Here is a 57,671-nt window from a genome sequence, read left to right as displayed (position 1 = left end):
TAAAGAGTCAGTATCGCGCACTATTGAATATGGTATTGACGACTACTGTGTTGCCCAGCTTGCAAAAGCTTTAGGCAAAACCGGTGATTATAATCAGTTAATGGGTTGGAGCAAAAATTATAAAAATGTGTACAACACTTCAACCGGGTTTATGGCTCCGCGTAATGCAGACGGGAGCTGGTCGGCACAGCCGGATAGTGGGTTTACCGAAGGGACAAAGTGGACTTACACTTTTGGTGCTATGCATGATGTACCGGGAATGATAGCCCTCATGGGTGGCGAAAAAGCTTTTGCCGATAAGCTAACCCATAACTTTAATGATGGCCATTACAGGGCCGATAACGAGCCTGGGCACCATTACATTTACCTGTTTAACTATTGCGGTATGCCATGGAAAGCACAGGAACTGGTAAGGCAGCATACCTCATGGCAAAATTTCAGGAATGCACCTATAGGTATAAACGGTAACGACGACTGCGGGCAAACATCTGCCTGGTATATTTTTAGTACCATGGGTTTTTATCCTGTAACACCGGCATCAGGCTTGTACAGCATTGGAGCACCACAGTTTCCGTACATAGCCCTGAACCTGCAAAACGGTAATAAATTGGTTATCAAAGCCGCCGGTTTATCAGCTCAGAACAAATATGTAAAGTTGGTTACATTTAACGGAGTACCTATAAAAGATCATATGATATCGCACGAGCAGATCAGCCACGGCGGTACTTTGGCGTTCACCATGACCAATATCCCTCAAAAAGATTAAAGAGGTGTTTGAGAAATGTTTATGTAGAGACGCATCACATGCGTCTCCCGTAGGACAAGCCACTTTTGTAGGACACTTAATTATTTTGATTTGCGCGCAGGAGACGCATGTGATGCGTCTCTACATTTAAAAACAATCGTTTTAAACAGCCACTAAGAGGCTGTAGACGCCCTCGCAACCAGTTGTGATGGCATTACCAGCTCTTGTTCAGATTCAATAAGCCTTCCGGACAGGCGGCTGAAAAGTATTTCGGCCGCCTGTTTGCCCATATCATATGCCGGTTGTAAAACAGTAGTAAGCGGCGGGTTAAGTATGGCTGCAGTAATCTGGTTGGTAAAGCAAACAACTTTTACATCACCTGGAATCTGTAGTTTCAGTTCATCGCAGGCCAGGTAGGTAGCCGTCGCCAGTTGCTCAACTGTGGCTATTATCCCATCAGGTTTAACGGTAGTTAAATGCGCTTTGATCTCGTTTACATTTTCGCCCATATATTTATTGGAGCAGGTTACTACCCTTGTATCGTCGGTTGTAAATCCGTTGTTATTTAAAGCATCGCGATACCCTTGTTCGCGAGCCGATAAAATAGAAGGATAACCGCTGATGGTGACCAGCGAGATATTTTTACAGCCTGCCAGCAGCAAATGGACGGCAGCGTTGTAGGCGCTGTTATAATCATCGGTTATAATTTTATCCGCAGTAACATCTTCGCACACCCTGTCAAAAAAAACTATAGGAGTGCCCGTTTCCTGCAATTTTTTAATATGACCGGTATCCTGCGTGCTGCTGGCTACAGACATGATGACGCCGTCAACACGTCCGCTGGCCAGATCGTTAAACATAGATGCCTCCCGTTCATAACTGTCATGGGTAAGATAGATCAGCGCATGATATTTTTGGGGGGCAATAATACTTTCAATGCCATTAATGGCCTGACTGAAAAAACTGTCGGCAATTTCGGGGATAATAATGGCTATAGTATTGCTGCTTTGTTTGCGGAGACTGCTGGCATAAGCGTTAGGCACATAATTTAAGCGCCTGGCGGCTTCCATTACCCTAAGTTTGGTTTCATGGCTTATGTCATAGCTATCGCGCATCGCTTTTGATATGGTTGCGGTTGAAAGGTTGAGTTCTTTCGCAAGCGTTTTCATATTCACCTTATCGTTCTTGTTACCGCCGGTCATTTTTAGCAAAGTTTAAATTGGTTGTGCCTTATTATACGGCCAATATAACGAAAAAAGGCGTTCTGTAGTCTGAGTTCAGATTGTTGGCTAAATAAGCGCTATTATTCCGTACCATGTATAACAATCTCCTCAGCACCCGGCATTATCGGTGTTTTTGAATTATGAAAAGTAAAACCGAAGAAAATTGTGTTTGGTAAAATAATTATTAGATTTGAACGCCAGTTATAATCTGTTGATAAAGAGCTTCCGGGGAGTACTCCTGTTAAATAGGCAGGCATCCGTTACCTAATTTATATTCAAATTATTTTTATATAGATAACTAATATAGAAATGTTAATACAATTAGATGAGAGTGAATTATTAGGTCGGCTCTCAAAAGGAGACCGAAAGGCTTTTACCGTATTGTATAACCGGAACATCAATAATCTATACCGTTACATCTATCTGATCTGCCGGTCGGCCGAATTAACAGAGGAAATTGTTCAATGTGTTTTTATCAAGATCTGGGAGCGCAGGGAATCATTAACAAACATTGTTTCTTTCCAATCTTATGTTTATCGTGCTGCCAAAAATCTTTTATTAGATCATATCAAGAAAAGTAAAACCGAGGCACAGGTGTTGGTTATGGTGCAACCAATTTCCGAAGAGAGTTCCGAGCGATCTGATGCAAAAATAAATTATAAAGATTTTTACCTGATGGCACAGGACGCTATCAATTTGCTTCCCGAAAAAAGAAGACAGATCGTGGAGCTTCGTACTAAAGATGAACTTTCTTTAGATGAAATTGCCGAAAAACTGTCTATTTCTAAAGCCACCGTGAAAAAGCAATTATACAGCGGGATGGATTTTGTAAGGAAACACATGCTTGCCCATGGCGAGCTTACTATCGGTGTTTTTCTTGTAGGGGCCTGGAAGCATTTGTTTTAAGCCTGGTCAATCTCTTGCCAGGGTAATAAAGGCTTCATGCTATTTCACTTCTTCAACAATATTCGACTTGATTAACTGCTGATAAGATTTCTTTAACAATTTCGGGCTCTTTTCTTTGTCGGCCGGTCTTAGTTTGATATTGTTGATCAACAATAACGGTTTATCGCCGCTACCAAGAAAGCCAAATTGCAAGCTTTGCAGCGTGTCTTTGCCACCGTCCAGTACAAGGTTATTGATCACGTAGTAATCCGCCCGGTTGCCGAAATGTTGCGATGTGTCAGTTTCGATCCGGTAACCTTTTGCCCGCAGTTTGGTCAGTGCAGCTTCTTTTGACATCTTCATTTTATAGGATTTACCAATATGAATATCGCCGCCAGGCTGCATATAGTAGCTGATTGGCGGTTCTGTGGCCATAAAAACCAGAGCAATAGGAACAATAGCCAAAAAACGTAAAAAAACAGGCGGAAAATAGTTGAGCCTGTATTTATCGATATGCTGGATAAGGTGCCAGGATAAAGGCAATACTAATAAGGCGATATAATCGCTATAGTCAACAGTTCTGGTAATCGGTATTAATGCGATTTTATTATAAAATTGGATAAAGGCTGCCGAAAAAGGCGTTTTCCAAAAAACAAAGAATAAGCCTGTCACGATAACCGACCATTTGGAGAGCCTCGGGAAGAGGAACAATAAAAACATAGGGAAGATCAACAGCCCTGTAAAGTCAGACACTTTCCCGGTTAGCCAACTGGTAAAATGCTGTTTTAAATAATGATCATTGAGTGCTAATAACAGTAGGCCGGGAATAAATATCCAGTTAAAGATCAGATAGTGGTTACGGTTCTGATACATAGGGTTTTGTATGGTTTTGTATTTTAAAATTGACATTTTTCCTGACATTATTAAAAAAAAATATTTTTTTGAGTAGTCCTTTATTTCTTCCCGGTCGTCTTACACATATATGGACGAAATAGCACGGAACAATTTCCTTAAAAAGTTTTCTGAAAACCGGCATACCGAACAGGAGCACAAGCTTTTTATAAAATGGCTTGAATCACTTCCTGATGAGGAGGTTGATGCTTTACTTGAGCAGTACGGCGATTTTTTTAAAGATCTGCCCGATGAGGAGACAGCTAACCATCCGGAGCTATTTGCTAAAATTGAAGCCCAAATTGATGCTGCCGAAACTGAAGAAGCTTCAGATCATAGTATCAAACCTAAAATTCCATTTAAAAAACTTATAGCTGTTGCAGCTGCAATTTTGTTGTTCATCACCATTGGGATCGTCTTCAGGAATAACCTGGTTAAAGAACAAACAATAACAAATAATACTAATAAGATAACCCCGGGAGGAAATAAAGCAATACTCACGTTGGCCAATGGCTCACAGATCGTGCTTGAAAGTGCGAAAAAAGGAGTGCTGGCTAATCAGCAAAATATCATAGTTAACAAAACAGCCGATGGCAAATTAGTATATGATGCTTCTCAAAAGCAACAGGATAATGCAGGATTGCAATCGGGCTACAATACCATCTCTACCCCCAATGGCGGGCAGTATCAGGTTGTTTTGCCTGATGGTACTATGGTTTGGCTAAATGCTGCATCCTCACTCAAGTTTCCGGTTGCCTTTACCGGTAAGGAACGAAATGTTGAATTAACGGGAGAGGGGTATTTTGAAGTTGCTAAAAATAAGGCGATGCCTTTCAGGGTAACAGTAAATCATTCAACAGTTGAAGTATTGGGCACCCACTTTAATATTATGGGGTATGCCGAGGAAAAATCTACCAACACAACCCTGCTGGAAGGTTCGGTGAAAATAATTTCAGGAAACAATCAAAAGCTTATTGTGCCGGGCGAGCAGGCCCGTGTGAACGGGGAAATAGAGGTGGCCAAAGTAAATGCAGCACAGGCTGTAGAATGGAAGAACGGCAATTTCAACTTCTCGCACGAAAACATAGAAACCATTATGCGTAAAGTGGCCCGCTGGTACAATGTAAGCGTACAATACCAGGGCGCTATAACAAATGAGGGTTTTGTAGGTACAGTGCCGCGTTCTGAAAATATCACTGAAGTTTTAAATGCACTTGAATTAACAGGATTAGTACACTTTAAAATTATTGAGAGGAGGGTTATAGTTATGCCATAAATCTACTCATGGTATAAACTTAAAAAGGAAACCGGAAGTGCAGCGAACACTCCCGGCTGATGTTTGAGTTTATAACCGATATATTATTGATCCACAACGATAAACCAATTAAACCCAAACATTTCAAAGATATGAAATTTTATGCTCTTACCGGGTGTAGGCACTCTGCCTATATCCATAAATTTCTGTTGGTGATGAAACTTACCATCGTTTTATTGATCACAGCATTTGTCCAGGTATCCTTTGCAGGTCACGCGCAAAACATCACATTTTCTGGCAAAAATACCCCTATTGCGCAGGTATTTAATGAGATCCAAAATCAAACCGGTTATACTTTTCTTTATACCGATGAAATGCTTAACGGCTCCAATCCGGTAAGCGTTGATTTTAAACGTACCCCGCTAACCGATGTGCTGAAAGCCTGTTTCCGGAATCAGCCACTAACATATACCGTAAAAAATAGAGTAATTATAGTTCAGCGTAAATTACCCGAGCCGGAACCGCTTGTGGTGGCCCAGGCAATAGTTGTGAAAGGTAAGGTTACCGATGATAAGGGGAGTCCTCTTCCGGGCGTTACGGTAACCCTTAAGGGAAAGTCCATCAATACTGTAACCGATAATTCAGGGGCTTATACCATTACCATACCTACAGGTGAAACCAATGCAATACTTGTATTTAGTTTCGTTGGTTTTGATTCGAAAGAGGTGGCTGTAGGTAACCAGGCTACCATTAACGTCAAACTCACAGTTACCGATAATAAGCTGAATGAGATTGTAGTAGTAGGCTATGGTACCCAAAAAAGGGCTACGTTAACCGGTTCAGTAGCTACAGTTAACGCCAAAGCCTTTGAAGATAAAGGCAGTTTGGCCAATCCCTTCCAGGCATTACAGGGACAGGTGCCGGGTGTGCTGATAACAAGAGGCTCGGCAGCGCCGGGTAATGAAGGCTGGAATATCAATATCAGGGGGGCTTCTTCCATAAACCCGACAGACGCATTAGTGGTGATTGATGGGGTTGCCGCCGTTGGCGTACGATCGTTGGATGCTATTAATCCAAATGATATTGAAAGCATGTCGTTCCTCAAAGATGCATCGGCAGCTATTTATGGCGCCAGGGCCGCAGGCGGTGTAGTGCTGATCACTACAAAAAAAGCCAAAAGCGGTAAAACAGTAGTACAGTATGATGGCTCGTTTTCAAGCAAAATTGTTGGCCTTCAGCCTCATTTAATGAACGTGGAGCAATGGGCCAACGGTGTCATTACAGCCAGAAGAAATGATGGATTTGATGATAGTGATGTTTGGATCAAGTATGGTAAGCTGGCTTTAGCTAATTTGAATAATTATATAGATATCAAAACCTATGGAAGTAACCCCTTACCAAATTTTAGTGATGTAAACGATTATGTGTTTTTCAACAACAGCTGGACAAATGTTTTATGGGGAACGGCAAACTCTACCCAAAATAACTTAAGTGTTGCCGGTCGTACCGAAAAGGCGGGTTATCGTATTTCTTTAGGGTACATGGATGATGGCAGTATCCTGCGCTGGGGAAATAATTCAAACAAACGATATAATGTACGTTTGGCTAATGATTTCCTGATTGGCAGCAAGGTGAAAATCGAATCAAATATAGCCTATGACCGTAATGACGTCATTACACCTACGCTGATCAACAATGTACTTGGGCAGTACGCTCAGCCAGGTATGCCCATATCAACCATTAACGGCGGGCCATATGCATGGGGCGGGCAGCTTAACCCAAACTGGCAAGCCAAATTGGGTGGCGATAACCGTTTGACCAAAGCAAACGTTTATATCAATGAAAAAATCAATTATGACATTTTAAAAAGCCTGAAGTTTGTTGCCACCCTGGGTTATAACACTAATAATGCAAACCGTTATACACAGCAAAATGCAATTCAGTGGTATAATTATTTAGGCACCGTGCCGGGTATTACCAATCCTACACAGGATGCATCCTATTTTAAACGTGCAAATCTTGGCGAAGACTACTATAATGCCAATGCTTATTTCGAATACAAAAATACCTTTAGCACCGACCACTCGGTAAGTGTTACAGCAGGCAGCCAGTACGAGCGCGACGAATATGATTATTTTGATGCTACCGTCCTTAACCCGGTTTCGCAGGATATCAAAACATTAACCGGTATTGGTAACCAAACCAATAGTGAAACCAAAAACCACTACGCCATAGGCTCGGCATTTAGCAGGGTAAATTATGCCTATAAACAAAAATACCTGCTCGAGGCCAATTTCAGGTATGACGGATCTTCCAAATTTGCCGAAGAAGACAGGTGGAAGGCTTTTTACGGTTTTTCTGCGGGCTGGAGGATCAGCCAGGAAAACTTCATGAAAGGTGCTACTTTTTTTAATGATTTAAAGTTGAGAGCATCCTATGGCGTTGTAGGTAATCAAAGCGGGATTGGTTTATATGATTACATCCAGCAATTGGTATTGGCGAAAACTGGTACTGTAACCAGCAATAATCCCATCCTGGGTTCGGGACAGGCCGTAACCGTTGGGCCAACTAACGGTCTGGTTAGTTTGAACAGGACATGGGAGCGTATCAAAAACAGCAACATTGCGCTCGATTTCTCGATATTAAAGAGCCGTTTGACCGGTACTGCCGAGTATTTTATAAAAGATAACAGCAATATGCTTTTACCGCAAACCTATCCCTCAATTTTGGGGGCACAGGCCCCTGCGGCAAATATCGGCCACCTGAAAACCAATGGATGGGAAGTTAGCCTGTCCTGGGCCGATAAAATTGGCCAGGTTGGTTACAATGTAGGCGGCAATATCAGTTATAATAAAAACAAACTGATCAACATCAATGGCGCTACTACTATTTATGGCGGTTATAATGCCGCAACACAAGGTTACCCTATAGGTTCGGTATTTGGCCTTGAATATGCCGGCCGCATTCAAACACAGGCACAGGCGGACGCCGCAACCATCCTGATTGCCGGCTCTGATATTCCGGGTGGATCTTATACTGCCCAAATAGGTGATAACTCTTATAAAGATTTAAATGGTGATGGAAAAATTACCAGCGCCGATTATAAATATCTCGGTACCGACGATCCGCGGTATTCCTATTCTTTCAATGCCGGGGTACAATGGAAAGGTTTTGATATCTCTGTAATTTTTCAGGGAGTAGGTAGCAGGACCATTTTTAGAAATGGCGATGTATGGCGGGTGCCTTTTAGCTCCGTTTACCTCAATACAACCAATCAATCGGTAAATAATAACTGGACACCGGAAAATACCGGTGCTTATTATCCTAAATATTCAACTAACGGTACTGTTAATTCCTACAACTATCAGCCCTCTTCATGGTCGGTTGAAAATGGTGCTTACCTGCGTTTAAAAAATGCGGTAATAGGCTATACAATACCTCAAAAACTGATTTCTGCAACCAATTTTATATCAAAACTACGTGTTTATATCTCAGGGAACGACCTGTGGGAAATAACTAAAATAAAAGATGGATGGGACCCGGAAGCGCCAAGAAATGTGATCACGACAGACGGAAGCCCTTATTACGGCCGCTATCCATTTTACAGATATTTAACCGCCGGTGTTAACGTTACCTTCTAATTTTTAAAAACATGAAAAGATTTAATTATAAATATATCGTAGCGTTTGCATTGATTGCTGCTGTATTCGGCTGCAAAAAAGCGTTGAATTTAAACCCGCAGGATACCTTGTCTGACGCTGCTTATTGGAAAAAAGCCAACGATTTTAAGCTGGCTGCAAATGCATTTTACCTGTATGAAAGAACATTTGCGGGTACAGTTACGGATGGCGTACACAGTGATCTGCGATCAGATCTGATAACCAACAGCACTAAAAACGTTTACAGCCAGGGAACTAACAGCGTTGTACAAACAGACGGAACATATAATACAGATTACCAGCGCATCCGGAATATCAATTTTCTTTTAGATAAGGCTTCAACCTATGCTGCACCGGCCGAAATAGCCCAATATGTAGCCGAAGCCAAATTTTTCAGGGCATATGTGTATTTCGACCTTCTGCAAATCTTCGGTGGGGTAACTATTGTTTCGAAACCGTTGGATACCAATGATCCATTATTGATGGCAGCCAGAAATTCAAGGGATGAAGTTACCGATTTTATTATAGCTGACCTTAACGCCGCAATTGCCGACCTGCCATTGGAAAGTGTGCTTCGGTCTGCAGATGAGGGGCGTGTAAGTAAGGGCGCTGCCGGGGCGTTGCTATCAAGGGTGGCCCTTTATGAGGGAACCTGGCAAAAATCAAGGGGAAACGCTACACGCGCCAATACATTACTGGATATTGCTATCAGCTCAAGTAAAACTGTAATGACCAGCGGGCAGTATGCTTTGTTTGGCACAACCGGTTCAAGTATTGCCTTAGGCGATTCGGCGCAGAAGTATATGTTCATACTTGAAAATACCAAATCAAATCCGGCAGGTATTACTAAATCGGCAAATACCGAGTATATCCTTTCAAACCGTTATGATGAAAGTATCCGTATCTCTAATCTTAACATAACCAAAACCACATTTGGCAATGGCCTTGTAGATTGGGCAACCCGCAAACTCGCTAATCTTTATTTATGCAGTGATGGATTACCTATTGAAAAATCGCCATTGTTTAAAGGTTATAGTACCGCCAGGTCTGAATTTGCTAACAGGGACAAACGTATGCAATATACCTTAATGGTAAACGGCAATTACTACTGGAACAATACCAACTATCGTGTTACCTGGAAAAATGATGCCGCAGATATGGCCAATGCCGCTTTAAAACCGCTGGTTTCTAATTATGGTACTGGTTACCAGAACCAGAAATGGGCGTCAGAAAGAAATGTGGCCGACACCTATGAGTCATACGATTACCCTGTGATCAGGTATGCCGAAGTATTACTGAACTACGCTGAAGCTACTTACGAGCGTAACGGAAATATCTCTGATGCCGATTTAAATATTTCGTTAAATCAGGTAAGGCACCGTGTAAACAGCGCAATGCCATTGCTTACCAATGATTTTGTAACCACCAATGGTTTAAATATGCAAACGGAGATCAGGAGGGAGCGAACTATCGAATTGTATAACGAAGGTTTCCGGATAGATGACCTTAAACGCTGGAAAACCGCCGAAACGGAAATGCCGATGCCTGTGCAGGGTATTAAATGGGCCGGTACCGAATTTGCCACCATCTGGCCTGGGGCAAGTACCATACCCCAGGATGCAAATGGCATTCTGATTATTGATAACGCCAGGACCTGGCAGGATAAAAACTACCTGTTACCACTTCCTCAGGACCAGATCAAGTTAAACAATAAGCTTACGCAAAATCCGGGCTGGTAAATATCAGCGCAACCAGATCAGCCTAAATACAAAATATTAAAAAGACCAAATTATGAAACCTATTTTATGGTTAATGGCGTTGTGTGCCATATTGGTAACAACGTCCTGCAAAAAATCACCGTCATTATATGGTGTAGAAAAAAATAGTAAGGGTGTAGGTAACCCGGCCGGGGCGGCAACATTTAAGCACCCGGGAATGTTGCTGACCGCAACGTCGTTAGATTATATCAAAACGCAGATAGCATCATCTTCCGAGCCCTGGAACACAACTCTTATTGCCCTCAAAGCCTCAACATGGGCTTCTTTAAACTATCAAATGCAAGGGCCAACTGCTCTCGTTACCCGTGATCCTACAATTATAGCCCGTGATGGTATAAATTATAAGTCAATTATTGAAAATGACTCTTACGCTATCTTTGCTCAGGCCCTGATGTGGAAACTTACCGGCAACAACGCCTATGCGGATAATGCGGTGAAAATGCTTAATGCATGGTCTACTACATTGAAGAGTATTACCAGTACCGGGCCGGATGTTTATCTATGTGCAAGTTTCAATGGTTTCATCATGGCCAATGGGGCCGAACTGGTACGTGATTATTCGGGATGGCAAGCCGCAGACCTGCAAAGATGTAAAGACATGTTCCGGAACATCTGGTACCCTGTAATTAAGGGTATCGAAATTCCTGGTGGGGCCAACGGAACCTGGGATAGTGCCAATGCCAAGGCGATAATGGCCTTTGGTATATTTCTGGACGATCAGTCTATGTTTGATGCTGCTTACAACTATTTCTATCATGGAAGCGGAGATGGTACCATTGAACATTATTTTCTGCCGAGCGGGCAAAACCAGGAATCCGGCAGGACGCAGAGCTATAGCCAGTTAGGGCTTTGTAATTTCGAAGAGCTATGCGAAATGGGTTATAACCAGGGCAAACCGGATATGTGGGTAGCCAAGGATACGGTGATTATGAAAGCATTTGAATATAATGCCAAATATAACCTGGGCCAGGATGTGCCTTTCAATACGGCTTTTCCAGAGGTGTATGGAAAATGGGTGTACCCTGCAATATCTGCAGATAGCAGGGGAAGTTACCGCCCTATATTTTATATGGCCTATAATCAATTTCATAACCGTCTTGGTGCGGCTATGCCAAATACCCAGCGCGTACTGGAGCAGTATACTGCCATTGAAAAGCAAACTATCGGCACGGTTACAGACGGTACCGGCTGGGGCAGCTTATTGTTTTATCATCCTTCGGCGGGCGGTTTAACCCCTGTGGCGGTTGGCGCATTAAGATGGGAGTTTGATGCGCTGGAAGGATGGGGAGGCATACCATGGGCCGAAAACTCAAAGGTTGCCGTGGCTAATGGTCAGTTAGAAGTGTCTGCTTCAATCGGTACTTATATTCGTGCATGGCAGGGTTCTGCTTTGTTAGATCCCGTGACCTATCCTTACCTTGCCGTTAAAGTTACCCAGATCCCTAAGCTTAAAAAGAGTACCGACGATTGGGCTGTCCAGGCTTATTGGAGCATCAATGGCACAAACCACGACTATAGGTACGTGAGCAAAACAGATATGACACTTTTGGGTACACAGGTTTACGTCATCAAATGGACACCAAAATCCGGGTTAAATGATGGAGTGCCATTCCCAACAGCTTCAACAACAGGCGGGCTTTACCTTGATTTTGGCGACTGCGCAAGCGGCGAAAAAGCCAAGGTTGACTGGGTGCGCTCATATAAAACCCTGGCAGATATCCCCAATAATTAAGCTTTACTAAAATAAATTAAAACTGAAGCCGCATTGCGGTCGGCTTCAGTTTTAATTGCTCTCTGTATAAGAGAATGAAAATCAGCGCTTAGCCTTGATTGGATAATCTCTGCTTAATAATTATAACAAGTTAATCGCTTTGGAGATGATTATAAATCGTGAAATTATTTGTCCTATACATATTAAACCGTTTTAGGAAAAAATCCCGGGATGAAAAACATCGCAAAAAGGACAGGGGATAATACTATCTGATATGAAAAAAAACGCAATAATATTGATGACCGGTTTGTGGCTAAGCTGCTTTATCAGCATGGTCCACGGACAGGTAATAAAAGATGCTGCCCTTAGCATTCAATCGCCTGATAAAAATATAACGTTCAGCTTTAGCCAGAAAGTTGAGACCGGGAAGCGTACGATGTACTATAGTGTCGCCTATAAAAGCAAGCCGGTAATTCTTGAGTCAGTCCTTGATCTGCAGTTGGATAATAGCCTTTCAGAAAAAGCGATGGCGCTGAAGGTTGATCAGCATAAAAACTGGTGCGAAAACCTGTTGGTCACCGGGGTTGACTCCTCCCGGCATGATACCAGGTGGGGTCCTGTTACCGGGGAGCGAGCTTCCATCAGGGATCATTATAATGCTGTCAATATTACGCTGGTAAAAGATGATAACCCAATTTACATAATGCAAGTGCAGGTAAGGGTTTACAACGAGGGGGTAGCGTTTAGGTATTATTTCCCCGAAAATCCTAAAGGTACCTATTATAACGTCATTTCAGAAAATACGGAATTCAGTCTGCCAGAGGGTACGCAGGCCTGGTTTGCCAATTGGGCACAGGCTCCATATTATAAACTGCCATTAAAAGACTGGCCGGGTGAAAGCGAACGGCCACTAACCGTCGAACTACCTAATGGCCTGTTTGCAGCACTTGGAGAAGCACAATTGGTTGATTATGCACGCACTAAATTTAAACTGAGTGCCGATAAGCCATCCACCATAGTAACCTCGATGTTTGGCGGGGCACAGCTGATTTCGCCGGTAGGCACCCCGTGGCGGGCAATCATGATAGCCGAAAAACCGGGCGATTTGATCGAACATAACTATATGATGCTTAACCTCAACGAGCCATCAAGAATAGCTAATACCGATTGGATCAAGCCCGGTAAGATCATGCGGGTAATGGCTCAAACCACTGTCGATGCAAAGGCAAATATAGATTTCGCGGTAAAACATAACCTGCAATATGTCCTGTTTGATTGGAAGTGGTACGGGCCGGCATTCAGTTTCAGCTCAGACGCCACTAAAGTTGCTATACCCGATTTTGACCTGCCTGGTATAATTAAATATGGCAATGATAAAGGTGTTGGCGTTTGGCTGTATGTTAATCAGCAAGGCTTATATGCGCAAAGCGACAGCTTGTTTGCTATCTATCAAAAATGGGGCGTAAAAGGTGTAAAGTTTGGGTTTATTCAACAAGGTTCACACCGCTGGACAACCTGGGTGGAAAAGGCAATTCAGCAGGCAGCAGATGCCCGCATCATGGTAAATATTCATGACGACTGGCGGCCAACCGGCGAGCAGCGTACCTGGCCAAACCTGATGTCGGCCGAGGGGATCCGTGGTAACGAAGAAATGCCTGACGCTACGCATAACACGGTGCTGCCTTTTACCCGGTACATTGCCGGGGCCGCCGACTATACCATTTGTTATTTTGATAAACGCATTAAAACCACCCATGCCCATCAATTGGCATTGGCGGCTATTTATTACAGCCCGCTGCAAACATTGTATTGGTATGACAAGCCTTCGGCGGAGCATAATGAGCCCGAATTGGAATTTTGGGACAAGATCCCAACCACCTGGGACGAAACAAAAGTAGTACAGGGAACTCCGGGCCAATACATCACAACAGCCCGCAGAAGCGGAAAAGATTGGTTTGTAGGCACCGTCACCAATAATGATGCCCGCGAGATTAAGCTTGATTTGAGTTTTTTAGAACCCGGTAAAAAATATAAGGCTACAATTTACAGCGATGATCCGTCGGTAAATACGGCTACCCATGTTAAGGTTAGCAGCAAAAGTGTAAACAGTAAAACTGTATTAAAATTTGCCCTGCTGCCGTCAGGGGGAGAGGCTATTTACTTAAGTCCGGAAAAATAATTTAATCTAATAATCCATGAGCCTACAGCATAAAAATAATTACGTAATCAGTGCAGATATCGGCGGTACCCATATTACAGCAGCTGTTATCGACCTGGAAAAAAAGATGATCATTGAGGGTACCCGCACCCGGGTAAACGTAGATTCACAGGGAACAGCAACTGAAATACTTGAAAGTTGGTCAGCCGCATTGATACAGGCTTATGAAAAATCTGGTTCTCCGGTTCAGCGGGTAGGCCTGGCAATGCCGGGGCCGTTTGATTATCAAAATGGTATCTCACTAATTAAAGATCTGCATAAATATGAGGCTATTTATGGTTTAAATATTAAGTTGTACCTATCCGAGGTGCTTGGGATAGAAGCTGCTGATATCCTGTTCAGAAACGATGCTGAAGCATTTTTGCAAGGAGAAGTTGTAGCAGGAGCAGGCACCGGTTTCCGCAAAGTTATCGGAATTACGCTGGGTACGGGGTTTGGATCGGCCCTGAGTGTTGATGGTATTGTGACTGATTTAAGCCTGGGCAGCCGGCCTCATCAGGATAGCATTGCCGATGATTATTTCTCAACGAGGTGGTTTTTGCGGCGATATCATGAAATAACCGGCCTGTCGGCTACCGGGGTGAGCGGGTTGATATTAACGTCTAAACATAGCGCTGTGGTCAGGAGCATATTTGATGAGTTTACGGTTAACCTGTCGTTGTTCCTTAAAGATATTTTTCTGAATGAAAAGCCGGATACGCTTGTTATTGGTGGAAATATCGCAAAGGCATCGGGTATGTTCCTGGATGAACTCGGCAACAGGTTAACATCACATTTTAAAGGATTGAAAATTAAGTTGGCTGTGTTAGGAGAGGACGCGGCCCTGATGGGAGCTGCTGCAAGCTTTGATAACGGGTTGAGGCTTGATATTTTACCATCTGCCGATGATATACTACGCCGTGATCTTTTTATTCGGTACTAAATTTTATAAAGTTAAGCATAAATGAAAAACGCCCGGATAATCATATTAACCTCTATACTGACTGCTATAGCCGGAGTTGCATCTTCCCAGATGAAAGCAAAAACGCCTGTTGTGTATGATTTTTCTTACCTGGACAGGAAGATCGGCGGCTGGGTTGACAGCGGTTACTACAAAGGGGCATCCATAATTATTGTTAAGGATGATGAGGTTATTCACCAAAAATATTTTGGAAACTATACCCCTGAAACAGTAGCCTATATAGCATCGGCAGGCAAATGGCTTGCTGCTGCTACTATAGCTGCCGTAGTTGACGATGGCAAATTATCATGGGACGATCAGGTAAAAAAGTGGCTGCCCGAATTTAAAGATCAAAAAGGGGAGGCCACTTTAAGGCAACTGTTTTCGCATACTGCCGGTTATCCTGATTATCAGCCGGAAGGCACCCACCCCGATAACTATCAAACGCTGAAAGAGTCGGTAGCTCACATCGTCGATTTGCCTGCTGATGCTGCTCTCGGTACTAAATTTAAATACGGCGGTCTTGCCATGCAGGTAGCCGGGCGTATGGCTGAACTGGCAGCAGGTAAAGACTGGGAAACAATCTTCCAGGAAAAGATAGCGGAACCATTAGGCATGCAATTAACTCATTTTACGCCCGTAAGTAATGTTGGTGGTCAAAACCCTATGTTGGGTGGCGGAGCGAGATCGTCACGGGAAGATTATGCCCATTTCCTGAACATGATCATCCATAACGGGGTATATAAAGGCAAACGCATTCTATCTGAAAAAGCCATACAGGAGATGCAGGCCGATCAGGTTGGGAACGCTGAAATGACCGACCCTTACGTTGAAAACACCCGCGCCAGTGAACGAAAGGATGTTTACGGTCTTGGCGAATGGCGCGAAGAGGTTGATGCTAAAGGTAACGCCACGCTGATCAGCAGCCCGAGCTGGGCTGGTGCCTATCCCTGGATCGATAAAAAGAACCATGTTTATGGTTTTATGCTTGCCCGTGTAGCCGAAATGAAAAATGGTTTCAATTCATTTTTAGGCAGCCCCGTATTGCCGCTGTTGGTAAGGGATGTACTGGCACAGGCAAACATGAAAAATGTAAAGCACGGTTACGTCACAACGGTTGACGGTGCTAAACTTTATTATGAAGAAACAGGAAAAGGCGAGCCGCTGATCCTGATCCACTGGCATTCATTTGACCGCACGGAATGGGACCCGCAATTTTTTGAGCTGGCTAAAAAATACCGGGTGATCCGTTATGATCTGAGGGGATACGGCTGGTCGTCAATGCCTTCTGAAAATCAGAAAGCCCTGCATGCCGATGATTTGAAAGCTTTAATGGATCAACTGCATATAGCAAAAGCGCATATTGTAGGGCTATCGTTAGGTGGATTTATAGTTACAGACTTTTTAGCGCTATATCCTGGTCGTTTACTTTCGGCAACGGCAGCCAGTGGCGATTTTTTTGATGTTCCCGGCCCCGGTCAACTATGGACTGCCAAAGAGGCCGAAATTCAACATGAAAAGATCAAAACATGGCAAGCTAAAGGTATCCAGGCCAGTAAGCAGGAGTGGTTTAATAAACTAACCGTACGCAATGGTAAAAATGTCGAAAGTTTAAGGCAGCCCGTCTGGAATATGATCTATAAATGGGATGCCTGGCAGCCTCAGCATCTTGAGCCTCGCTTTTTACTTGGTAATGAGGCCGAAGCCCGGTTAAGGGCGCAAAAAATAACCGTGCCGGTAATGGTACTCACCGGGGATGTTGATGCCGATGTTCCCGACAGGTTGTTGAAAGTAGTATCATCAGCTAAGCAGGTGATCATTCCTAACGCAGGACATGTAAGCAACCTGGAGAACCCCGATGGTTTCAACGAAAAACTGCTGGCTTTTTTGAATACGATAAAACTAAAAGAAGATGAAAAGAATTAGGAGGTTCCTGTGTATTGGATTACTAATGCTGCCTTTAGGGCTATCAGCCCAATATATAGGACAGCATCAATCTCAAATAAAAGCAGAACCAAAGATTACTGTTAAAGCATACAGTTTTGATTTGCAGGATGTAAAGCTGCTTGACAGCCGCTTTAAGGAAAATATGAACCGCGAAGGTGAGTGGATGCTATCCCTGCCGGTAGAACGTTTGCTGCATAGTTTCCGGGTTAACGCGGGTATGCTTACCAATAAAAAAGACAGTAAAACCAAAATGCCAGCCCCGCTTGGCGGTTGGGAAGCTTTGGATATGGAATTGCGTGGGCATAGTATCGGCCATTTGTTATCCGGGCTTTCATTCCAGTATGCTGCCACAGGTAACATACTTTTTAAGAAAAAGATAGACAGCCTGGTTTCAGGACTTGCCGAAGTACAAACTACCCTCAACGAAGGAGGATATTTAAGTGCCTTTCCGCAAAATTATATTGACAGGAATATTCAAGGTAAAAGTGTTTGGGCACCATGGTATACCCTGCATAAAATAGTAGCCGGTTTAATTGATGCTTACTGGTATGCAGGCGATACGCAGGCACTGGATGTGGTGAATAAAATGGCTTTATGGGCTTATCAAAAGATCTCACCATTAAATCAGGATCAACTGGCCCTGATGCTCAGGAACGAATTTGGAGGCATGAACGAAGCATGGTATAACCTATATTCCATAACCGGTAACCCGGAACATAAAAAGCTTGGCGATTTGTTTTATCACCACGCCGTACTTGATCCTTTGGCAGCCGGCGAGGACAAGCTCAATAAAATGCATGCCAATACCGTTATTCCCAAAATAACAGGGGAGGCCCGTGCCTACGAATTAACCGGCGATAACAGGGACAAAGCCATAGTAAGCAATTTCTGGGATAATGTGATCCATAATCAAACCTATGTCATCGGCAGTAATAGCGACAAGGAACATTTTATTGAGCCCGGTAAGATCTCAAAATTCATAACCGGTTATACCGGCGAAACCTGTAATACCTACAATATGCTCAAGGTAACACGCCACCTGTTTACCTGGGATGCCAACGTAAAATATGCCGATTATTATGAGCGGGCTTTATACAATCATATTTTGGGACAGCAGGATCCCAAAACCGGTATGGTATGTTATTTTACACCATTGAAAGCCGGAGCATTTCGGCTATACAGTACCCGCGATAGTTCGTTTTGGTGCTGTGTAGGCTCTGGGTTTGAGAGCCAGTCGAAATACGGTGAAGCTATTTATTACCATAACGATCAGGGTGTTTATGTAAATCTTTTTATTCCATCAGTATTAACATGGAAGGAGCGGGGTTTGAAACTAAGGCAGGAAACCACATATCCCGAGGACGCGACTACGCACTTAACGATAGATTCGGCGAGTGCGGAAAATTTAACTCTCTATATCCGATACCCGGGGTGGGCGCGTAATGGAGCCACCGTTAAAATAAATGGTAAAAACGTTAAAGTTAATCAGTCGCCTGGAAGCTATATCACCCTAAACCGTAAATGGAAAACTGGTGATAAGGTAGAAATAACCTACCCAATAACCTTGCACCTCGAACCAACGCCCGATAATCCGAAAATAGCCGCTGTAATGTACGGGCCGGTGGTACTGGCTGGTGAAATGGGTACCGAAGCAATGCCGGCCCATGCACCATATCATGACGCTACCGATCCTTACCAGTATTATGACTATGACTATAACGTCCCTGCTAATCTGGTTCGGTCTTTAAAAATTAATGAGGAGAATGTTGCCGAGGCTTTAAAACCAGTTAACGGGGAGCCTCTGACTTTTAAAACTATCAATACTATAAATGGAACACCGGTTACATTGGAACCCTACTATAACCTGCACCGCCAGCGCTATGTAGTTTACTGGGATTTATATTAATAAGAATAGCTTAAATATGTATAAAAACAGTTTTATCAAAAGCTTAATAATAGGATTGATCCTGATTACGGGTATTGGTCAGGGTTTCGCACAAATATCTAAAGTTTGGGTTGCAGATAAGGGCAACGGTACTTATCAAAACCCGATTATCCATGCTGATTATTCCGACCCTGATGCTATCCGAGTAGGCAATGATTATTATATGGTATCATCCAGCTTTAATTGTATGCCGGGATTGCCAATTCTGCATTCTAAGGACCTGGTTAACTGGCAGCTGATCAATTATGCCTTAAAAAAGCAGCAGCCAGCAGCGGTTTATGATCTGCCGCAACATGGCAAGGGTGTTTGGGCGCCCTGTATCCGTTATCATAACAACGAGTTTTATATCTACTACCCGGATCCGGATTATGGTATTTACATGGTCAAAACCCGGAATCCTGCCGGAGATTGGGAAAAGCCGGTATTGGTATTACCGGGTAAAGGAATTATTGATCCGGCCCCGTTTTGGGACACCGATGGAAAGGCCTATTTAGGCGTAGCCTGGGCCGGCAGCCGCGCCGGTGTTAATAGTCTCATTACTGTTTTTAAGATGAATGCCTCGGGGACAACCATTACCGATGAAGGCATCCATGTTTATGACGGGCACGGAAAAAATCATACCATAGAAGGCCCCAAGTTTTATAAACGCAATGGCTATTACTACATTCTTGCCCCGGCAGGGGGAGTGGCCACCGGCTGGCAGTTAGCATTACGTTCTAAAAATATTTATGGCCCCTACGAAGAAAAGGTAGTAATGGACCAGGGCAAAACCGATGTGAACGGACCACACCAGGGTGCGCTGGTGGAAACCCAAACGGGTGAGCCCTGGTTTATTCATTTCCAGGACAAAGGCGTTTACGGCCGGGTAGTTCATTTACAACCGGTGAAATGGGTGGGCGACTGGCCGGTGATTGGTCATGACCCGGATCAGGATGGTAAGGGAGAACCTGTACTTACCTATAAAAAACCAAATACAGATGCGGTGTATCCAATCCAGACACCTGCCGAAAGCGACGAATTTAACGGCGACAAAACCGGTTTGCAATGGCAATGGCATGCCAACCCTAAAATTCAATGGAGTGCTCAAATCAAAGGATCAGGCTATTTAAGGCTGTTTGCTTTTCCGCAGGATAAAAATGCAGCTAACCTTTGGACTACGCCAAACCTGCTGTTGCAAAAATTGCCGGCTCCTGACTTCTCGGCAACCACGAAAGTAAAATACCAGGTTGAGTGGGAAACAGGGCAGGGCAAAAAAGCCGGCTTATTGATGATGGGCAATGATTATACCTATCTCTCCATATCAAAAGATGAGCAGGGCTACAAGTTAAGCACCGTGGTTTGTAAAAACGCCATGGACGGCACAGCAGAGGAGACCACCGATGAAAAACGGATCAAAAGTGCTGAGGCATATCTGCGTATCAAAGTGAGCGCACCCGATGCCCGGTGTATTTTCAGCTACAGCGAAGACGGGGTGAATTTTACCACTATCGGAAAAGAGTTTGTTGCAAAGCCTGATAAATGGATAGGTGCCAAAGTAGGCTTGTTTTGTATCAGCGCACCCGACGTACGTATGGGTGGCTATGCTGATTTCGATTGGTTCAGGGTGGATAAGTAGCGTACTATTTTATAAAAAGAAGAATAAATGATGATCAGCATGATTAAAAGATATTTACGAAGACAAAGCACAACGACCAGGCTTGTTTTATCAGCTTTGTCGCTATGGTTACTTGCAATTAAACCTGTTTACGCGCAACAGATAGATATTTCCGGTATAAATGTAAAAGGCCACGCCCGTTTGCTTGCAGATGAAAACACCGGCAGGGATAAACTCAACACACTTATAAAAAAAGAAGGCTGGGCAACAACAACCTTTAACCAGATCCGGGCAGATGCAGATGCCAATGTTTCCCGCTATCAGACTGACAGCACATGGATGTCATCGCGGTTACAGATGTACTGGAAGCAGCATTATACCGATGTTTTTATTAAAAATGGCATTTATGCTTATGCAACCGGTCATGCACCCGTGCCCACCGTTAGGTTTACCGGAACGCGGGATGCAGCTACCCAATATATGCGCCCGAAATTGGAAGATATCAAGCCTTACATGGATGAGGATGGTAAATTGTATCTGCAAAACGGAACTGTGCCCGGCAAGCCCTGGGAGTGGGTAGAGCAGTCAAAAACAGGACGGATCATTGAATCGATCAATATCGAGATCATTGAAAAGGCCCGCAACGCGGCAATGCTTTACTGGCTTACCGGCGATGAAAAGTACGCTGCTTTTTCCTATTCTATCCTGGATCCCTATATCACAGGGATGGGGTACCGGAATGAACCGGTTGACCTTAACCATGGTCATGATCAAACGCTGGTTGGTTTATCTGCTTTTGAAGTGATCCACGAAGATGTGCTGGAACCTTTAACTGCGGGCTATGATTTCCTTTTTCCGTATATTAAAAAGCATCACCCCGAAAAATTACAGACGTATGCCGTTACCTTCAAGAAATGGGCCGATCTCATTATCAAAAATGGTGTGCCTTTTAATAACTGGGATTTAATAGAAGCCAAATTTGTAGCAGATATCGCCATCATCCTTGAAAATGATAGCTATTATGCCGATAAAAAAGGATGCCAATACTACCTTGACCAGATCCTGAATAAAACCTATACCCGCCAGTGGAGTTTAACTACATTGCTCAAAGGTTATGACCCGGCAACTGCCATTTGGGGCGAGTGCCCAGGCTATTCTCAGAATGTGATAGCTGATTTTACGGGCTTTGTGAACCTCTTTGACCGTACACTGCATACAGATCTCCTGAAACAGATCCATGTTTTGCCTAAAGCGGTGCTGGCTTATGCCCAATACCTGTATCCCAACGGATATATCGTAGGTTTCGGTGATACCCATTACGGCAAACTCCGAACCGATGCCATATCTGATCTGATCCGTAATGCCCGTGTAAACAATAAACCCGATCAGGAAACTATTTATAGCAGGATGCTAAAAACGATCAACGCCCTGGGGCAACAGGACAGCCCCGGAACAGTTATACGACAAACAGGTTTTAATGCGCTTTTTGGTACCCCGCCCATTACCATTCCCGATACAGTCAAAGCAGGATCGCCGGGAGATTATCTAACGGCAACTTTCTGGTCGCCTAATGTAAGCTGGATGGTACAGCGGAACGGGCTGGACATAAACACGGGACTGATGATCTCTCAGGCTGGTTCCAGCGGTAATCATATGCATGCAAACGGCATTGCGATGGAGCTTTACGGCAGGGGAATAGTGCTTGCGCCGGAAGGTGGCATTGGCGGGAGTTATTTTCAGACCGACTATGCCGAATACTACTCACAGTTTCCGGCGCATAATACTGTGGTGGTTGATGGCATTTCATCGTACCCGGTTATGAAAAGTAATCATCCCTTAAAACTCAACGCCCTTTACCCACAATCTGCCCAAAAGGCTGGGTATTTTAAAGGCATTACCTTTTCAGATGTTTCATTTTTGGAACCTGAAACTAACGCCGATCAGAACAGGCTGATGAGTATTATTCGTACCGGTGATTCGACGGGGTATTATGTAGATATCTTCAGGTCAAGGCGTAAAGATGGTAAAGACAAGTCGCATGATTATATCTACCATAACCTTGGGCAGCAGGTAACTTTATGCGATAGCGAGAATAAACCACTGGGTATTCGCCCAACAGAGAAGCTTACGTTCGCCAATACGGAATTGGTAGGCTATGATTATTTCTACGACAAAAAATCTATCAGAACCGACAACGATTTTAAAGCTCGTTTCAGTTTAAGCATCCCCGGCAAGGAAAGCATATTCATGAATATGTGGATGAAAAGTTATGCCGGCAGGGAAGTGTTCAGCGTAAAGGCTCCCCCGTCAAAAGCCTGGCGTAAAAATGAAATGATCCCGGACAGTATTGCCGGCATGCCTTTGCCTACGATTGTTGTACGCCAAACCGGCGAGGCATGGAGCAAGCCTTTTGCTGCGATCTATGAGCCATCGGGAGCTGCAAATAATGGAACATCCATTAGGAACATTGATTCGTTTGGTGGTGAGCCCGGATTTACTGGGTTAATTGTCAAGAATAAATCAGGGCGGAACGATTACATATTTGCGCACGCCGAAGTCCAGAAGGTGGGTTTTGAAGATATGCAGTTTAAGGGTTTGTATGGGGTAATCAGTGTTAGCGGCAGTAAGTTGGTTAGTCTGTTTTTGGGCAAAGGTATAAGTATTACTAAAAGCGGCTACGGTTTAACATCTTCTCAACCGGCATCAGCTGCATTATGGATAGAGAAAGACAAGCTGCATTTTACCGCCGATCACCCGGTAAAGCTTTATCTGCCGGCTGCCAAATTATCTGCACATCATCGTATCTCCCTAAATAATGTAGTAATAAAAGGCGAGCCGGTAAACCAAGACGGCAGCAGACAATGGTGTTTTAATATGCCCGCGAGCGCTGATGCTGAAATTGTATTGAATTAAGATCATGAAAAGAAGGCATAACCACTACACTACTCTTTTGATTGTTTTACTGCTCTTGGCGGGGCAGTTAGTTCATGCCGCGGTATGGCAATGGTCGGTGCCCGTTAAACAGGTAGGGGTTAACAAAGATCCTTCAAGAGCATTTTTATGGATACCGCCTGGCTGTAAACAAGTAAAGGCTGTCATATTCGCTCAAAACAATATGGAGGAGCAATCCATACTGGAAGACTCAGAATTTAGATCGGAAATGGGGAAACTGGGCGTGGCGGAAATCTGGGTTAGCCCAGCTTTTAATCTGAAATTTTTATTTAACGAAGGAGCGGGAGAGCAGTTTAATACGCTGATTAATGACCTGTCTGATATTTCCGGTTATATTGAGTTGAAAATCGCGCCAGTTATCCCCATGGGACATTCGGCTGCTGCAAGTGCGCCTTATTATTTCGGCGCATGGAACCCATCGCGTACGCTGGCATGTATCTCGGTAAGTGGTCAATGGCCATACGTAAGAAATGCTTTTGCGCCCGATATCTGGAGTAAAGATCAAACTCTCGATTATATCCCTTGCCTGGAAACCATGGGCGAATACGAAGCCGCTAATACCTGGAGTGAGGAAGGGCTGAAAGAGCGGCAGGAACATTCGCTGTTGCCGTTGAGTATGTTATCCAATCCGGCGCAGGGGCATTTCGCCACCACAAGGGAAAAGAACGCCTATCTTGCCTTTTATATCAAAAAAGCTATCCAATACCGGTTACCCCAAAATGTACCAATGGGTGCCGCACCTAAGTTGATCGATATCGATCCTACAAAAACGGGCTGGCTGGTTGATAAATGGCGCTATAATGAACTGCCTGTCGCCAATCCTGCGCCTGTAGGTAACTATAAGGGCGATGCTTCAAAAGCCTTTTGGTATTTTGATGAAGAAACAGCTAAAGTAACAACAGCATACCAGGCAAAACATCGCAATCAAACACCGCAGCTGATAGGGTATGTACAACACGGGCAAATGCTTGAACAGCACAATACGCACCAACAGGTAAACCTGCAATTTGAACCTGATGCAGATGGGATCACTTTTAAACTTCATGCTACTTTTTATGAAACAGTGCCAGGGGGAAGCCCGCGTTTGCCTGTTTGGTCTGACAGGGCAGTTGGTTCTTCTATAGGGCACGCTGCCGGAAACACTCCTGTTGCTATCAACCCGATCACCGGCCCGGTCATCAAGTTAAATGATTCAACGTTCAGGCTAAATCCGCGAGCTGGTTATTGGGAAAATCCGCATAGCTATGAATTATGGTTTGCTGCTACCCATCCGGGCGATGCCGAATATAAACCTGCAGTGCAGCAATCGCTGATGATTGTGCCTCCTCGTAATACAATAGGGCAGGAGCAGCATATTACATTTTCGCTGATCCCTAACCAAAAGCAATATGCGAAAGGAATAAAGTTGGATGCCCGATCAGATGCGCATGTACCGGTAGGGTTTTATGTATTGGAAGGTCCGGCTGAGTTATCGGGTGGCGCATTAAATATTACAGACATTCCACCGAGAAGCCGCTTCCCCATAAAAGTTACGGTAGTGGCCTGGCAATATGGTAATAGCCATGAGCCAAAACTGCAAACGGCAACGCCTGTAGAACAATCTTTTTTTATTGAAAAATAGTTGAAATACTTAAAATATTAACCATGGTCATACTTCTTCTAACAAATTCAAATTGTATCACTTAAACCCAAAGCCAATGAAATAAATTAAAGTTAATTAAACCAAATAGTTGATTCGGGGAAGGATCAATTATGCTTCTGCACGGTATAAAACCTCTTGTTATACCCTGAAAACTGATTGCCAATTATCAGTTAAAATCAATATTTAATAAAAATGTTTGACGGTGCTAAATCAGCGCGACAGGTAATCTATTGCCTTGCGCGAAGGAGATGCGACCGAATAATTGGTCGGGACTTAAATCTTACTAATTACATTTTACCAACTTAAATTTTACAAATTATGAGAAAAACTTTGTTTTATGCATCTATCGTTATGCTTGCAGCGTTTACCGGTTGCTCTAAAGAAAGGAAAAATCTGGTATCAGCTAATGAGTCTAAAAATGGTAACGTAAAAACTTCGACGATCGATTTTATACATCCGGGAACTGTATTAACCAAATCTCAAATGCAGTATGCCTATGCGCGGGCAATGGCTAATGTGGAGCCTTACAAAACAACCTTTGCTAATTTTCAAAGCAATTATGCTACATTTTTATCCAGTAGCTATACGCCGCACGCTCATGCCCAGGTAGGCCGCAATTTATATAAGAGTGACTACGAAAATGATGCGATGGCTATGTTCGTAAATGGCGTTATGTGGAATATGACCGGGCAAACCCAGTATGCAGACAAGGTTATTCAATTGCTTGACGCATGGGCATCAACCTGTACATCCATTCAATATCCTGACAATGACTGGCAGTTATGTAATGGCTACGGATTGCATTTTATGATTTATGGTGCAGATATGGTTTACAACTATTCTGGTCTTACCTCAGCAAAGAAGACCAGCTATAAAAACCTCTTCAAGATATTTTATAACTATTATGCCGCATACGCCACAACATACAGCAAAACAGCGCCATTTGTAGTAGCTGGCTGGCCATCATGGGGATCAAGTGCAGGTAAATTTATTATGGCATACGGTATCTTCTGCGAAAGCCAGACAGCATATAACCTTTCACTTGAATACTTTAACAGAACCGCCGCTAATGGTGCCGATAATGGCACAAATGTAACGGCATTTTTATCAACAGGGCAGCCTGTTGAGGGAGGGCGTGACCAATACTATACCCAATTGTGTTTGGCCAGTTTCCTGGAATGGGCTCAGATGGCGTATAATCAGGGTGACAAATCACTTTATGACGCCCGCAGCGGGGTGATTGGTAAGGCCATGGAATATACAGCCAAGTATAACCTTGGCAACAGCGTAACCTGGGATCCTGTAACCCCGGCCACGCCGATATGGCAGGTTACACCTCCTATTGCTGCTATTTCATCATCTAACCGTGGTAATTACCGGCCCATCTGGTATATGGCCTATAACTACTACCACCGCTACAGGGGATTGAGCATGCCCTATACCGAGCAGGTTATGGCCAGCCATGTGAACGAAGGTACTACAACCACCATTACCGACGAAGTTGGATGGGGGAGTTTATTTTATTGTAATACCTCGCAAACTATTGTTGCCCCATCATATACCTGGTAAACATTTATAACAAAAGAGAGGCTACTTTCAGATGGTAGCCTCTCCTGTTATCCAACGATAAGGGGACAACGAAAAGGTACAGTATATATTATGTAATCAGTGGTGGCGTTGTCCTTTCGCTTTTTTGTAAGTAGCCAGGGAACTATCCAAAGATTGTCCTTTTTGGTAAATGCAGTCGCAAAAAACCTGACAGGCTTTCGGGTTTTTGCTTGACGGGCATTGATTGCGGCATTCGGCTTCCTCGTTGCCTGGCGTAATCTCGTATAGGTAAAAAGTACCGCCGATAATGAAGGTAAGAATGGCAAGGACGCCGCCGAAAAAATATAGGCGCAATCGTCCGGTATTGGCCGTTCGTTCAAAAGTGGGAGCAGAGGACTGTTTAATCGGCAGTAAGTATTTTAGCCTGTCATAATCCCAGACCAGTAAGTATATGCAGCCCAATAGCATCATGGTGATCAGCCGGGTACCGTCGAAACGTGTGGCGTAGGTTAAAACGGTGATGTTAATGATCAAGGGAAAATACATGACAACACCAAGCAGTGCGGTACGCGGGACTAATAATAAGATAGCGATAACGACTTGCGTAATGCCAATGAATGTATAATAATAACCAGTTTGAAGTAAGGCATCAAAATAATGACCAAGAGGGTTATTATGCGGCAGCCCCTCGGCAAAACGTTGACCCATGATTTTGACAAAGCCCGTCGGCAAGAAACTCGCTGCGAGGGCCACACGGCAGAAAATAGCGAAGCGACGGAACCAGGGATCGGCCTTAGCCAGGTCGTAAAGTGTTCTCATATAGCTAAATTTCTTTTGAGATATAAAGTTATTCAATAACTTTTAAATTCAAAGTACTTTTTGTTTTAGTTGGAAGGTTTCTGTTTAACCGGTAAACTATGACCTTAATATAAAAAGCCATACTTTTTCTTTTAATGAAACACTTTTGATTGTTTGAAAGCTTATATTGGATGATAACAACAGGCAGTTTGATGTCTATCGTGAGATTTTAGCGAGCACCTGGTCTCTGCGGCCGGATAAAGTACCGCTTACTTCAATTGCCGCAATGCCGAGATCTCTTATCCAATCCAATAGCAAATCATTCACCCGGCTTCTGAGTTTTAGCTTATCTGACGGATGCACAGCTATCAAATCCGGTTCTTCTATAGGAACAAACACGAGAAGGTCGATTCCGGCAATTATTGTTTGAGTTGTTTCAAATAACAGTTGAATATTCCTGCCCGGATCAATAACATGAAGATAGGCCAAAATATCAATGACACATCTGTCAAATATCACCTTGCTTTCGCTTTTGGAAACAAGCTTTACTGAATAATTAAACTGGTCAAGAAAATCCTCTGAAGTAGGGGCTTCTGAAAATTCATACCCGGATGCTTCCAATTGATAATATGGCTCCATTTCGAGGGTATACCCGGGAAGGCTCTCCAGAAGTTCTTCTGCCAATGTTGTTTTCCCCACCTTATGAGCTCCAACTATCGCTACTCTCATATTTCAATTTGACTTGTGGAATATCACAAAACAAAACAGGTCCGCATTTGCGAACCTGTTTTGTTTTTCAGTGATCCCGCTGGGATTCGAACCCCGTGAGATAAAGCTCTTATTATCAGTATAATATGCCATCTAATTTAAGACGTATACCGCGAAGTATACCGAATTCTTTAGATCAATTTGATGTTGTTTTAGAACGTTAATACCCAAATATACTATTTGTTTTGCAAACATTAAAGTGTAATTAGTAAAGATAAGAAACCTAACGGCTATGGTTAATTATCGTGGTCTATTCCGACTTGGTAAGTACAAGGTAGCTAACTAATTAAAAAATTGTAATTTAGATTTTTCCTAAATCAAACCTCCAATTATAATGTATAACTATGATAATTATCCTTCCTCCTGTTAAATCGGTTAAGACCAACACAAATGGACAAATCGTAGCAATGATAAAAAGGAAGCAAGAAGTAGAGTCGGCGGTTACTAAGGTTGGAATTGATAAAAAATCGGGCCTTGAAATTAAAATAAATGGAAATCCTGTGCTCTTATTAATAAAGAGGAACTCGCAGGCGCTTAAAAAGCAATACACTCATATTGTTGTAATAGATGAAATCAATTTTAATGAATTACCACAAACGCTTGATCTATCTGATTTAGATTGGAATAAACATCCGTTGCTTAGCGAAGACTATGTTAAAAAGCACACTAAGCAGCTGGTTACAAGTTCATGGAAGAACAACTTCAACTTCAAAGAAGATTCCCCTGGTTCAGCGGGGTTGCGGGTTCCCCAGATTGGTTCACTTCATGCCTTGAAGGCACATTGGTGTATATCCAATGAGGCGGCAGTAATTGTTCTTCCTACGGGTACAGGCAAAACGGAAACTATGTTGTCGACATTAGTGCTCGAAAACATCCCGTCTTTGCTGGTGGTCGTTCCCACAGACGCGTTAAGGGATCAGTTAGCAGGAAAATTTGCGACTTTGGGCATTCTGCCTGAATTTGGGATTGTTAATGAAGATGCCGAAAATCCCATAGTAGGGATCATGCGACATGCCTTTAAGACGCCAGCTGCGGTAAAACAATTTATCGGGGAAGTGAATGTGACTATCGCAACTATGAGTGTGCTGGCCGCATGCACCAATGAAATCCAAACTTCAATCGCAGGGGAGATCACACATCTATTCATTGATGAAGCTCACCATACGCCGGCAGCAACCTGGAGCGTCTTTAAAAATAAATTTTCCAAACAACGTGTCGTGTTATTCACAGCTACGCCTTTCAGAAATGACGGGAAAAAACTTGACGGCAAATTCGTTTTTAATTTTCCGCTAAAAAAAGCACAAGAGTTAGATTATTTTAGACCAATACTGTTTAAGCCCATTAATGAACACAACAGAAAGCTGGCAGATCAGCAAATTGCAGCATTATCAGTAGAAACTTTAGCTGAGGATTTAAACAATGGTTTTGACCACATTCTGATGGTGCGGGTGAATAAGATCGAACGGGCGGAAGAAATTTTGCCCTATTATGCATCCCATACGCAATTTAACCCGGTTATTATCCATTCTCAAATTAAACCGGCAAGTGACCTAAAACAAATTGTAGCAAACGTTAAATTAAAAAAACATCGTATTATTATCTGCGTTGATATGTTAGGGGAAGGATTCGATCTTCCTGAATTAAAAATAGCAGCATTTCACGATACCAAAAAGAGCCTGGCGATCACTTTACAATTAGCTGGCCGTTTTACAAGGCCGCGAACAGATTTAGGACAGGCGACATTTATAGCCAATTTAGCCGAAGCTGAGGTCACCGAAGATTTAGAAGATTTATATTATAAAGATTCGGACTGGAATCTGCTTTTGCCCGATATGGCTTATAAAATGAGTCTTGAGCAGGAGGATTTCCGTGATTTCATGGAGGGATTCAAAGGATTTCCTGATAAATTCCCCATCCAGGCGATTAAAAATCCTTTAAGCGTTATTATTTTTAAACAGGAGTCAGACAAGTGGAATCCTCTAAATTACCGTAAGGGACTTGCCGGGATAGATAGTTTTGAATATGTATATAGTGATTATAATAAAGAAAAAGAAGTACTAATCGTTATTACTGGGAAACGAAATGCGGTGAAATGGGCAAAAGTCGAAGACTTCCAAAGTATTAACTGGGAAATCATCGTTTGCCATTTTGACCAGGAAACGAAGCTTTTGTATCTTCACGCCTCTAACACAAATTCCTACTATGACCGGTTTGTACAGGCAGTAGGAATAGATGCTTTTCTCCTTAAAGGGCAAAATATTTTCCGGGTTTTTTATGGGCTCAATAGACTGAGATTGCATAATGTAGGCGTTCGGGAACCGATGGGAAGAGCTATGAACTATATTATGCGAGTCGGCAGCGATATCAAAACGGCTTTGAGATCAACAGAAATAAACAAAGCGATTAAGTCAAATATTTTCGGAGTAGGATTTGAAAACGCGGGCAGAACTAGCGTCGGGTGTAGCCATCATGGTCGTGTATGGTCTATGCGCTCTAATAATATTCCTACTTGGATTAAGTGGAGTAAGGGGGTGGCGAACAAGATCACCGATGAGTCTATAGACGCAGACCTTGTTTTAAAAGGGACGCTATTGCCCGAGGAAATAACTGTGATTGAGGATGTCTTGGCATTCAGTATCGAATGGCCCGATTTCATTTATAGAGAACTGATCGGTTCCATGGAGATCATTTTTAAAAATGAAGAATACCCAGTTTGGAATTGCGACTTATCAGTGGTTTCGCAAACGTCAATGTCGATAACATTCTCAATAGATTTTCCTGTCGGTAAGCAGCTTATTGTCTTGGAACTCTATCATGAATCCAATCAAAATAAATACCGCTTCAAATCCTCAAGTGAATTGTTCGTACGTATAGGCGGCGAACGGCGACTATTGAAAGACTTTTTTGAAGATTATCCGCCGCTTATTTACTTTGTGAACGGATCCTTTCTTGAAGGCAATCTTTTCACACGTATCACACATATATTGCCGAAATTTCCGTCAGAACGAATATTGACCGATAATTGGATAGACACAAATATTAGGTTGGAATCGCAAAGTTATGCAAAAAAAACAGACTCTATTCAGTACAACATCATACAGATGATGAAGTCCAATCCAAAATATCAGATTATTGTCGACGATGATGACAGCGGAGAGATTGGCGATGTGTTGGGCTTGTACACGGACGAGCGGTCAAATATCCTCAATCTTGATATTTATCATTGTAAATTCTCTTCTGACACAAGTCCTGGCATCAGGTTAAAAGACTTTTACGAAGTGTGCGGACAGGCTCAAAAAAGTGTCAAATGGATGGAAAATACAGACGAAATTTTTAAACACATAATTCGACGCAGCCAGCAACGGTTTGCTCGGCACGCTGTGGACCGTTTTGAAAAAGGAAATGAAGATGACCTGGATATTTTAAAACGGAGAGCAAGGAAAGATTTGAAGTTAAGGATGCATATTTTTATTGTGCAGCCAGGATTATCAAAACGGCAATACACTACAGAGAGCGATGTCAGCAAGCTACTGGCAGTTGTGGAAACCTATCTTCAGGAAACATGGAATGCCGGGTTAACTGTCATTTCAAGTATTTAGCCTTTAAGTCCATTATAAAGGTAATCTGATCCTTAGTATAATTAGAGGTCTTGTTTATTATGGTCGCACTATTCAATATTTGTGTAACTATAGAATGACTATATTTATAAAATATTATCTACTAATATTTTATAACCAATTACCTTACCTTTTCTTAATGAATACTTCAAGAGGCTCGATTTGGCGCAAATGTGATTTCCATGTTCATACCCCCTTTTCCGCACTTTCCAACGAGTTCGGTTCCGATTTCGATGTATACGTAGGTGCTGGTAAATATAAAACCGACACCGGCACAGCAGGAATTTATTGTAAAGCTCATGGAGTTCGCTCGAACCGGCGATGCAAGGCTGATCGGCAGGCCAAGCCTATCCGAATCAGAAGACAAAGCCAAAATGCTGATTGCCACCAATTATGCCAAGAAAATGGCCGCAGATATGCGCCTCATCGATCCGGTAAAATATGGCGACCATCCCGATAACAAGGTAAGTGTTTGTGCAAGGAACGTTGCGGAGTGGTACCATAAAAGCCAGGCCCATAAAGGCACCCAGATCATATTCTCAGATATCGGCACGCCCAAACCGGGTGCTTTCAATATCTATGATGCGCTCAAAGATAAGCTGGTAAAGGATTTTAATATCCCGCCCCATGAGATCACTTTTATTCATAACTGGACTGAAAAGAAAAAGCCGGAGCTCTTCCGTAAGATGAACCGGGGCGAGATCCGTCTGCTGATAGGCAGTACAGATAAGGCAGGCACCGGATTGAATGTTCAACAAAGAGTGGTCGCTATGCATCATCTAGATATTCCTTGGAAGCCATCGGAACTCGAACAGCGCAATGGACGTGACTCTAGGCAGGGCAATGTTATTGCAAAACAGTTTTATAGCAATAAGGTAATGAACTATATCTATGCTGTTGAGCAATCACTCGATAACTATAAGTTCAATCTTTTAAAGAACAAGCAGCTTTTCATTTCACAGATGAAAAATAATGAACTCAATGTTCGTAGCATCGATGAAGGGGCCATGGATGAAAAAAGCGGAATGAACTTTTCAGAATACATTGCTATCCTTTCCGGTGATACCTCACTGCTTGAAAAAAGCAAACTCGAAAAGAAGGTAGCTGTACTGGAAAGCCTGAAGACGGCGCATTTTAGGGACATTTCCCGCTCAAGGTTCCAATTGGAATCCGTCATAAGCGATAAGACAAATGCAGAAAGGACATTGAGTCTGTTAACTACCGACGAAAGCAATTATAAAGCAGTACTCAGCTTAGATAAGGACGGAGCTAAAAACAATTCGATTGCCTTGAAAGGATTTTCTTCAGCAGATCCGGAACAGATCGGCAGGCACATCATATCCCTTTATAAAAACTGGAAACCACTGGAAGGTCAGGACAGACAACAGATCGGATCGCTTTATGGCATGGAGCTGTTTATTGTACAACATAAGAATTATACAGGGTTTGATAAAAGTGGCGACGCCGAGTATGAGAAATACAACAGTTTTTTTGCCCAGAGTCCCGCAAGCGGAATAAGATACAGTTATAATGATGGCACGCCTAATACCGACAACCCCAAACTTGCAGCACGCCATTTCCTGAGCGCTATTGACAGGGTAAGTTCCATTAAGGAACAATATCAGAAGAAAGTCGATGAAGCAGAGGCTGCCATACCTATGCTCGAAAAAATTATTGGGAGGCCTTTTGAAAAAGAAGCAGAACTGCGTGAACTGAAAAGTGAATTAAGCATTTTGGAAAAAGAGATTGCTGCAAAAATTCTGGCTAATAAACTTTTGGAAACAGGTAGTACAAAGGACACCACTGAAAATATAACCGAAGAAAAGCAGGCTGTCATTGTGCCTTTTAATCCAAAGGGTAATACGATAGTTGTAGCACACGCGCCATTAAAGACAAGGGGGATGAAATTATAAAGATTATGGAAGAGCAAAGAAAATTACCCATTTATACCATTGAAGGTACTGAGTTTATGGTGGATGTTAATCAGGGATTACTTATAGAAAAAGGACACGAAATTAATACCATCGCAATTTCGGATATGCTTTATAGCCGAAGTGGATACAGGTTAGATTATGATCCTGCCATTAGAAATATCCTGGAATCTATAAAGGAGGATTATGCAATTATCTGTATTCCAAATCTGACGGAACTTGACCCCGTTGGTATGGCTGGCAAATATGGTATAAGTGAAGCCGAAGTTGCCGGCAAGGCAGATGTTGAAGTAATAATAAACCAGCAACAACTTGCCTTACGTGAAGGAGGACAATTGCCCGTCATTGAAATTTGCGGCCATCCATTTTATGTTGACCTCAATATGGATTGCGTCCGTCCAAAAGATGATTTTTCTACCACAGGCATCCGCTTTAAGGATATGGACGATTATTATGTCGCTGAACTGGATTGTTACAGGATTACTTATAATCCTAAGACCTTTAAAATGGAGGAATTGGACTTTCAAACGATAAAGGAAATTCCAAGGCACCTTGTGATCGTGGATATCCCGTTACCGTCCCGATTAGATCCTGTAGCATTTGCAAGGATACATGAATTTGATAAGGATTCCATACTCGTTGAAAACGGGCTGCAATTGCACCGTATTGCTAAAGAAATATCCTGGGAAGAAACACCCATCAAACAAATCATAGCTGGTAACCTAAAAAAAGAGCTTGATATCCAAAAGTCAGAAAAGCAGGCCGCACGCAAAAAAGGAAGAGGTATTTAATTATAAAAAGGAAAAAAAATGGCAAATAGTGTTTATCAAATTAATAAAGGCATCAATAAAAGTATTGAATTTAAAGGCCTGAAAGCACAGTATATCTGGTATCTCGGAGCCGGAATACTGGCGCTCATGATCGTGTTCGCAGCGCTGTTTATTATAGGAGTAAATCAATACATCTGTATGGGTATTATCCTCTGTTGCGGTTCAGCACTGGTATTTAAAGTTTATGAAATGAGCCGAAAATACGGTGAACATGGCATGATGAAAACTATGGCCCGGCGCAGTATTCCAAAGGTTGTCAAATGTAACAGCCGTAAATTATTTATGAAGCACGTGTAAAGTTTTCATTGTTTCTTCTACCAGGCTCTTTTTGATAAGGCCGAATAGCTTGAAGCCGGAAAGTCTTTTTACAGATATGACCTTAAAAGAATCAATATTGGACCAATAATTTAAGCCATGTTTATGAACGCGCAAATTATCGGCTAACGGGCTATCTGGTATGAACAGTGAATGACGCATACCGCAAAATTAGAAGATATGCCAGCCTGAAATGTTTCCCTTACTGCCTTTAACAATAATATTTACAAAATACTACATACAAAAAATCATCAAAAAGAATTGTGAACATGGAAAAGTGGTTAGATGATACGATGCCCATCTTTGGCATTGAGCATGATTGTTTGGTAAGCAAACAGGGCGACATTACCGTTGCCTTTAAAACAACACTTCCGGAAATCTTTACCCTTTCCGATAGTGATTACGAAGCCTTTCATCAGGCGTGGGTAAAGGCAATTAAGATACTTCCAAAACATAGCATCTTCCACAAACAGGATTGGTTTATTGACAGCAGGTACAAAGCAAAATTCGATAAAGACGATAACAGTTTCTTGTCACGGAGTTCTGAGCGTTTTTTCAATGAACGCCCTTATTTAAACCATGACTGTTATATCTTTTTAACCAAGAAACCAAACCGTCGCAAAGATGGCAGTTCCCTGTTTTCAAACCTGCTTCGCAAATCTGTCGTTCCCGAACAAACGCTGAACAGTAGCATGTTACAGGACTTTTTAGATGCCTGCGGACAGTTCAGGCAGATCATGGAAGACAGCGGCTTTGTAAAGATGACACGACTGCGTGATGAAGACCTTTATAGCCACAAACGCAAGATGGGTATTCTGGAACGCTATTGCTTCCTTGCCGAAGAAGAAGACAACTTTATTGTAAAGGATTTGCAGTTTGCCGGCGATAAGATACAGATTGGGGGCCAGCATTGCCAGCTCTATACTTTGGGTGACGCAGCGGATCTGCCCTCACTATGTGGTAGCAGGATCAACTACGATAAGTACAGCACGGACAAAACTAAATTCAGTATTGGCTTTGCAAGCACACTTGGACAATTACTTCCTTGCAATCATATCTATAACCAGTATGTATTTATTGAAGACGCAGCAAAGACGATTCAAAAGCTGGAGAGTAAAAGACTGCGCCTGCAAAGTCTTTCGGCCTATAGCCGTGAGAACAGTATTTCGCGCGATGCTACTAATGACTTTTTAAATGAAGCTATCGGTGAGCAAAGGCAACCGGTAAAAGCACATTATAACCTATTGGTCTGGACGGAAGATCCCGAGAAATTAAAAGACCTTAAAAATACCGTCAGTTCAGCACTTGCGCAAATGGATGCCGTCGCCAAACAGGAAACCTTCGGCGCGCCGCAGATCTATTGGGCCGGCATTCCGGGTAATGAAGCAGATTTTCCAATGAACGATAGCTTTGATACGTTTAGCGAACAGGCTACCTGTTTCTTTAACCTGGAAACATCCTATCGTTCATCGTTAAGTCCAGTTGGTATCCGTTTGGGTGACCGCCAGACAGGAAAGCCGGTGCATGTTGATATTTCAGATGAACCCATGAAGCTGGGTATTTGTACCAACCGCAATAAATTTATTCTGGGGCCATCAGGTAGCGGTAAATCATTTTATACCAACCATATGGTGCGCAGCTATTATGAACAGGGTACGCATGTTGTTTTGGTAGACGTGGGTCATAGTTACAAAGGCCTTTGCGATATGGTGAATGGTTATTATTTCACTTATGAAGAAAATAACCCGATTAAGTTCAATCCCTTTTTTATCGGGGAAGGCGATAGCCTCGATACCGAAAAGAAAGAAAGCATCAAAACCTTACTGTTGGCCCTTTGGAAGAAAGATGATGAAGAGTTTAAGCGTAGCGAGTATGTGGCATTGTCCAATGCCATACAACTCTATTTTGATAAGCTGGATAAGGATGGCGGCCTCTTTCCATGCTTTGATACCTTCTATGAATTTTTAAAGGAAGAGTTTACTGCTGTACTACATTCTGATAATGTAAAAGAACGCGATTTCGATATCAATAATTTCCTCTACGTATTGCGTCCATACTACAAGGGCGGCGAATTTGATTACTTATTAAACGCACATGAAAATCTTAACCTGCTTGCTGAAAGGCTTATTGTATTTGAGCTTGATAATATTAAGGACCATCCGATCCTCTTTCCGGTGGTAACCATCATCATCATGGAAGTATTTATCAACAAGATGCGCAAACTAAAAGGCGTGCGAAAAATGATCCTCATAGAAGAGGCCTGGAAGGCACTGATGAAAGAAGGTTTCGCAGAATACATCAAATACCTTTTCAAGACAGTGCGCAAATTCTTTGGTGAAGCCATTGTCGTTACGCAGGAGATAGAAGATATCATCAGCTCACAAGTAGTAAAACAAGCGATTGTAAACAATAGCGATTGCAAGATACTACTCGATCAAAGTAAATATCAGAACAAGTTTGATGACATTCAGCAGCTGCTTGGCCTGACCGATAAAGAAAAAGCGCTTGTACTATCCGTTAATAAAGCCAATGATCCGCTAAGGAAATATAAAGAGGTATTTATCTCGCTTGGCGGTATCCTCTCCAAAGTTTACCGTACCGAAGTTTCACCGGAAGAATATTATGCTTATACCACGGAGCAGACCGAAAAAGTAATGGTGGCCCAATATGCAAAGCGGTTTGGAAGTATAGAGAAAGGGATAGCTGCGCTCGTTGCAGATTTAAAAACCACCTAAAAGTAATACAATGAAAAAGATTATAGATTGGATAAAATCTGTAAAGGATGCAGCTGAAATGTTTTTCGATAAAGCAAAACTCCATGCTGAAACAAGGCGGGCAATGGCATATTTCTATCAGGCCATACTTACAGACGAATGTTTTAAGGAAACTAACACCACCTGCATCATAACGATTGAACCTTATGGAAATGTATTCCGGATCACGGAGACCATTTTTATGGAAAATGAAAAGGATATCGAAAAAACCTGGTTAGGAGCATTCACTCATTTTCCGGGAACTTTCCTGCTACAAATTGGAGGAGACAGGTATTGCATTTTTAATCCTGCGAAAAACGAAATGTACCTGCAATGCGAATTTGAAGATGAACCATTATTAACCTGTATCAGAATAGATGAATCAAAATGAAAAAGATAGTTTTTATACTAAGCCTTTTGATAGGAATCTCTTTATTACCGCAAAGGGTATCGGCGCAGATTCCCATCATTGAAATCATAAAGGCAGGCATCAAAAAAGTAATCCGTGCTGTGGACTTACAGATACAGCGGGAACAAAACAAGGTGATATGGTTGCAGGACGCCCAAAAGACGCTTGAAAATACCTTATCAAAATTAAAGCTTGATGAGATATCGGATTGGACACAGAAGCAAAAAGACCTCTATGGTAAATACTTCGATGAACTGAAGCAGGTCAAGGATATCATCGCTTACTACCAACGCGTAAAGGACATCAGTGCAAGACAGGTACAGATGATAAAAGCCTATCAGCAAGCATGGGCATTGGTTTCAAGCGACAAGCACTTTAGCGCAGAGGAAATACAGTATATGGGAACGGTTTACAGCGGCATCCTATCAGAAACCATTAAGAATATAGATCAGATGACTCTTGTCATAAATTCCTTTAAGACCCAGATGACGGATGCAAAACGTATGGAGCTTATTGATAATGCAGCCGGTAAGGTGGATAAAAATTACAATGACCTGGAGCGGTTTACCCGGCAAAATGCAATACTAAGCCTGCAACGCGCCAAAGGTGGGGATGAGATAACAACGGTCAAAAAAATGTATGGATTACAATAATCATTCAAAATTTAAGGAGATGAAAAAGGTAATATTATTTGTATGGATCGTATTTGCAGCCCATAACGTTGAGGCGCAAACATTCGCGGAATGGTTCCAGCAGAACAAGACGCAGAAAAAGTACCTCGCCGAACAGATTGTAGCCCTTCAGGCTTATGGTATGGTTTTAAAGAAAGGATATGATATTGCGCAAAAGGGCCTTGGTGTTATTGGCGATATTAAAAACGGTGACTTCAATTTGCACTCTCTATATTTCAGTTCCCTAAAAGCCGTAAACCCGGAGATAGCAAAGTACCCGAGGGCAGCGGATATTATTTCAATACAGGGCGATATACAGTCCATTATTGATAAAAGCAAATCGCAGGCCAACAGAAGCAAGGCTTTTTCAACTGCGGAGCTTCACTACATCGCTTCTGTTTATGACCGGCTTCAAACCGATTGCCAATCAACCCTCGGTGACCTGGATGCCGTAACCACACCCGGCAAATTTGAAATGAAAGATGATGAACGAATACGGCGTATCAATCAGCTCTATGCGGACAGCCAAAGCCAGTACCGCTTTGCAAAGGATTTTAGTGGCAGCCTTTCGGTACTTGCCTTACATAAGGCAAACGAACAAAAAGACCTGGGTACGATCCAAACACTTTATGGTAAACAATAACAGCGTTATGAAAAAGATCATTTTAATGTTCATTATATTATATGGCAGCATGGCCTTTGCCGGTAAGGCTACCGCACAGGAAGAAGAAATAGCACAATTACTATTAAACGTAGAAAAGCTAAGCCAGTTCAAGCAGATACTTTCAGATATGAAGACCGGCTATGATGTGCTCAATAAAGGTTACGGTACGATCAAGGATATATCACAAGGTAACTTCAATATGCATGAAATGTTTCTGGATGGCCTATGGGCTGTAAGCCCGACAGTCAAGCAATACGGCAGGATAGCAGATATTATAAACGATCAGGTACTACTTGTAAAGGAATATAAAAGCGCCTTTAACCGCTTTAAATCCGGTAATATGTTTTCTGCCACAGAGATTACTTATATCTCTGGCGTGTATGATAACCTTTTTAATGAAAGTCTTCATAACCTTGATGAACTCACCAATATCATTACCGCCAACAAGTTAAGGATGAGCGATGATGAGCGCATCAAGGCTATCGATAAACTCAATACGGATATGGAGGATAAGCTGCGCTTTTTAAGATCCTTTAATAACTCCACCTCAGTGCTCGCACTCCAGCGGCAAAAGGCAATGCTGGAAATAACGGCCTCCAAAGCCATGAACGGTATCAACTAAAATAAAACAAATATTGCGAATGAAAACGTGTAGAAGGGCTGCAATACTTGCGGCAGTGGGGATGCTTTTCCCTTTTTTAAGCCACGCGCAAAGCCGTGGCGGGGTTGCAGATACGATTGGTAGCCTGCAACCCATACTCGATAACCTTTATAATGAGATGATGCCCATGTGCAGCCAGCTTATTGGTGTGGGAAGTGGTATTGCAGGTTTTGCAGCTACATGGTATATCGCTTCCCGTTTATGGCGGCATCTGGCCAATGCGGAACCGATAGATTTCTATCCGCTCTTCCGGCCTTTTGTATTGGGTTTTTGTATCGTAATCTTTCCTTCCGTTATCGCCATGATCAATGGGGTAATGCAACCAACGGTTACCGGTACTGCATCTATGGTGAATAATACCAATGAAGCTGTGGCAACGCTACTCAAACAAAAGGAGGATGTGGTAAAGAACAGCGATGCCTGGAAGATGTATGTGGGGGATGATAATAAAGGAGATGAAGACAGGTGGTATAAATATACCCATGATGGTGCAGATCCTGATGACCAGGGCATGTTTGAAAGTATCGGTAATGACATGCGATTTGCAATGGAAAAGGTGTCCTACAACTTCCGCAACTCTGTAAAGCAATGGATGAGTGAAGTGCTGCAGGTACTTTTTCAGGCCGCAGCACTTTGCATTAATACGCTCAGAACTTTTCAGTTGATTGTTCTTGCCATACTTGGCCCGATGGTCTTTGGTATTGCTGTCTTTGATGGCTTCCAGCACACCTTAACCGCATGGATAGCGCGCTACATCAATATCTTTCTCTGGTTACCGGTCTGTAATATCTTCGGTGCAATCATTGGAAAGATACAGGAACAGATGCTACGCCTTGACCTGAGCCAGATACAAAATAGCGGAGATACATTTTTTAGTGCTGCCGATACAGGTTACCTCATATTTATGCTGATTGGGATCGTGGGGTATTTTACTGTTCCATCCGTTGCAAATTCCATAGTACATGCCGGAGGCCTTGGTGCGATGCTTCAAAAGGTTACCAATATTTCTGCATCCACTACAAGCGGTGTAATAAGTCGTGCCGGACAAGGTGCGACAGCCATTTCAAGTGTTCCGTCCGCTTATCAATCGGGGCTTGCAGGCCAAGATGGTGCCGGGCTAAGCGGCGCTGCCGGGCGTAGCATTGGAGGCTCAGCAGCCTATATGAAAGATAAACTATCCGGTAAATCTGAATCTTAAAAAAACAGGAGGTATAACATGTTTACAAAAGCAAAAAATATTGACACCGCTTTTAAGCAGACACGGAGCTTTTTTATACTCTTAACTGCCGGCACATTACTGCTATGTTCTTTTATAGTATACAAATGCTTTAGGATGGTATCTGGTGCGCAGGGTAAAATATATGTACTGGCCAGCGGTAAGGCTATGGAAGCCTTAGCAGAAGAAAGGAAAGATAACATACCTGTAGAAGCAAAGGACCATATCGCCACCTTCCATCATTACTTCTTTACACTATCACCAGATGATAAACAAATTCTGGCAAGTATAACGCAGGCCATGTATTTCGGTGATGGTTCAGTAAAAAGGGCCTATGATAATTTAAAGGAAAGTAATTATTACAGCAATATTATCGCTGGCAATGTTAGCCAGATCGTAAAGACAGACAGCATTTCAGTAAATACTACCGAGTACCCTTATTACTTCCGCTATTACGGTAAAGAAGAAATCACACGGGCTACTACTGTGGTGAGCCGCAGCCTCATTACCGAAGGCTATTTAAGAAACGTTGACCGCAGTGATAACAACTCCCACGGCTTTTTGATAGAAAGATGGCAGATACTTGAAAACAAAGATTTAAACGTCAAAAACAGATAGCTATGAAAATTTTCAGACAAAAAAATCGCACTAGCAAAACTGGCGAAAGCAGTAGCGATAAGGCCGCAGGATGGCTGGCTTCAGGTATCCACAAGATTCAGAGTAAATGGGCCTCGGGTATGGATAAGCTCTATAACAGGCTAAGTGCAAGACGCAGGAAAGTAATATTAATAGCGGGCTGCATAGCAATGACATTATACAGTACCGCTGTTATCGCCTTTAGCTTTAGTAAAATCCCGGTTTTAATTGCAAAGCCAGTCTCGCTAATCAGCCCACTGGTTATACCCAAGCCTCCAGCTTCAAAGCCTTCCGGTATCCCGGATTATGTAAGACGCATCGAACGATTCAGGTCTTATCTCGATAGCCTTAGCCATACGATGGATGGAAGAAAAATACGGGATAGTATTCTGCATAACAGGCCCGGACTGATCGATAGTATCCAAAGGATCGAAGATATCTTTTGTAAAAAATAAGAACCAATTAAAACAAACGTAAAATGAAAGTACAGACACCAAAAGATAAGCGACGCAGGATGCTGGTAGCAATACCCATCCTGGTGCTTCCCTTTATCACTTTTGCCTTCTGGGCATTAGGTGGGGGTAAAGGAAACGCTGAAGCAAAGACCGCAAATATAAAAGGGCTTAACCTGCAATTACCTGATGCCCACAATACAGGTGGGCCAACAGATAAGATGAGCTATTATGACCAGGCCAATGCGGATTCATTAAAGCGCAGGGAGCAGAGTCAGAACGATCCTTATTATCATAACAATGGAATGGCTGCTGAAAAGAAAGAGGACTCAATGATTGGGAACATTCAAGGGCAACTGCCTGCCAATGCATCGCAATATGGTAATGGCTCTTTGCAATATCATGATCCGAATGAAGCTAAAGTCTATGAAAAACTCGGAGCATTAAACAAAGCATTGCAACAACCAACGGTCTCGTCATATAACGGCTATTCACAGCCGGGTTATCCAAATTCTTACGGGCAAGCATCATCATCAATAAACACAATGGATGTGGATCGCCTTGAAAAAATGATGCAGTCAATGCAAAGTCGTGATAGTGGCGAAGATCCGGAGACAAAACAGCTCAACGGTATGCTTGAAAAGATACTGGATATACAACATCCGGAACGTGTACATGAGAAAATAAAGCAAAGCGAGGATCAGCGTAAAGGACAGGTGTATGCTGTAAATACTGCAAGAAAAGGGAATCGTATTAGTACTATGGATAACAGTCCGGATGATATGCGCAGTACCAATACTCCGTCAACCGGATTTTATGGCCTGGATGATTCCACATCTGATGATGAAGACCAGAACGCGATTGAAGCAGTTGTACACGAAGATCAGACATTGGTTAACGGCTCTATTGTAAAGCTCAGGTTACTCAATGATATTAATGTACATGGTACCATCGTCCCAAAAGATAATTTCATTTATGGTACAGTAGCACTCGAAGGGGAACGCCTTACCGTAAAGATCAAGAGCCTGCGATATAAGAAATCCCTTTATCCTGTGCAGCTTTCTGTTTTTGATATCGATGGCATCGACGGTATTTATATTCCGGGAGCCATTGCAAGGGATGTTGCCAAATCTTCTGCCGACCGATCCATACAGACATTCGGGCTTACCTCTTTTGACCAGAGCCTTGGCGCTCAGGCCGCTGGTGCAGGCATAGAAGCTGCCAAGAGTTTCTTAAGTAAGAAAATAAAACTCATCAAAGTCATGGTCAAAGCGGGTTACAGGGTTTTGTTGCGCGATGACAAACAAAAACAGGAGTAAACGCCGATTGCAATTTTCACCATTACAGTAATAAATAAATAAACAGAAAAATTAACCATTAAAATTTCCCGACAGTGAAAAAGATTTGTGTAGTATGGATAACAGGGATTATCCTTTTAATAAGCGCCTTTGCAAAAGCTCAGGACAACAATGTAAAAAAAACAGAGGTCATCCAGCCCGAGCTTTTGGATGTTACTTTTTCAAAGACAGTGAATATTATCTATCCCTACGCAATAAAGAGTGTAGATAAAGGCAGCAAGGACTTGCTGGTGCAGGTTGCTAAGGGAGTTGAAAACATATTACAGGTAAAGGCTGCTGTTCAGGGCTTTTCTGAGACCACGCTAACTGTTATTACGGCCGATGGAAAATTATATTCTTATGTTGTCAGCTACAGCCAAAGCCCTTCACTTTTAAATATCAAAGTGGATCAGGTGCCCGGCATTAAAAGTTCCGATGCCCGCTTCTCCATTACAAATGATAACGAGGCAAGCATTCAGGATTATGGGGAACAGGTGGCCCTTAAAAAAGCCTTTTTAAAAAAGGGCAATGAAAATTCAGCCATTAAAATGGTACTAAGTGGTATCTACATCCACAACCAGCAGCTTTATTTTCAGATAGCACTCAGCAATAATTCTAATATCGATTATGATATAGACCAGCTCCGGTTTTATATCCGCGACCAGAAAAAATCAAAACGTACCGCATCGCAGGAAACGGAACTGCAACCTGTGCAGGTAACGGGTAATGCCCGCATTATCCGCGGCAGCTCCGAGCAGACCATTGTTGTAACGCTACCAAAATTTACGATACCGGATAAAAAATACCTGACGCTCCAACTCATGGAAGATAACGGTGGGCGCAACATAGAACTGGATATTAAAAACAAATTGCTTATCCGGGCCCGTGGTCTTTAAATAAGTACTCTTTAAACAATAAAAATTTATAGTCATGAACGAGAACAATGTAGCCTATCTGGCAAAACAGGTAAAGTATACAGGCTTTGGTGATAGCCTGGAACATAAGATCATGGAAAATGTAGCTGAAGGTAAACAGGATTTTAAATTAAATTTTAAACCGGAGTTTGGTGAAGGCCGCGCGGAAGCAACGCTTCATTTTCGCAGGTCGGATCAGGGGAATTACTTTTTTAATAAATACGATTTGCAGGTTACCCCTGAAGGCAAAGAGCCGCTAACCCAGAGCTTTAACGTAAAGCCATCAAAGCCCGCAACCATAAGGGATGAGGAGAAAAAAATAGTACTTGACGGCGAAGGTAAACCCAAGACAGAATTACTCAATAATTCTTTCACCTTAAAAGAAGCCTTTAACATGATGGATGTAAATGCGAAAGGCGAAGGGCGTGCTGTGTTAAAGGACTTTGTAACGAAGGAAGGCGAAAAAGAGACGCTTTGGAACAAACTTGATTTTACCAGCAGGGACCAATATGGAAATTATCCCATCAAGACTTTTTTCAATTATAGCCTTGAAGCAAAACTCTCCCAATTCCCGATCAAGGAACTTAGTACTCCTGATGGGAAGAAGCAATTACTGGATTCACTCGAACGTGGTAACCGCCAGGCTGTTACCATGACCCTTCCAAATGGTACTGAGTACAAACGTTCCATTGAAGCCAATCCGCAATTTAAGACGATCAATATGTTTGACGGTAACCAACGTGTTAAACACCAAAGCATAAAGCAGGAAGGTGACAAATCCGCCACACAATCTGAAGGTAAGAACCAGGGAGCGAAAGCGGCCAATAAAAATAGTGCTACTGCTGATATGGATAATGGGCCTACGATGGCAGTAAAGAAACAAAGCGCCAAACGAAAGAGCCAGGGAGTTTCCTAAGAGTAGTGCATCAAATTTTAAATACTAAATCAAGGCCTTATGGAAAGTATGATCGAAACATCATTAAAGGATTGGCGGGAAAAGGAACAGCGCTATGAAAAGTTGTTTTCTCCTGCCGTTTTAAAAAGCAGGGAGTTTTTAAAGGAGAAGCTAAAGCATTATGACGAGCTAAGGGCAATGGCATTGTCAAATCCAATAGCTCAGGATCGCATGGCACTCAAGGCGCTTAACCTTGAAAGGAAACAACTGGCAAGGCGGATCTATCCCAATGTTTTCAGGCGGTTATTAGACAGGATTATCAGCCTTGTAAATCTTGACAAATCCATTGATAAAATAAGGTTGCAAAATGAAAGTAATGTGGAACGCCTTCGTGGAACGATGATGCACTCCGGCCTAGGTCAGTATTTTAAAGATGTAGAACAGCAAATGAAACAGGGTAACAGGGAGTTTTCCCTGCCTGTTTCCTATCATGTAAATGAACATGAGAGGATGCAGTTGCAACTCAATTTCAAAAAAGATGAAACCGGTAACTATCATATGGATCATTACAAAGCTACACTGCATTCCGAACTTGATAAAGGAAAACCAAGGCAGCATACGTTTGACATTGGCCAATCGGCATCTTATGATAGCGCTATGGCTTACAACTTACTGGCCGGGCGTGCGGTACTGGATCAAAATACAGGTTCATGGAAGCAACTCGATTTAAACGATAAGGATGGAGCAGGTAATTTACGGATGAAGCATTTTGCCGAAAATTATGGATTTGACCTGAAAGCTGCTGTGACAGCGCTTCCGCTAAAAGCAGAGATGAAAGAAAACCTTATTACAAAACTGGCAAACGGAGAGAAAGTTCAGGCCGGCTTAGAGGTCGGAAACAAAACCGTGCCGGTGGAGCTTAGTACTAACCCTGTAAAAAAAGAGATCGCCATTTATAATAATACCGGACAGAAAGTAACAGTCGATGAATTGAAAGGGGTAAAAGCCAGAACGAATGTAAAACAACTTATCCCTGAAAGCCGCGAAACAAAACAGGTTAAAGGAAAATCGGTGAAGTTATAGTTATGGACATTGCTGCATTGCTATCCGTTTTTTTTAAAAAGGCATCGACAGATGCACGTATAAGTATTGCCCATATCGGCCTTTATACAAGCCTTATTCAAATGCAGTTGGAGCAAGGCCTTGAGACTCCTTTATTAGCTTATGGCAAAGATATAATGCATTTTGCCAGGATATCAAGCAGCGCTACCTATCATAAGTTGATAAAGGATTTAGATGAACATGGTTATGTCCATTACGAACCATCTTATTACAAAGGAATAAAAAGCAGGATTTTTTTGGAAGGAAATATTACATAATACAAAAACAAAGAAGATGTCAATATATAGTGAGAATGGGACTGGCGCAGAGAAGAAAGGGCAATCTCAAAAACTGGTAACAATAGAAGATCTCCAGCATTTTAAAGCTGATATGCTTTTTGAAATCGGTAAATTATTAAAAGGAGGGAACTCCAAGCCGGAAAAGAAGTGGTTAAAATCAAGGGAGGTGAGAAAACTGTTGGAAGTGTCACCCGGTAAATTACAGTGGATGCGCAAAAGCGGCGTCCTTTCCTATTTGCGCATTGGCGGCTCGATCTATTATGATCCGGCAGATATTGATAAGATGTTTGAAAAAAGCAAAGTCAGTTCAAAAGGATAAAAAAATGGCGAAGGTATCAATCAAGGTCAGGGGTTACGGCAAGCAGGTGCCTCCGGATAAAAGTTTTGTAATTATATGGTTTTTAGAAAAGGGCGGTAGTGAGTTAACCGCCATTTCTTTTTATAAATTTTACCAATCAAGGAAATGGTGCAACAACCATGGAAAAACAATCAGTGATTGGAAAATGCGTGCATGGGATTGGCTTTGGTCAAAACCATTCTAAATATAAAAAGAGATAGCATCCGGTCATTATTTATTTATATTCTGTTTAGTGGAAATGTTTTAATCTTGCATAAAAACATTTCTAATGGAAGCCCAGATATCAAGGCCGGTTAATGAATATAAAACCGCCTTTATGCTTTTTACAGATACCGTTGAGGATGAGGTTAGATTTAGAACAGATGGGATTGTCCTTGCACAATTGCAAGGGACGACTTTTCGTATCTCCCATTATAATGACCTAATATGGGAGATAAAGACTTATTTCAAAAATGATTACTCCCTTATTTACACAGACACGCCCTTTGAATTATGGGCTATACTATACGATGAGCACCCGGAGATTAATCAGGAAAACCTGATTATCGACATCTATAAAGCCTGGAAGCTTTATTGGGAACAGCGGGGCCCGAAATTTGTTAGTGAAAATACCATGCAGTTTTCAAAGCAACAATCCTGGGAGGAATTTTCCAAGCTTGTTGTACAGATTCAATCCGGCCCAGGAAACATAATTGAAAATGCTATTGAAATTTCTGATTTTAACCTGATCCCAATTCTTGCATTAGCTTTAAGGATGCAATTCAAAGATGAGAACGACTTCTATAAGTCCTGCATCGATATCATGACAGAAGAATTATATGAGGTATTTGGGATCGATGGTGAGTTTGATGAAATAGAAATGGAAATTGATGGTGAAATACAAAGGTATTTTATCTATATACCGGAATGCGATTTTAACGATAACTTATTACTGCTTGAATAAACAATGGCTACCGTTTGGTAGCCATTGTTTATTATTAGGAGACTTGTTTTAGCTGACCAGTTTCTGTAAAAAGGATGCTTTTCACTTTGGCAACGTTTGTGCTGATCCTGAATTTTTTCACTCTGCAATACCTGATCGTTGTCCTGATGCTTTTGTGCCCAAGCATCTTACTTACATCTTCAAGGGGAACACCATTATTGAGCATCATATCGGCAAAGGTATGGCGTGCCAGATGCGTATTTAATTTCTGGTTTACACCACATATAACCGCTAACTCTTTTAGGTACGCATTATACTTTGCATTGCTGTTGATAGGTATAATGCAGTTATTCTTAATACAATAAGGATGGTTTGCATATTTTGTTATTAAATCCTCGACAATTGGAAGGATCGGTACCATTTCGCTTACGCCTGTTTTACCCCGTTCTTTGCTCAGCCAACGCTCACCATTGGAGCCCACAAGGATGATATTTTCAGGAGTAAGGCCATAAATATCCTGAAAGGCATAACCAGTGAAGCACTGGAATATAAATGCGTCACGCACCTCGGCAAGCCTTTCGACATCTATTTGTTTTTGATGAATAGCATAAACATCAGCCATTTCAAGGGGAAGTACTTCTTTCTCACCGCCGCCACATTTAAAGCCCTTTAACGGATTTTTATCCATCCATTCATTGGTAACACAGTATTCGGCAATCTGCTTGCTTTTCTTTACATGCATCTTTGCTGTTATTTCAGAAAGTGGCTCCTCCACTTCAAGCGTCAGGAATTTATAAAACTGGGGTGCAAAAGAAGCGCGCAGGTCTGTAAGGTCTAAATCTGTTAGCCCCAATTTTAAATTAATAAACTCAGATACTTTTGATTTGGTTGTCCTCCAGTGTTTAAGCGTTTCATGTGACCTCATTTTAATTTTTACCATCAATTCGAAATGGGTGATGAACTCACTGAAAGCCCCAAGCAACGTATTTATTCGATTGGACTGATTTGCTTTGGAGTCCGAACCCTTATCGTTTACAGCCTTTCCCAAATAAGAGTTCTTTAGCATTATTGGTGTAACAACGTCATATTGGCTTTGAAGAAGAATGAAATGCCTGTTTAGGTCATTTTCGACTAAGGCAATCTTTAGGTTTATTGCCTTTGCATCCGGAACTGATGCAGCCACTTTCTTTTCTTTGACATTCCAGGTATCTGGCAATGCATTTTTGGAGATGGAAATGTTTTCCTCTTCACCATTAATGGTTACACGGGCATAGATGGGAGCCATGCCGTATTTGTTTGCTTTGGACTTTCTTATCCAAAACAAAATTGCAAGTTTCTGATTGCTTTTCATCCTTCACACAATTTTTAAGTGATCAAAAAATACTTTCCGGCAGCTTACCGGAAAATTGATTGATTCCCTAAAACTCTTTATCACAAGCCTTTTTGGAAATTCAGTGCCCAAATTTAAGATAAGGAATTGGGCACTGATTTGGGCACTATTCAGTTTGATTTGCCTTGATTTATTTTGACCTTCTTTTTTGTAATTATTTTGGCAGAAACCGCGTAAAAACAAGAAAAGCGCACCGTGGTGCGCTTTTTTCTCAAAAATTTGAGGTTTTCAATTTAACCTCTGTGATCCCGCTGGGACTCGAACCCAGGACCCCAACATTAAAAGTGTTATGCTCTACCGGCTGAGCTACGGAATCATTCTTTAAATTTCTCACTTTATTAAGGCGAAGCTGTTTAAAGGCAGCTGTGTTTTTCTAAATAAAAAAGCCTCTTTTCGAAGGCTTTGTGATCCCGCTGGGACTCGAACCCAGGACCCCAACATTAAAAGTGTTATGCTCTACCGGCTGAGCTACGGAATCATACTTTTCAACTTCTTTGGTTCGGTTAACCGTTTCCGTTTAAAGTGGTGCAAATATAGGGTTCTTAATTATTCCCTGCAAGCTATTTTTTAAATTAATGTAAAGCTTTTTTTAAGCTATTAATAACCAGTAAACTATAATTTCAAAATGCCTATTTTACCGCCATTCCCTGCCAATAATACGAGTTTTCCATGTTTTGCCTTGCGACAAACGTTAAAACTTGTACTGTCAATTTGCTTCCAGGTCCTGCCTCCATCTGTAGTAATGTTGCTTCCGGGAGTGCCGGTTGACAGAAATATGCCTGATTTTAGATGCTCAACACCTGATTGAAAACCTGCAGGCCCCGTTTGTGGTGACGTAAATTTGAGAAAGGGATGAACTGTATGGATAGTAGCAACTGAGTCGGTTTTTTTATCGTTTGCATAATCACCCCCAACAATAATTCCCTGATTTTGTCCTATTGACAATGAAAAAGCGCCTTGGCTGCTTTGCCCGTGTGTGACAGGCAGATTTGTATATTGCCACTGATTGTTGTTTGGCTGCAATGAAATAAGCCTTGCACTTTTTCCTCCCGAAGCAATGTATATCGCTCCGTTATCTGCTACTCTTAGACATGTTCCACTTGCAGCGAAGGCGGCTTCGCCGGCTAAAGCGTCCGGCGCATTTTGTGATTCGGCCCAGGTTTCGCCACCGTCTTTTGTTTCCAGTAATAAAAACTTGTTATTGATCGGGTCGCCTAAAATATAGCCGTGAAGTTTATCGGCAAAATCCATAGCATCTAAAAAATAGGTGGTGTCTGTTTTTCTATATTTTTCCTGCCAGGTTTGTCCACCGTCTGATGTTTTCAAGATAAAGGAAGGCGTACCCGAACTCATGATCACTGCTTCTTTATCGTTGAAAGCTTCGATATCCCGAAAGTCGGATTTTTCGTAGCCTTTTATTTGCTGCCAGTACCAGGTTTTGCCGCCATCAGTTGTTTTAGCAATATATCCTTTATTGCCACTTATCCATGCTGTTTTATCATCAACTACTGATAAGCCACGGATACTTGTTGGCTTGTCTTGTTGTAAAATGGTAATGGTTTGTGCTTTTAAAACGGGACTGAATAACCCGAAACAGAATAATGTAGTTAAAATAAAAAGGCGTTTTAGCTTCATTTAGTTTGATATAAATTATTTTATAAAATCTAAGTTAGACGTTCACAGTACTTTAAACAACATAATGTTCATTTTTTAATTTATTAAGTTGCAATTTGCCGGAAACGATTATATTTGCACGCTTGTTAATAAAACGATAAGCCCGGATGGCGAAATTGGTAAACGTTGCGGTCTCAGAAGCCGTTGAGAATTGTCTCTTGAGAGTTCGAGTCTCTCTTCGGGCACGCCTTTTTTAAAGTAAGAGAATTTAAAATGTGAGAATTGAAAGGTTCTCACATTTTTTAAGAGCCCAGGTGGCGAAATTGGTAGACGCACCATCTTGAGGGGGTGGCATTCGTAAGGATGTACGAGTTCGAATCTCGTTCTGGGCACACCTCTTAAACAACTGTATTTAAGACTTTTTTCCCTCTTTTAATCCCTGAACTTCCTGTTGCAGCACATTGACTTGCCCTTCAAGGACTTTTAACCTGATCTCGTTGACCCTGCTTTGTGTTTCCTGCGAAGAGCGAATATCTTTAATATCACCTTTCAGTTGGAAGTATCCTGTCATTACAGAAACAACAATACTTATGGTGCTGGTTATGGTTACTATCATATTTTTGATAGTGATACCCCTGATCTCTCTATGTTCGAATGTTGTCATGATGTAGGTTTTGATGAATGATTGGGAGAAGCATAATGTTGTTGAAGTAGATTGTGCTGTTATATGATCTTCTTGTTGATATTGTCCTCTTGAGTCAATGAAGCCTCATTATCCGATACTTTCTACAATCAGACTTATCTAACCTTTTTGGAAATTTATACTTTTTTTATGTTATTGTAACTTCCTTAAATGTACCCAATGCTGCGTAATAACCACGAACAAATTCCCGTGTACCACCTGCATCGATTAATGTTTGATTGATATAGCCATTGTACTTGCGAGTAGTAAGTAACCCATTTACAGGCCATCCCCCAGATGTTGTGACAATATCGAGCGAAATTCCTTCAGGATATGTAGACCAAACTTTATCTATTGATATAGAGCCATCGTTGCTGCCGAAATAGGCGACCTGGGTTTTTAGTGGCTCTAAAATGTACCAGTCTTGCCATGACCCTGCACCCGCTCCCCAACCTACGCGAACGTAAACTCTATTAGCGTTATTGCTTCCAGAGAAAATCGTTATCTCTTGCCTGTATAAGGTAAAACCACCGCCTATCATTTTTTGAGTTGTGCAAAATCCACTTGTCGGGTAGCCATTTGCCGAATCTACATATTCATACGTAATGCCTGCCCTGTAGGCATTAGGCGATGTCGAAGCAAGTCGACCAGATGCGCCTAAGTCGACTATGCTACCTCCTCTAAAATATTCAGGAAATAGAATATCATAAGTCTTGCATGCAATCAATATTTTTAATGATCGTCCAGGGTGAAGTAATTCATTGGGCCTGCTTAAATCATTAGGGGTAAAATAATCTTGTCCGTTTCTTGCATCTTGCCACATTGCGTATATGTCCATAAAGCAGCACGCATATTTACGAGCGAGTTCTCGCAAACCTCGATTATATTCCTCGAAAAAAAATTCTCCTTTATGCCCAACGTTATCATCTGTTGTTGTATTCATTGTACATAAGACTATTGCTAATTTATCTTTTGTGAAACTTGAATTACTACGAATTGTGTTAAGACCAGTATCGATGATGTCAACAAGTTGTTGGGGTGTTAAATAAGGCATATCATTTATACCCCAACGTAAAACCAATACGTCGGGTGTTATTGATAAGTCTTCCGATAACCAACTGTTTAACCAAGTTTGTGCAGTTCCTCCACTGTGACTATTACTTACGAAGGTTACGGCCGGTATATAGTCTTTCGAAGCTAAATAAGTGAGTGCCTGATCAATCGCCGTATCAGCACCATCGTTTGCTCCATAAGTAGTACTATCCCCAGAGAATACGACTTTGACAGCGGTAGGGGAAGCAGCACTCATATTTGCTTTCAACTTTTTATGAAACGAGCTTAAATACTCCGTCCCAAACACGTGTTGGTTAGTATCTGCATAACTGTTTAATTGCTGCTTAACTGCATTGCCGTTTGGACTATTCCTTAGAATCCTTACGTTACCCTGGATTTTTGTGCCATATTTATTTATAGGTATAGATGTAACAAAAAAATCACCACTATCTTCTATCACCTTTTCAGCAGCCAGCGCTGCGTTCACTGCCGCAGTATCATCTGTCACGCCATCACCAACAGCGCCATAATCAACTCTGAAAGATTTAATTTGCCCCGATGGTTCAGATGAGCCACCGCTCCCGCTACCGGAAGGTGCGTTAATCCAATGCAGGTCTCCATCGGCACTGCTATTTTTTGCTAATATTTGCCCGCTTGTTCCCCCGCCGGGAATTTTAAATAAACCGGTAATTTGTGCCTGAAGTTTACCTAATGCTTGTAAAATACTATCTGTAGCTGATATTGCCGAGGCATTTCCGAAGCCTATGCCGGTAAGTACTGCGTTTAACACCCGCGATAACGTAAAATATTTATTGGTTGTACCCTCAGGTACGGCATCAGTTGTGCCGGGCGATGCTACAATTTGTATGTACGCTGATCCGCTCCATCGGTATTCGTTGTTCGTATCTGTGGTTATATAGATTTTTCCGGTCTCTCCGCTTGTTGGCAATGAGGCATAATTGGTAACTTCTATTACATCATCAACATAGCTCGGGAGCTGTGCTGATGCAATTTTTCCGCTGCTATCTAAACCGGCGTAGCCGTCCGGAACGTTTTTATTGGCTGTTTCTTCAAACTGTACGCCCGAAACTATCAGGGAAATTCCTGTCCCCCAAATTCCTGCGTTTTTTGGGCCAAAAAAGTAATAAGACGAGGTGTTGATGTAAAAATCTCCATCGGTACCAAGGCTATTTGCCGGATTTGTTGTGCCATTTAATATGCTTTTACCGTTAGTACCATTGGTGCCATTTGTTCCGCTTGTACCTTGTGGCCCCTGCGGGCCTGTTTGCATGGAAAATACCTGGTTCCATGAGCCGCCTGTTTTTTTGTAAAATATTCCGCTTAAGGTGTTTATAAAAGTATCACCGTTGTTACCGGTCCCTGTACCTGGATTGGCGGTCCCATATAATACAGTGGTATCAGTACTACTGCCTGTAGCTATGGTATAAACAATTGTCCAAACGCCTGCTATTTTTTGTGCGAAGGAGCCTGCAGAAGTATTGATAAAAACGTCACCATTTTTACCGGTTGTGTTTTGCGGGAGCACCGGACCGAAAGTTAGGTTAGCCCCGGCATTAAGCCCCGAATTGATGAATTGAAGCAGTGTGGCAAAATCAAATTGGTAGTCGGCATTGTTGCTGATCAGGATTGATCTGTCGGACGCACTTATTGTTTCGGCTATTGGAAGCTCGCTTATTTTTTTATCGTTTGCCATTAGTTTAAAAAATCGGTTATTGGTAAATTATAATTGCTGACAGTGCCCGGATAGTTGAAATCAGTTTTGTCGATACCACGGATCCGTGGACCTGATTGCCTGCTGCTTTTATTCTTTTCGTTATAGTGCCAAATCGGAAAGCTTGCCTGGTTATCTCTTAAAAACTTTTCGATGTCATTAGCATAAGCGTTGGCTATGCTACGTTGTTGTTGTACCAATTTTACAATTTCGGGTGATGAAAGCGCATTGCCATTGTCGTGTTGTTTAATAACTGGCCCGGTAGCTGTGTAATGTATTGCGTCGTTTTCAATAAAGCGGGCAAAGGTGAAATAAACCAGTGCAGGTGCTATACCTTCATACAATACTATGCGGCCGTACTCATCAAGATACTCGCTGCCGTTTAACAAATCTTTATAAGCCTGCGGCGAGTCTTCTTTTATGGTGCCGTCATCATTGCAATAGGTTATCAGCTGGTTGTATAAAGCATACCCTAAAAACGGTTTTAGGTCGAGTTCCTGAGCTTTTTTAATGAACACCTTGAGACGTTCGGATTTAATATTTACGTTGATATCTTCGTATTGTTGAAATATGGTTTGATTGATTAAATAGATCATAGCATGGCCTCCTAACCCCTTTTGGGGGAGTTGAAAATATTTTGTTCATAATGATGTTTATTGAGATTCCAGTTGGAATGATAGTCTTAAGTAGTATTAAAGACTTATGACTTAATCACGGGCACATAGCTTCAGCCTCGGCTTGTTTAAAACCGTATGCATGTACCAAAGCAGCTATTTTGCTTTTTTGAGGAATGGCCGATTGCAGAAGCTCGTTGATTGCGTTTCCGGCTTTGAAGCCCGGGGTATCGTCGGCTGCTATTGCTGTTACCGGTACAATGTTCCAGTTATCGCCGGGATTAATATCTCTGTAAAAATGATTAAAGATTTCGGCGAAAGTTTCTGACAGATCAAGCCTGTCGGCAGCGGTATTATCATTAAATTCAAGAATAGCTTGCTTCTTTTCGCTGCCATTGCTTAAGCCGGATGATTTTTCGGCATTTATCAGTTCTTTTGGAACCGAAAAGCCTTTGATAATCCTTGCTTCAACAGATCGTTCGGTAGTTTCAAACAGTTTATCGTTATTTTGAATAGGGTAGGCTTTGAACTCCGGTTTAGAGTTTTCATCTTCATATTCAATTACGATGATCTTTTGCGCGCTTTTTGCTCCCTGAAATGCACCGAGATCTTTTTCAAGTTGCGATGGAATATTGATCCCTGCATATTCATTGGCATCGGGCCGGGTGTTTTCTGCTTCCTCGCGGCGCGACTGCATAAAAAGCATGATTGATGGCAGAAATCCGGTTGTAACTTCCCGGTTATTGAAAATTTTGATCCCGGCTTCGGTTTCAAAGTCTTCCCATACAGAATCTGCTTCAATCAGGGGGTAATCATCAACTTCCGGGTTAAAATAAAATAATTGCCCTTTGTAGTTTTCCCAGCCGCCAGCCCGGCATACCTGTTCAATGATCGCCTCCGGATCAGGATTGTACCTGTCCAAAAAAGTGATCTTGCTGCGCATGATATTTTTCCAGGTTTTGCGGCCCCAATCAGGGTATAGCGCGTATTTATCGGCTGTTTCCGGGGTGTCGGTATCACCCATGCGGATATCTTCAAATTTTACATAGCTTACCGATACGATCTTAAAATCGGCATTGTAATTTACATGGATTCCAAAACCCGTAAATAGTGCTTTATCGGTTGCCAAGGCTTTTAACAGTTTAGCTACAGTTAGGCCCTTAGAGTTGATTACTTGTTTTCCAAGTTCCTTTTCTTCAAACCCATTACCGGCAATAAACTTTGTTCGTTTGTTCCAGCAGTCTTTTGCAGTGGGCGATCCGGCTACCAACTCAAGCATGCGCTGCGGATAAGCGTTATCCAGGTCATAGTTAAGAATACCATAGGTTTGGTTGGGCCTCACCAGTATTCGCCGTTCAATTTGCGGGAGATAGGTTTTCATACCGAACCTCCTTTGCCTAACATTTCATCTTCTGTTGATTGGCGCTGCTCTTTGGTCTGCTTTGCAACTCCCCCTTCAGGGGGCCGGGGGGCAAACAATGCTTCAATATGCGGATATCGTTGCAAATACCATTCTGCTTCTTTATCGCTCAGGTTTTCATTACTATGAACAGCAGCCGAACCCGGGGCAAACTGATGGAGGCCAGGTTTAAGAATGTATTTCTTTGTCATTGTGTCATTAGTCATTTGGTCATTAGTTTTAGGTTATATCAAAAAGATGATTTAATGGTCATTAGCCATTATTAAAAATGACTAATGACCTCATGACACAATGATTATGCTGCAACCAGTGCCTCAAGCGCTGCTATGGTACTGGCGTACGTAGCTGTGCCTGATGTTGGAGCAATAGATACCGCACGGGGAGGGTAGGGCTCTTTCATCTTATCCGGATTGGTAAGTTTTAGCTTGTAACCACCGTCAAGTGATTCATCGGCCGCGTTACGTTCAGCATCGGTTAGGATCAATCCGTTTACGGCGCCAAAAAGTTCAATCGCCGAATCGCTTGATTTATAATTATTAACGGCTATAGCTCGCACACGGCCGTATCCCATAGCCATAAGCAGCCCTTTGATATCAACAGATAAACCTGCAATGTTGAAATCTATCTCTTCGGTATAACGTGGCCCCACCTGTGTTTTGGCGAGTTTAGACATGGTATTAAAGCTA

General features: G+C 42.3%; 46 protein-coding genes and 4 tRNA genes (2 of these 50 only partly in view). 36 read left to right on the top strand and 14 right to left on the bottom strand.

Going from position 1 to position 57,671, the window contains the following annotated elements; translation table 11 throughout:
- Positions 1 to 766 carry the 3' portion of a GH92 family glycosyl hydrolase gene (locus tag BMX50_RS12805; protein ID WP_091210908.1) on the top strand. It extends 1,529 nt beyond the left edge of the window, so only the last 766 of its 2,295 coding nucleotides appear in the window; its start codon lies beyond the left edge, outside the window; the stop codon is at positions 764 to 766.
- 152 nt (positions 767 to 918) lie between these two features.
- Here BMX50_RS12805 and BMX50_RS12800 read toward each other — a convergent pair whose 3' ends face one another.
- Positions 919 to 1,947: a LacI family DNA-binding transcriptional regulator gene (locus tag BMX50_RS12800; protein WP_091210907.1), complete on the bottom strand. Its 1,029-nt coding sequence runs from the start codon at positions 1,945 to 1,947 to the stop codon at positions 919 to 921.
- A gap of 330 nt (positions 1,948 to 2,277) precedes the next feature.
- Between BMX50_RS12800 and BMX50_RS12795 the strand changes: the two genes are divergently transcribed.
- Positions 2,278 to 2,874, top strand: a complete 597-nt coding sequence (locus tag BMX50_RS12795) for an RNA polymerase sigma factor (protein WP_091210906.1) — start codon at positions 2,278 to 2,280, stop codon at positions 2,872 to 2,874.
- A 39-nt stretch (positions 2,875 to 2,913) separates the two neighbouring features.
- Here BMX50_RS12795 and BMX50_RS12790 read toward each other — a convergent pair whose 3' ends face one another.
- Entirely contained in the window at positions 2,914 to 3,762 is an 849-nt protein-coding gene (locus BMX50_RS12790) for a hypothetical protein (RefSeq protein WP_091210905.1), read from the bottom strand.
- Positions 3,763 to 3,835: 73 nt separating this feature from the next.
- Between BMX50_RS12790 and BMX50_RS12785 the strand changes: the two genes are divergently transcribed.
- The 12 genes from BMX50_RS12785 to BMX50_RS12730 all read left to right on the top strand — a co-directional run bounded on the left by BMX50_RS12785 (position 3,836) and on the right by BMX50_RS12730 (position 26,954).
- Complete coding sequence (locus BMX50_RS12785; RefSeq protein WP_091210904.1) at positions 3,836 to 5,020, top strand: FecR family protein; 1,185 nt, start codon at positions 3,836 to 3,838, stop codon at positions 5,018 to 5,020.
- 131 nt (positions 5,021 to 5,151) lie between these two features.
- Positions 5,152 to 8,640, top strand: a complete 3,489-nt coding sequence (locus BMX50_RS12780) for a TonB-dependent receptor (RefSeq protein ID WP_167667889.1) — start codon at positions 5,152 to 5,154, stop codon at positions 8,638 to 8,640.
- 11 nt (positions 8,641 to 8,651) lie between these two features.
- Positions 8,652 to 10,397, top strand: a complete 1,746-nt coding sequence (locus tag BMX50_RS12775; RefSeq protein ID WP_091210902.1) for a RagB/SusD family nutrient uptake outer membrane protein — start codon at positions 8,652 to 8,654, stop codon at positions 10,395 to 10,397.
- A 52-nt stretch (positions 10,398 to 10,449) separates the two neighbouring features.
- Positions 10,450 to 12,168, top strand: a complete 1,719-nt coding sequence (locus tag BMX50_RS12770; RefSeq protein ID WP_091210901.1) for an alginate lyase family protein — start codon at positions 10,450 to 10,452, stop codon at positions 12,166 to 12,168.
- A gap of 253 nt (positions 12,169 to 12,421) precedes the next feature.
- Entirely contained in the window at positions 12,422 to 14,326 is a 1,905-nt protein-coding gene (locus BMX50_RS12765) for a glycoside hydrolase family 97 protein (RefSeq protein ID WP_091210900.1), read from the top strand.
- Positions 14,327 to 14,342: 16 nt separating this feature from the next.
- Positions 14,343 to 15,287 carry an ROK family protein gene (locus BMX50_RS12760; protein WP_091210899.1) on the top strand — a complete coding sequence of 315 codons (945 nt, stop codon included), beginning with the start codon at positions 14,343 to 14,345 and terminating at the stop codon, positions 15,285 to 15,287.
- A gap of 21 nt (positions 15,288 to 15,308) precedes the next feature.
- Positions 15,309 to 17,231: an alpha/beta fold hydrolase gene (locus BMX50_RS12755; protein ID WP_091210898.1), complete on the top strand. Its 1,923-nt coding sequence runs from the start codon at positions 15,309 to 15,311 to the stop codon at positions 17,229 to 17,231.
- Positions 17,218 to 19,158, top strand: coding sequence for a glycoside hydrolase family 127 protein (locus tag BMX50_RS12750; protein WP_091210897.1), 1,941 nt, complete (start codon positions 17,218 to 17,220; stop codon positions 19,156 to 19,158). Before BMX50_RS12755 ends, BMX50_RS12750 begins: the two co-directional genes overlap by 14 nt.
- A gap of 16 nt (positions 19,159 to 19,174) precedes the next feature.
- Entirely contained in the window at positions 19,175 to 20,812 is a 1,638-nt protein-coding gene (locus BMX50_RS12745) for a glycoside hydrolase family 43 protein (RefSeq protein WP_091210896.1), read from the top strand.
- Positions 20,813 to 20,851: 39 nt separating this feature from the next.
- A complete protein-coding gene (locus BMX50_RS12740; RefSeq protein WP_167667887.1) occupies positions 20,852 to 23,704 on the top strand; it encodes an endo-acting ulvan lysase-like protein in 2,853 nt (950 codons plus the stop codon).
- 4 nt (positions 23,705 to 23,708) lie between these two features.
- Positions 23,709 to 25,364 carry a hypothetical protein gene (locus tag BMX50_RS12735; RefSeq protein ID WP_143065164.1) on the top strand — a complete coding sequence of 552 codons (1,656 nt, stop codon included), beginning with the start codon at positions 23,709 to 23,711 and terminating at the stop codon, positions 25,362 to 25,364.
- A gap of 339 nt (positions 25,365 to 25,703) precedes the next feature.
- A complete protein-coding gene (locus BMX50_RS12730) occupies positions 25,704 to 26,954 on the top strand; it encodes an alginate lyase family protein (RefSeq protein WP_091210893.1) in 1,251 nt (416 codons plus the stop codon).
- A gap of 96 nt (positions 26,955 to 27,050) precedes the next feature.
- On the opposite strand, the gene BMX50_RS12725 is transcribed toward BMX50_RS12730, so the two are convergent.
- A complete protein-coding gene (locus tag BMX50_RS12725; protein WP_091210892.1) occupies positions 27,051 to 27,752 on the bottom strand; it encodes a hypothetical protein in 702 nt (233 codons plus the stop codon).
- 195 nt (positions 27,753 to 27,947) lie between these two features.
- Positions 27,948 to 28,460 (bottom strand): AAA family ATPase, encoded by a 513-nt coding sequence (locus BMX50_RS12720; protein ID WP_091210891.1) that lies wholly within the window; start codon positions 28,458 to 28,460, stop codon positions 27,948 to 27,950.
- A 383-nt stretch (positions 28,461 to 28,843) separates the two neighbouring features.
- Here BMX50_RS12720 and BMX50_RS12715 point away from each other — a divergent pair, with 383 nt between their 5' ends.
- The 20 genes from BMX50_RS12715 to BMX50_RS12615 all read left to right on the top strand — a co-directional run bounded on the left by BMX50_RS12715 (position 28,844) and on the right by BMX50_RS12615 (position 48,501).
- Complete coding sequence (locus BMX50_RS12715; protein WP_091210890.1) at positions 28,844 to 32,098, top strand: DEAD/DEAH box helicase; 3,255 nt, start codon at positions 28,844 to 28,846, stop codon at positions 32,096 to 32,098.
- Between the two features lie 317 nt (positions 32,099 to 32,415).
- The gene (locus BMX50_RS12710) at positions 32,416 to 34,029 is read left to right on the top strand and encodes a helicase-related protein (RefSeq protein ID WP_091210889.1); all 1,614 of its coding nucleotides are present in this window, start codon (positions 32,416 to 32,418) and stop codon (positions 34,027 to 34,029) included.
- Between the two features lie 5 nt (positions 34,030 to 34,034).
- Entirely contained in the window at positions 34,035 to 34,838 is an 804-nt protein-coding gene (locus tag BMX50_RS12705) for a hypothetical protein (protein ID WP_091210888.1), read from the top strand.
- A gap of 18 nt (positions 34,839 to 34,856) precedes the next feature.
- On the top strand, positions 34,857 to 35,174 hold the full coding sequence (locus BMX50_RS12700; protein ID WP_091210887.1) for a DUF4133 domain-containing protein: 318 nt from the start codon (positions 34,857 to 34,859) through the stop codon (positions 35,172 to 35,174).
- Between the two features lie 287 nt (positions 35,175 to 35,461).
- Positions 35,462 to 37,927, top strand: a complete 2,466-nt coding sequence (locus tag BMX50_RS12690) for a TraG family conjugative transposon ATPase (protein ID WP_091210885.1) — start codon at positions 35,462 to 35,464, stop codon at positions 37,925 to 37,927.
- A 10-nt stretch (positions 37,928 to 37,937) separates the two neighbouring features.
- Positions 37,938 to 38,336 carry a hypothetical protein gene (locus BMX50_RS12685; RefSeq protein ID WP_091210884.1) on the top strand — a complete coding sequence of 133 codons (399 nt, stop codon included), beginning with the start codon at positions 37,938 to 37,940 and terminating at the stop codon, positions 38,334 to 38,336.
- Positions 38,333 to 39,007 (top strand): conjugal transfer protein TraI, encoded by a 675-nt coding sequence (locus BMX50_RS12680; RefSeq protein ID WP_091210883.1) that lies wholly within the window; start codon positions 38,333 to 38,335, stop codon positions 39,005 to 39,007. The genes BMX50_RS12685 and BMX50_RS12680 overlap by 4 nt, the downstream gene beginning before the upstream one ends.
- Positions 39,008 to 39,026: 19 nt before the next feature.
- Entirely contained in the window at positions 39,027 to 39,668 is a 642-nt protein-coding gene (locus BMX50_RS12675; RefSeq protein WP_091210882.1) for a hypothetical protein, read from the top strand.
- Positions 39,669 to 39,675: 7 nt separating this feature from the next.
- A complete protein-coding gene (locus BMX50_RS12670; RefSeq protein WP_091210881.1) occupies positions 39,676 to 40,311 on the top strand; it encodes a hypothetical protein in 636 nt (211 codons plus the stop codon).
- A gap of 19 nt (positions 40,312 to 40,330) precedes the next feature.
- The gene (gene traJ / locus BMX50_RS12665) at positions 40,331 to 41,548 is read left to right on the top strand and encodes a conjugative transposon protein TraJ (RefSeq protein ID WP_091210880.1); all 1,218 of its coding nucleotides are present in this window, start codon (positions 40,331 to 40,333) and stop codon (positions 41,546 to 41,548) included.
- Between the two features lie 18 nt (positions 41,549 to 41,566).
- Complete coding sequence (traK, locus tag BMX50_RS12660; protein WP_091210879.1) at positions 41,567 to 42,184, top strand: conjugative transposon protein TraK; 618 nt, start codon at positions 41,567 to 41,569, stop codon at positions 42,182 to 42,184.
- Between the two features lie 2 nt (positions 42,185 to 42,186).
- Entirely contained in the window at positions 42,187 to 42,657 is a 471-nt protein-coding gene (locus BMX50_RS12655) for a hypothetical protein (protein WP_091210878.1), read from the top strand.
- 23 nt (positions 42,658 to 42,680) lie between these two features.
- On the top strand, positions 42,681 to 43,973 hold the full coding sequence (gene traM / locus BMX50_RS12650) for a conjugative transposon protein TraM (RefSeq protein WP_091210877.1): 1,293 nt from the start codon (positions 42,681 to 42,683) through the stop codon (positions 43,971 to 43,973).
- Positions 43,974 to 44,047: 74 nt separating this feature from the next.
- On the top strand, positions 44,048 to 44,887 hold the full coding sequence (gene traN / locus BMX50_RS12645) for a conjugative transposon protein TraN (RefSeq protein ID WP_091210876.1): 840 nt from the start codon (positions 44,048 to 44,050) through the stop codon (positions 44,885 to 44,887).
- Positions 44,888 to 44,921: 34 nt separating this feature from the next.
- On the top strand, positions 44,922 to 45,821 hold the full coding sequence (locus BMX50_RS12640; RefSeq protein ID WP_091210875.1) for a hypothetical protein: 900 nt from the start codon (positions 44,922 to 44,924) through the stop codon (positions 45,819 to 45,821).
- A gap of 39 nt (positions 45,822 to 45,860) precedes the next feature.
- Positions 45,861 to 46,883 (top strand): hypothetical protein, encoded by a 1,023-nt coding sequence (locus tag BMX50_RS12635; protein ID WP_091210874.1) that lies wholly within the window; start codon positions 45,861 to 45,863, stop codon positions 46,881 to 46,883.
- Between the two features lie 2 nt (positions 46,884 to 46,885).
- Positions 46,886 to 47,179: a hypothetical protein gene (locus BMX50_RS12630; RefSeq protein WP_091210873.1), complete on the top strand. Its 294-nt coding sequence runs from the start codon at positions 46,886 to 46,888 to the stop codon at positions 47,177 to 47,179.
- A 16-nt stretch (positions 47,180 to 47,195) separates the two neighbouring features.
- Positions 47,196 to 47,519: a helix-turn-helix domain-containing protein gene (locus BMX50_RS12625; RefSeq protein ID WP_091210872.1), complete on the top strand. Its 324-nt coding sequence runs from the start codon at positions 47,196 to 47,198 to the stop codon at positions 47,517 to 47,519.
- Positions 47,520 to 47,523: 4 nt separating this feature from the next.
- Complete coding sequence (locus BMX50_RS12620) at positions 47,524 to 47,742, top strand: hypothetical protein (RefSeq protein ID WP_091210871.1); 219 nt, start codon at positions 47,524 to 47,526, stop codon at positions 47,740 to 47,742.
- 84 nt (positions 47,743 to 47,826) lie between these two features.
- Positions 47,827 to 48,501, top strand: a complete 675-nt coding sequence (locus tag BMX50_RS12615; RefSeq protein ID WP_091210870.1) for a hypothetical protein — start codon at positions 47,827 to 47,829, stop codon at positions 48,499 to 48,501.
- Between the two features lie 34 nt (positions 48,502 to 48,535).
- On the opposite strand, the gene BMX50_RS12610 is transcribed toward BMX50_RS12615, so the two are convergent.
- From BMX50_RS12610 to BMX50_RS12590, 4 genes are all read right to left on the bottom strand, one after another.
- Positions 48,536 to 49,831, bottom strand: a complete 1,296-nt coding sequence (locus tag BMX50_RS12610) for a site-specific integrase (RefSeq protein ID WP_091210869.1) — start codon at positions 49,829 to 49,831, stop codon at positions 48,536 to 48,538.
- Between the two features lie 282 nt (positions 49,832 to 50,113).
- Positions 50,114 to 50,186: transfer RNA gene (locus BMX50_RS12600), tRNA-Lys, on the bottom strand.
- 89 nt (positions 50,187 to 50,275) lie between these two features.
- Positions 50,276 to 50,348, bottom strand: a tRNA-Lys gene (locus BMX50_RS12595).
- Between the two features lie 134 nt (positions 50,349 to 50,482).
- Positions 50,483 to 51,505, bottom strand: a complete 1,023-nt coding sequence (locus BMX50_RS12590; protein ID WP_091210867.1) for a WD40/YVTN/BNR-like repeat-containing protein — start codon at positions 51,503 to 51,505, stop codon at positions 50,483 to 50,485.
- Between the two features lie 140 nt (positions 51,506 to 51,645).
- On the opposite strand from BMX50_RS12590, the gene BMX50_RS12585 reads away from it, so the two are divergent.
- A tRNA-Leu gene (locus BMX50_RS12585) sits at positions 51,646 to 51,729 on the top strand.
- A 63-nt stretch (positions 51,730 to 51,792) separates the two neighbouring features.
- Positions 51,793 to 51,876: transfer RNA gene (locus BMX50_RS12580), tRNA-Leu, on the top strand.
- 20 nt (positions 51,877 to 51,896) lie between these two features.
- Here BMX50_RS12580 and BMX50_RS12575 read toward each other — a convergent pair.
- The 6 genes from BMX50_RS12575 to BMX50_RS12550 all read right to left on the bottom strand — a co-directional run.
- Positions 51,897 to 52,148 carry a hypothetical protein gene (locus BMX50_RS12575; protein WP_091210866.1) on the bottom strand — a complete coding sequence of 84 codons (252 nt, stop codon included), beginning with the start codon at positions 52,146 to 52,148 and terminating at the stop codon, positions 51,897 to 51,899.
- A gap of 166 nt (positions 52,149 to 52,314) precedes the next feature.
- On the bottom strand, positions 52,315 to 54,933 hold the full coding sequence (locus BMX50_RS12570) for an SGNH/GDSL hydrolase family protein (RefSeq protein WP_091210865.1): 2,619 nt from the start codon (positions 54,931 to 54,933) through the stop codon (positions 52,315 to 52,317).
- Positions 54,933 to 55,547, bottom strand: coding sequence for a DUF6712 family protein (locus BMX50_RS12565; RefSeq protein WP_091210864.1), 615 nt, complete (start codon positions 55,545 to 55,547; stop codon positions 54,933 to 54,935). Before BMX50_RS12565 ends, BMX50_RS12570 begins: the two co-directional genes overlap by 1 nt.
- A gap of 115 nt (positions 55,548 to 55,662) precedes the next feature.
- Positions 55,663 to 56,946: a hypothetical protein gene (locus BMX50_RS12560; protein WP_091210863.1), complete on the bottom strand. Its 1,284-nt coding sequence runs from the start codon at positions 56,944 to 56,946 to the stop codon at positions 55,663 to 55,665.
- Positions 56,943 to 57,191 carry a hypothetical protein gene (locus tag BMX50_RS12555; protein ID WP_091210862.1) on the bottom strand — a complete coding sequence of 83 codons (249 nt, stop codon included), beginning with the start codon at positions 57,189 to 57,191 and terminating at the stop codon, positions 56,943 to 56,945. The genes BMX50_RS12560 and BMX50_RS12555 overlap by 4 nt, the downstream gene beginning before the upstream one ends.
- Before the next feature lie 89 nt (positions 57,192 to 57,280).
- Positions 57,281 to 57,671: the 3' portion of a hypothetical protein gene (locus tag BMX50_RS12550; protein WP_091210861.1), read on the bottom strand. Its footprint extends 197 nt past the window's final position; 391 of the gene's 588 nt are visible here — the last part of the coding sequence; the start codon falls outside the window, past its right edge — the gene reads right to left on this strand; it ends in the stop codon at positions 57,281 to 57,283.

It is taken from the genome of Mucilaginibacter gossypiicola (assembly GCF_900110105.1).
Taxonomy (GTDB): Bacteria; Bacteroidota; Bacteroidia; order Sphingobacteriales; family Sphingobacteriaceae; genus Mucilaginibacter; species Mucilaginibacter gossypiicola.
The sequence above is the reverse complement of the archived record's forward strand: the minus strand, read 5'-3'. Positions and strand labels throughout refer to the sequence as shown.

Excerpts from the sequence above, each read along its gene's own strand:
- BMX50_RS12670 (WP_091210881.1), top strand. The coding sequence starts at position 39,676 with ATGAAAAAGATCATTTTAATGTTCATTATATTATATGGCAGCATGGCC.
- BMX50_RS12705 (WP_091210888.1), top strand. The coding sequence starts at position 34,035 with ATGGAAGAGCAAAGAAAATTACCCATTTATACCATTGAAGGTACTGAG.
- BMX50_RS12790 (WP_091210905.1), bottom strand. The coding sequence starts at position 3,762 with ATGTCAATTTTAAAATACAAAACCATACAAAACCCTATGTATCAGAAC.
- BMX50_RS12655 (WP_091210878.1), top strand. The coding sequence starts at position 42,187 with ATGAAAATTTTCAGACAAAAAAATCGCACTAGCAAAACTGGCGAAAGC.
- BMX50_RS12770 (WP_091210901.1), top strand. The coding sequence starts at position 10,450 with ATGAAACCTATTTTATGGTTAATGGCGTTGTGTGCCATATTGGTAACA.
- BMX50_RS12775 (WP_091210902.1), top strand. The coding sequence starts at position 8,652 with ATGAAAAGATTTAATTATAAATATATCGTAGCGTTTGCATTGATTGCT.
- BMX50_RS12745 (WP_091210896.1), top strand. The coding sequence starts at position 19,175 with ATGTATAAAAACAGTTTTATCAAAAGCTTAATAATAGGATTGATCCTG.
- BMX50_RS12570 (WP_091210865.1), bottom strand. The coding sequence starts at position 54,933 with ATGGCAAACGATAAAAAAATAAGCGAGCTTCCAATAGCCGAAACAATA.
- BMX50_RS12720 (WP_091210891.1), bottom strand. The coding sequence starts at position 28,460 with ATGAGAGTAGCGATAGTTGGAGCTCATAAGGTGGGGAAAACAACATTG.
- BMX50_RS12755 (WP_091210898.1), top strand. The coding sequence starts at position 15,309 with ATGAAAAACGCCCGGATAATCATATTAACCTCTATACTGACTGCTATA.
- traM (WP_091210877.1), top strand. The coding sequence starts at position 42,681 with ATGAAAGTACAGACACCAAAAGATAAGCGACGCAGGATGCTGGTAGCA.
- BMX50_RS12575 (WP_091210866.1), bottom strand. The coding sequence starts at position 52,148 with ATGACAACATTCGAACATAGAGAGATCAGGGGTATCACTATCAAAAAT.
- BMX50_RS12620 (WP_091210871.1), top strand. The coding sequence starts at position 47,524 with ATGGCGAAGGTATCAATCAAGGTCAGGGGTTACGGCAAGCAGGTGCCT.
- traK (WP_091210879.1), top strand. The coding sequence starts at position 41,567 with ATGTTTACAAAAGCAAAAAATATTGACACCGCTTTTAAGCAGACACGG.
- BMX50_RS12785 (WP_091210904.1), top strand. The coding sequence starts at position 3,836 with ATGGACGAAATAGCACGGAACAATTTCCTTAAAAAGTTTTCTGAAAAC.
- traJ (WP_091210880.1), top strand. The coding sequence starts at position 40,331 with ATGAAAACGTGTAGAAGGGCTGCAATACTTGCGGCAGTGGGGATGCTT.
- BMX50_RS12625 (WP_091210872.1), top strand. The coding sequence starts at position 47,196 with ATGTCAATATATAGTGAGAATGGGACTGGCGCAGAGAAGAAAGGGCAA.
- BMX50_RS12635 (WP_091210874.1), top strand. The coding sequence starts at position 45,861 with ATGGAAAGTATGATCGAAACATCATTAAAGGATTGGCGGGAAAAGGAA.
- BMX50_RS12760 (WP_091210899.1), top strand. The coding sequence starts at position 14,343 with ATGAGCCTACAGCATAAAAATAATTACGTAATCAGTGCAGATATCGGC.
- BMX50_RS12610 (WP_091210869.1), bottom strand. The coding sequence starts at position 49,831 with ATGAAAAGCAATCAGAAACTTGCAATTTTGTTTTGGATAAGAAAGTCC.
- BMX50_RS12765 (WP_091210900.1), top strand. The coding sequence starts at position 12,422 with ATGAAAAAAAACGCAATAATATTGATGACCGGTTTGTGGCTAAGCTGC.
- BMX50_RS12685 (WP_091210884.1), top strand. The coding sequence starts at position 37,938 with ATGAAAAAGATTATAGATTGGATAAAATCTGTAAAGGATGCAGCTGAA.
- BMX50_RS12615 (WP_091210870.1), top strand. The coding sequence starts at position 47,827 with ATGGAAGCCCAGATATCAAGGCCGGTTAATGAATATAAAACCGCCTTT.
- BMX50_RS12710 (WP_091210889.1), top strand. The coding sequence starts at position 32,416 with ATGGAGTTCGCTCGAACCGGCGATGCAAGGCTGATCGGCAGGCCAAGC.
- BMX50_RS12725 (WP_091210892.1), bottom strand. The coding sequence starts at position 27,752 with ATGAGAACACTTTACGACCTGGCTAAGGCCGATCCCTGGTTCCGTCGC.
- BMX50_RS12555 (WP_091210862.1), bottom strand. The coding sequence starts at position 57,191 with ATGACTAATGACACAATGACAAAGAAATACATTCTTAAACCTGGCCTC.
- BMX50_RS12690 (WP_091210885.1), top strand. The coding sequence starts at position 35,462 with ATGGAAAAGTGGTTAGATGATACGATGCCCATCTTTGGCATTGAGCAT.
- BMX50_RS12730 (WP_091210893.1), top strand. The coding sequence starts at position 25,704 with ATGAGAAAAACTTTGTTTTATGCATCTATCGTTATGCTTGCAGCGTTT.
- BMX50_RS12780 (WP_167667889.1), top strand. The coding sequence starts at position 5,152 with ATGAAATTTTATGCTCTTACCGGGTGTAGGCACTCTGCCTATATCCAT.
- BMX50_RS12640 (WP_091210875.1), top strand. The coding sequence starts at position 44,922 with ATGAACGAGAACAATGTAGCCTATCTGGCAAAACAGGTAAAGTATACA.
- BMX50_RS12750 (WP_091210897.1), top strand. The coding sequence starts at position 17,218 with ATGAAAAGAATTAGGAGGTTCCTGTGTATTGGATTACTAATGCTGCCT.
- BMX50_RS12735 (WP_143065164.1), top strand. The coding sequence starts at position 23,709 with ATGAAAAGAAGGCATAACCACTACACTACTCTTTTGATTGTTTTACTG.
- BMX50_RS12565 (WP_091210864.1), bottom strand. The coding sequence starts at position 55,547 with ATGATCTATTTAATCAATCAAACCATATTTCAACAATACGAAGATATC.
- BMX50_RS12675 (WP_091210882.1), top strand. The coding sequence starts at position 39,027 with ATGAAAAAGGTAATATTATTTGTATGGATCGTATTTGCAGCCCATAAC.
- BMX50_RS12560 (WP_091210863.1), bottom strand. The coding sequence starts at position 56,946 with ATGAAAACCTATCTCCCGCAAATTGAACGGCGAATACTGGTGAGGCCC.
- BMX50_RS12680 (WP_091210883.1), top strand. The coding sequence starts at position 38,333 with ATGAAAAAGATAGTTTTTATACTAAGCCTTTTGATAGGAATCTCTTTA.
- BMX50_RS12800 (WP_091210907.1), bottom strand. The coding sequence starts at position 1,947 with ATGACCGGCGGTAACAAGAACGATAAGGTGAATATGAAAACGCTTGCG.
- BMX50_RS12715 (WP_091210890.1), top strand. The coding sequence starts at position 28,844 with ATGATAATTATCCTTCCTCCTGTTAAATCGGTTAAGACCAACACAAAT.
- BMX50_RS12795 (WP_091210906.1), top strand. The coding sequence starts at position 2,278 with ATGTTAATACAATTAGATGAGAGTGAATTATTAGGTCGGCTCTCAAAA.
- BMX50_RS12700 (WP_091210887.1), top strand. The coding sequence starts at position 34,857 with ATGGCAAATAGTGTTTATCAAATTAATAAAGGCATCAATAAAAGTATT.
- BMX50_RS12740 (WP_167667887.1), top strand. The coding sequence starts at position 20,852 with ATGATTAAAAGATATTTACGAAGACAAAGCACAACGACCAGGCTTGTT.
- BMX50_RS12630 (WP_091210873.1), top strand. The coding sequence starts at position 46,886 with ATGGACATTGCTGCATTGCTATCCGTTTTTTTTAAAAAGGCATCGACA.
- BMX50_RS12590 (WP_091210867.1), bottom strand. The coding sequence starts at position 51,505 with ATGAAGCTAAAACGCCTTTTTATTTTAACTACATTATTCTGTTTCGGG.